Below are 57,671 nucleotides of genomic sequence, written 5' to 3' on the forward strand. Positions count from 1 at the left end.
AAGTAGGTGTAATCCAGGGAGCAGCCTTTGAACCGGGCGGCAAACAGGAAATCGTGGCATACGCTGAAATCTACGCCTACCAGCTTGCAGTTGGTAAAGGTAACATCGTGCAGCTTAGAGTGGCTTAGCTGCACATTGCTCAGGTTACAATTCTCAAAGACGCAATCAGAGAAGCTGTTGTTGGAGAGGTTGGTGCCGGAGAAATCGCAGTTGGTGAAGGTGCATTCCTCAAACTCCCGCCCGGCCACGCCCTTGCCGGTGTAGTTGAGTTGGTCAAAGGTCTTGTTCTGGTGCAGCGTTTCTTGCATGGACGTTGCTTTATTTGATTGACCAAGTGATGGTCACGTGGTCAATGAATTCTAAATCATTAGGTGTAAACCCAATCAGGGCTTCTCCTATAGCATTTGAGCCTGCCATAACGCTACTCGTTGCCTTAGCCTCCAATTCTTACATGCCGCCATAGTAGTTGTTACCATACCCAATGTCAAGAATTTTGCCCAGGCGCACACCTGTGGAGGAGGCTATTAGTTGGGCCTTGTGCTTAGAGCTTTCAATAGAGAGTTTTATCAGTTCATCCTGCACCTTTGTTCTTAATTCATCAGATAATTTGAAATCGAAGTTCAAGGTGAAATCAGTGTTGCTTTTGGCAAATGTGTTCAGGATTCTGGTAATTGTTTCCTTGCTATTTTTAAAGTCAACGGTAATGCTTTGGGTAGCCACGTACCCACTGTCTATGTTTTGGTCCTTTACATAAACGGTGTATTTCTCAATTTTAAAGTCTGTTGTCTTAATATCTTCCTCTTTGAAGCCGATGGAGGCAATCTGACTTGTAACGTCTTTTGTCTTTTTATTCAAGCTTGTAATTGCATCACTGAAATTCAGGTCATTTTCTCTTATTCCAATGATTAAGATGCCTACATCTGGTTTTACCGTGATTTTAGCACTTCCGATCACGTCAATGGTAAGGTTTCTTTTATCTATCTGGCTAATTGCAGAAAAAGAAATAAGTAAAAACAAAGGCAAGATTATGAAGATGCTTTTCATATGGAAGTTGGTAGCGAAATAAACCTTACCAGTTCAGCTTCTCTTGCATGAACTTGATGAGCTGGTTGGCCATGGCCTGCTGTTCCTCTACCCGCGGGTGACCGGGGGTGTCTTTGTAAGGGGCAAACAAGGTGTAGATTTTCCCGTCCTGCAGACCCGCCACGGCTTTCTCCACGTAGCCCGGCCACGGCGATCCGGCCCGCGTGATGTCCATGTTGCCCAGCATAGTAATGATGTGGGCGTTGGGGTATTTGCTCCGGATGCTCTTCACGAAGTTCTGGTAAGCCGTGACCAGGAATTCCTCGGTGGGTTTGGTGTTCCCGAACCGGCGCTTGAACTGGGCATTGTCGGGCAGGTTCACAATCCAGGAATCGTTCTGGAAAAGGTTGATGATGACTACATCGGGTTGTTTCTGGGCAAAGTCCCACTTGCTGCTGGGGTCAGAAGGGTTCAGGCGGTCGTAGATGTCGGGCATGATGTTAGGCTCCCAGCTCACCGTAATCCCGATGCCGCTTTTACAGATACAGGTGTGGTCGGCGTCAAAGAAGCGCGAGGTGAGGGCGGCGTAGCTCACGTAGTGGTTCGTGTTGATACCCTCGGGGTTGTCTTTGCCCGAGAAATCTTCCACGGCGTACCCGGCCGTGATGGAGTTACCGTAAAACTCAATCTTACGGGCTTTAGGCGCCGGGGCCGGCAGTACCTTGCCACCTTCGCCCAACTCAAAGCCATAGAACGTGGTGGTGCCTTTGTCCCACTCGGTACGCTTGAACAACTCTATGGTGTGTTTGCCCTTCGGCAGTCCGGTGGCTAGCGTGAAGAGTTTGGCAGCAGTGTCTGGTTTAATCACCGTAATGCTGTCGCCGTCCAGAATCACATTGTAGTAGCTTCTGCCGGTATTGTCTTTCAGGCGCGCCTGCACGGAAGTGCCCTCAAAATTCAGCTTCACCGACGTGCCCGACCAGTACAGTTCCGTTGCCTCCGGCAATGGTTTTCCCACCCGGCCCATATAGGTCACCTGCTCATGGCGAGGGGCAACGGAGATACTTTTCTGCGTAGCGCAGCCTGACCAAAGCAGGAGAGAAAGAAAAGCCGATAAGCGAAGAAGGGCACAAGACCGCATGGAGCCGAGACGTTTGAAGGGTGGAAATTGGGAAGGGTAAAGATGCTGAGAACCGTGTTTGTTTCAAAGCGCATCTTTGAAGAAAACCTACTTTCCACCCTTCTGCTCCTGTTTGGCCTTGTTCCTCAAATTGGGCTATTGTGGCCTGCCTTCCCATTTCTCCGGACGGAAGATGAGCGGCATGGAATCCGGCAGCTGTTGTTGCAGCGGCGCGAACATAGGATGGCTCGCCAGATCAGCGGTGGTGCCAATGACCTGCCGGGAAGTGTCTGTATCTGGAAGGTTCGTTTCTCCGGGGACGGTTATATCTGGCAAGGCAGGTAAAGGAGCAACATTTGCGGGCTGGTTTGTGGCTGTGGGTTGCAGCGTAGCGTTCCGGAATAAATACATGACTCCCATGAGGATGGCCAACAGCAGGAGGGCAAACCCAATGGGGAGGAATAACTTTTTCTGCCGGGCAGCGCCGGCCGGGCTGAGGTTAGTGATTGGTTCCATCGTCAGTTAGTTTGGTTTCCAGGATGATGCGTTTAGGAGCCGTTTTTCACAAAACAACCCTTAAATTAGCATGCTCCTGCGCCAAGGAAAGCGCTTCTGGAAATGCAAACAAAGAGACTACTTGGCGCTTACTTCACGCCTTTCCACCACTGAGTTTGCGGCAATTCGGCCTGCAAGCTCCAGCGCTGGCCAATGAGCGGCGTCACGAGTTGGATGTTGTGTTGCTGCGTGGCTTTTGACAGGCGTTCAATAGGTTCTTTCCAGTGGTGCAGGGCCAAAGAGAAAGCGCCCCAATGGGTAGACATAAGGGTTTTGCCTTTCAGGTCCAGATGAGCCTGGGCAGTCTGTTCCGGCATCATGTGGATGAAGCGCCAAGCCTCGTTGTACTGCCCGCATTCCAGCATGGTCAAGTCAAAAGGACCGTATTTCTCGCCAATCTGCTTGAAGTGCGTGTCATAGCCAGAGTCACCCCCGAAGAAGATAGATTGGTTTCCGCTTTTCAAAACCCAGGAACACCACAGCGTCTTGTCGCGGTCGCGCAGGCCCCGGCCCGAGAAATGGCGGGCGGGCGTTGACGCCAGGAACAAGCCTCCGTACTGCGCGGTTTCCCACCAATCTAGTTCCGTGATCTTGCTCGCCTCCACACCCCACTTTACCAGGTGCGCGGCCACGCCCAGCGGCACGAAGAAGTGCTTGGTTTTGGCTTTCAGTTTCAGGATGGAGCCGTGGTCCAGGTGGTCATAATGGTCGTGCGAGAGCAACACCACATCCAGCGGCGGCAGGTCCTCAATGGCGATGGGCAGTTTCTCATTGAACCGCTTGCTCCCGATAAACGAGACCGGCGAGGCCCGCTTTCCCAGCATGGGATCCGCGAAGATGCGCAGGCCGTTCAGTTCCAAGAGTACCGCCGAGTGCCCAAACCATGTGACCTTCACCCCCTCGGCCGGCGGACTCGCAAAGTCACCGGGCTGCAGAGAAACCATGGGCAACTCATCTGTGGGGGTAGCGCCTTCGGTGCCACCAATGAACTTCGCGAAGATCTTCACCTTGTCCAGGAACGGCGACTCGTCCATCATGGGTGTGGGCGAGAGGTTCTGGAACTTGCCATCGCGGTAATTCTTTGATTTTTCAATGCGTTCCCGGCTTTGCCCGTGGGCCGAGGCCCCAAACTGCGGAGCAAACGCCAGAAACAAAGTGCCCCCCACGGCCAGGGTAGCAATAAGGGAGAGCAGGATATACATAAATCTCTTCATTGTCTGGTAAGCATCATGACAAGTACCACTGCTACGGAAAAATGTTTTAAAAACAGTCAGGGTAGCCGGTAGCTTGTCAAAAAAACATGCTCTGTTTAGAGGCTGTTTTTACAAAAGTAACCTTAAACCCGAGCATGTGCCGCACAAGACAAAATCTGTTGCTTTTTGATTGTGAGACCGTTTAGGGCAAGAAAGGCAAAAGAGCGGCCTAGCTCCGGCTTGACGTAAGATCGTCTCCCGAGGAAGAAACCGTAATAGGAATAAAGGTGCCCTTGAACTGCGCCTTCAGGGGTTTGCCGGTCTCCAGAATCACATTGCAATTTACAGTGTAATCAGGGGCCGTGCCCGAAAGGGTTATTGAGCCGTTTCTGATCTCAAAGTACTCCTGGTCGGGGTCCAGTTCCTGGTCTTTGTTCAAGTCCAGCAGCAGCCCTGAGTTCAAAAAGAAATTCTTCCACCTGTATTTGGCGGCTGCGCGGTCAGAGGGCATGTTCTTCACATCACCAAACTCAAAGGTGCCGGTGACCGGAACATTGGTGCCGGGGTTGAAGAGGTATAGCCGCAGAACAATGTTTGGCTTTTGGTTAACTGACTTAGCATCCGTCAGCAGGATTCCTTGGGCATAATGGGTTTTTTCACTGTGAAGCGCAAAAGGACCAAAATCATAGGTCAGGCCCATGCCCAAGTCATACGTGCGGCTGTCGTATTCCAATTGGTTTGACAAAGGAGCTACTTCTTCATCATCATCATGGCAGGAAGCCAGAAAAAGGCTGAAGAAGAACAGGGGTAGAAGCCTTAAGCAGGCCATTGGTTTTTTCATAAACAGATGAAAGCGTTACCTGATAGAATATTTTATATAGGATGTGTTGAATATAAAGAAAGCGCTCGGAGAAGTCTAATGAACCAAAAGATTTATTGTGCAGACAGCAGTTCAATGGTCTCACCTGATCGGCTTTTGACTCTACTGTCAGATTCCTCCTAGTGAAGCAGAAGCCACCAGATCGCCGTCAGAATAGGCTGATAAAAATATCCTCTGTTCTAAGGCTTCTTTTGCGAAGAGAACCCTAAAACAGAGGATCAGAGAAGGAAGCCAGACAAGTGGCTGAAGTACCTTTAGTTTAGTTTCAAGCCTTTTAAGGCTTTGGACAAAGAAAAGAAGGACTTAGGCGCCTTTCTCATTCCTGCGGTGGCAGGATCTTCCTCGTCGCCATCTATGGTGATAGGGGTGACTACGCCAGAGTATTGAGCCCGTAACCCTTTGTTGTTCTCAAGGGTGACATCACATTCTATGTTGTAATTCGTTCCTGATCCAGACATTTTTATGGTGCCGGACTTGATCATAAACGTCTCCTTGTCTTCGTCCATCTCCTCGTCGCCGTTCAGGTCAATCAGGAGATTAGAATCGAAGAAGAAGTTCTTGTCTTTGTACTTCGTCTCTGCATCGGCTAATTCAACATCGGCGAACTCAAACGTACCTGAACCAAACGAAGCCGCGCCTTTAGAAAACATATAGAGTTCCAGGATCACCTTTGGGGCAGCGGTGCCGGTGGCCACATAGTCAGAAAGAATGAAGGCCTGGCCGTAGTGGGTCTCGGTAGTTGAGAACCCGGCGGCACCCAGGTCAACAGATAGAACAGTGGCCAGGTCATACGTTACATCATTGTACTCCAGCTGGTTCTCAAGGGGCGGAATCACCTCCTCATCATCGTCGTCTTTAGAGCAAGATACGGCCAGGAAACTGCAGAAAAGCAGGACCAACAGCCTAAATTTTTGGGTAGAATTTTTCATGGAAGGGATATATTAGGGAAGAAATGAAAACAATTTAAGAATTTATTCCTCGCTGGCAAGCAATAGCAGCGGGCTATTTCAAGGAAAAGGTCAAAAAACGCTGCCTTGTACCTGATTGTCTTACGACAAACCTCTGTTTAGGGGTGGATTTTTAGAAAACAGCCCCTAAACAGGTGATACCCTACGCTTCTTCTTCCTGGAGTAAAAACAGATCCAGCGCTATTTCATCGGCGAGGAGTTTGCCGGCTTCGGTTAAGACCAGGACACTGCCTTCGTGGCGGAGCAATCCCTGAGCTTCCATCTTCTGCAGGTACGCCGTGTGGAGGGCCACCAGGTCAATGCCCCATTTTTCCTGAATATAGGCCGTGTCACAGCCCCAGCTGGTGCGCAGCGTGGTCATGACGTACTCGTTCACGCGGTCTTCCACGGAGAGTTCCTCTACGGTGCAGGGCAGTTGCCCGGCTTCCAGCGCCTGCACGTATTTAGGATTATGTGCGATGTTGAATTGGCGGCTTACGCCATTGAAGGAGTGCGCGCTGGGACCCAGACCCAGGTACGGCACCTGTTTCCAGTAGCTGCTGTTGTGTTTGCTCTCAAAACCAGGTTGGCAGAAGTTGGAGATCTCGTAGTGCAGGAAACCGTGCTGGGCGGCCTGGCTCATGAGCAATTCAAACTGGCGGGCCACGCGCTCTTCATCGGCGGGCGAGAACTTGCCTTTGCGCACTCGGCTTCCGAAAACCGTGTTAGGTTCAATGGTCAACGCGTAACAGGATAGGTGCTGCACGTTCAGAGCAAAGGCTTTGGCCAGGTCCTCTTCCCAGAGTGCCGCGTCCTCTGCGGGGATGCCGTAGATCAGGTCCAGCGAGATGTTGTCGAAGCCCAGTTCCTGCGCCAGCTTGATGCAGTGGACGGCCTCGGCAGCGGTATGCGGACGGTTCATGAACTGCAGATGTGGATCATGGAACGACTGCACGCCAATACTCAGACGGTTGATGCGGGTCTGGCGCAGGGCCTGCAGTTTCTCCGGCGTGAGGTCATCGGGGTTGGCTTCCAAGGTGATCTCGGCGTTCGGGTTTACCGTATGTTTCGCGTAAATCGCCTCCAAAAGGCCGTTCAGTTCGCCCACCGATAAGATGGACGGCGTGCCGCCCCCGAAGTAGATGGTGTTGATGATTTCACCGTTGAGGTAGTTCTGCTGCAGGTCCAGTTCCCGCTGCATGGCCTGCAAGACCTGCTCCTTCAGGCCCATAGACGTACTGAAATGGAAATCGCAGTAGTGACAGGCTTGTTTGCAGAAAGGGATATGAAGATAAATTCCGGGCAAAATGCGTTGGGGCTATGGAAAGCGTTAAGAGTAAATGAAAACGGCGGTGCGGTACTTTTGCAACGCAAGCCGTACCTTTAGAAACAATGAAGAGGAGGTCTAGTTCCCGTCTGTGCCAAAAGATAATCCCGCAAAGATACGCATTTCTGGGGCTGCTCCTGGGTTTGCTCTTTTGGGGAAGTATGGCGCAGGCGCAGGACAAGAAAGTGGTGGTGAACGTGTCGTCGCCTGACCTTGAGGCGGTGAAGATCTGGCAGCGCCTGCAGCCCAAACTCTCCATACGCGATTCCTTGGGCTTGCAGCAAGACCTGCGCGCCTGGCTGGCCCGGGTACAGGAAGAAGGCTACCTCACCGCCTCTATTGACAGCCTGCGCCGCCGCAACGACTCTCTTTGGCTGCACGTGTACGTGGGGCGGCCGTATAACTGGGCCTCGCTCCAAAACGGAAACGTAGGCGAGGGTTTGCTGGAGAAAGTGGGCTTTCGGGAGAAGCTCTACAGCGGTCAGCCTTTCCGGCCTGCCGAGTTTGCCCAACTCCAGCAGAGTCTGCTGCGCGAGGCCGAGAACAGCGGTTTTCCGTACGCCGCCGTGCAGATAGATTCGCTGCGCCTGTACAATGATTCTTTGAGCGGCGTGCTACGCGTGGTGCGCGGCCCTCTGATGATGATAGACTCGGTGCAGATTGTGGGCTCCAGCCGCATGCAGTTGCGCACGCTCTATCGCTACACCCAGCTTGCGCCGGGGCAGCCGTATTCTTTGCAGCGCATAGAAGCCGCCATGCGCGCCCTCCGCCAGTTGCCCTTTGTGCGCATCACCGGCGAGCCGCAGGTCTTGTTCGCGAAAAACCAGGCCCGCGTGTACTTCTTCCTCGATGAGAAAAAAGCCAACCAGTTTGACGGCATCATCGGGTTTCTGCCTGATCCCAATTCCTCCACGAACAAACTCCTCATTACCGGTGAGGTGAACCTGCAGGTGCGCAACCTGCGCGGTAGCGGCAAACAGATAGGCCTGCACTGGCGCAAAGTAGAACGCAACTCGCAGCTCCTGGATGTGGAATACCGCCACCCGCACTTCTTCAACTCGCCGTTTGAGGTGGCTGGCCTGTTCCACCTCTACAAACAGGATACTTCCTTTCTAAACCTTCGTCCGAGGCTGGAGATTGCCTATCCGCTTTCTACCACCAGCCGGGTCACGTTCTTTGCCGAGGTGGCGAGTTCGCAGTTGCTCTCGCCCGAAGCCCTGCGGCAGCGCACGTCAGATTCATCGGCCATTGACGCCAACTTCACGTCCTATGGCCTGGCCTACGCCTGGGGCAACCTGGACGATCTGTTTTTCCCGCGCCGCGGAACCCAGGCGTATTTCCAGGGGGCGGTGGGTAACAAGCGGGTGCAACGGAACGCGCGGGTAGAAGCCAGCTACTATGACACCCTGCAGATGAAGACTTCCCAAATCTCTCTGGCCGGAAGAGTGGAACGGTACTGGCCGATCTCTAAAAACGCGGTGGTGCTCACGCGGCTTCGTGCTGAGGGCCTGGTGAACCAGCGCCTGTACCTGAATGAACTGTTCCGGTTAGGTGGCCTGGCCTCGCTCCGCGGTTTTGATGATTATGCCTTTTATGCCTCGTCTTACGCCGTGAGTACGCTAGAGTATAGGTTGTATACCGGGCAAGATTCGTACGTTTTGCTCCTGTATGACCAGGGATATCTGCGCCGCGATCTGAAAAATGAAAAAAATATTCAGTGGGCCAGCGGCGTGGGCGGCGGCATCAGCTTTTCTACGGGAGCCGGTGTGTTTCAGCTAGTTTACTCCGTGGGCAGGACTGCTCAAGAAGGTTTTAGCCTCTCCCGAGGCAAGATTCATTTCGGGATTACGGGCCGTTTTTAGAAAAACTTTTGCAAAGGATTTGGAGCGAATAGAAAAAGCCCCTACATTTGTATTACAAACAGTGCGGGATGGAGCAGTTGGTAGCTCGTTGGGCTCATAACCCAAAGGTCACAGGTTCGAGTCCTGTTCCCGCTACCTCAGATAAAAGCCTTGTAAGGAAACTTGCAAGGCTTTTTCGTTTTTAGGCATTACTCGCAGGCTCCCTCCTTTATACTATCCTGGTTTAACATCTTTAAGGTCTGCTTCCCCTAGGCTAATGTATTCAGCTTTGTTCCTCAGAGACTAGCTAAAAACTGCGAAGAGAAACATTACCTTTATTCCATTCCCGAAACAGCTTGAGTCAAGCAAATTCGGGGTTGAAATAGGTAAATTGTAAAACCACGATACCTGCAAGGTTTATGAGATTAAAGAGAAGCCTCCTTTTGCTCTTGTTGTTAGTGAGTTTAACTGCCGCCACCCAGGCGCAGGGGTTAACAGTAGGCTCGTACAACCTGCGATACGACAGTCCGGGCGATGCGGGAAATCTGTGGGTGAACCGGGCGCCTGTGGTGGCCGCCCTCATTCGCTTTCATGAGTTTGATGTGCTGGGGACCCAGGAAGGGTTGAAGAACCAATTAGATGACTTGAGCAAGGCGCTTCCTGAGTACGACCGCTACGGCGCTGGGCGGGATGATGGTAAAGAGAAAGGCGAGCACTCTGCCATCTTCTTCAGGAAAGATAAATTCAGGTTGTTGAACAAAGGTGATTTCTGGTTGTCCCAGACACCCGATAAGCCCTCGTTGGGTTGGGACGCTACCTGTTGCCACCGTATTGTTTCGTGGGTGTATCTGCAGGACCTCTCCACCAAGGAGAAGTTATATGTGTTCAACGCCCATTTTGATCACCAGGGAATGCAGGCCAGGAAAGAAAGCAGCAAGCTGATTTTGCGGAAGATTCAAGAAATCGCCGGGAAAGAGCCAGTGGTTTTAACGGGCGATTTCAACGGAGACCAAGCCAGTGAGTGGTACCAGACCATCGCCAATTCAGGGGTGCTGAAAGACACGTTCAGACAAGTGAAATACCCTTACGCCAACAACACTTCCTTTAACGGATTCCAACAGCAGTTCGATCGGAAGGAAATCATTGACCACATTTTTGTGACCAACGCCTTTAAGGTGAAGAAATGGGGAATCCTGACAGATACATACCACGGCAAATTTCCCTCTGACCATTTCCCTATCTTGGTGAAGGTGACGTATGGTGCCAAATGATGGGTTTCTAAAAATCAGGCCTTAAACCTTGATAGTTTTAGAGGGTAAATTGGCCAAACCGAAGCGCTAAGCCAGACTTTTGAAAATAGGCAGTTTTTCGAATTTTGCTCCTAAAACGTCTGTAACCTGGCTGCATCAAGCATTTTTACTTTAAACAGCACGAGGCGCCATGTACACATAGCACCTCGTGTTGTTAGTATTACGACAGCATACGCTCTACCGCTCCGGAGTTACTTTGGCGTTTTAGAGGAAGAATTGATTGAGCAAAAGTAAAAGACCAGACCTAAGCGGGAGCAGTGAGAGGTTCTTTCAGCCAGGATAAAGCCATGATCTTATTTGAAAACTCCTTCGTGGTCATTTCGCCTTGGCCTTCTGCTCTTCTATAGATCTGTTCCACCGCCGTGCGGTTAAAAAAGTCTTCTGATACCAGTACCGCATTGCGTCTTAGGGTGGACTGTTGGAGTCGGGGTAGGATATGCTCCACAAACCACTCTTGGTCTACCGGACGAATGGCTTTCATCTTTCGGTTGTCGCCTAGCCACCTCAGCAATTTGCGTTCCTCTATCAATCCAATGCAGTTTGTAATCGCTTCCCGGAACTCCTGGCTGTTTAGAAATCCGTCCCATGTAGCCACGCCCATCTGCAACTCCTCTTCGTAAGTGATAGTAACTACATTACTCTGGTAGTAAACGGTTGCCATTAATGTGAGGTCTTAAGCTTATAAAGTAACCAACAAATATAATTCCCTTTCCCTACAAGTAACCATAAGTTAACCCTGAATCTGGAATATTCTGTGCCATCAGTAGCCGAGCCATCTGTTTTGCACTGCCTCCAGATAATCCCAAAGGCACAATAAGGAGTATCATGAAGAGCAGAAAGCCAAGAAGCTAGCCAAGAAGAAAGAGGAAACTAAAGGCTTTGAGTTGGAAGGGCGCAACGGCGTGACCTTCATCAGGAATACCAACTTCGTGCTGAGCAGGTTTCTGTAGGCTGCCGCTCTTCCGCTCTTTGCCGAATGGCTACTTCTTTCCTTTGGCAATCCCCGCTTCGGCCAGGAGCAAGAGCAAGGCGCGCTGGGTGCCCAGATAGGTGTTCTTCGGCACAAACCACTCTTCCAGCGCGTGCGCCCCGCCGCCGCTACCGCCGCTCCCGATGGTCACGGCCGGAACGCCTTTGGAGAACGGGATATTGGAGTTGGTAGAGCCTACGCGCAGGGTGGGTTCGGTGCCCAGGTGGCGAGTGGCAGCAAGGGCACGTTGGGCCAGGGCTACGGTAGGTTCCATGCCGCCGGCCGGCCGGTCACCAATCAGTTTCACGTCTACTTTCAGGTCTGGGCCGAGGCGCTTCATCTGGTTTTCTTCCTGCAGCGCCCGTTGCACGGCAGCCTGCAGAAGCTTGTCCAGGCCGGCTACCCTTTCCGGACTCTCCGAACGCATGTCCACTTCCATCCAGGATTCGAACGGGATGGAGTTCACCGAGGTGCCTCCGCCAATCACGCCCACGTTGTAAGTAGCCCTGATGCCTTCCTTCGTGTATTTATCAGCGTCTACCGCGAAGTAATGGATCGCCCGGCCCAAGGCATTATGCGGATTCACCAGCCCGAACGCCCCGGAGGAGTGTCCGCCGGGACCTTTGAAGGTGATGCGGTAGCGGTGCGAGCCCAGTCCGCGGTTGGCCACCGTACCCAAGCCGGTTCCGTCCACAGCGATGTAGGAATCTATGTTTTTAGGGCCGTTTTCTGAAAACAGGTGCTTAACGCCCCGCAAGTCTCCCAAGCCTTCTTCGCCAACGGTCCCGATGAACAATACGGTTGCCTCCGTCTCAATCCCGGTTTTCTCCAGCGTTTTCAGCACCTGCAGCACCATAGCCAGGCCACGGGTATCATCGGCAATGCCGGGCGCCCGCAAGGTGTCACCGTTCTGCCGCACTTTTACATCGGTGCCCTCGGGGAAAACCGTGTCTAGGTGTGCTTCCATAACCACCGTTTTCTGGCTGTTTTTCCCTTTTCTAAGCGAAAGCACGTTGCCCACGGCATCAGTCCACACGGAGTCTGCGCCGGCGGCCCGCAGCATCTCGGCGTACTTTCTGCCTCTGACTTCCTCTTTGAAAGGTGGCGCCGGAATCTCGGTGAGGGTAATGAGGTCTTGGTGCGTCTGCGGCTCCAGATCCATGATTACCTTGAAGGCCTGCTTCACCGCTGCGTTTTTGGCCAGAGCCTTCATCTCGTTCTCGTAGCGTTTGTCCACCGGAATAGGTTTTTCAGCGGTGGTGGTTTGGGCGAAGGCCGATGAAGTCAGGCAGATAGCGAGTGAGGCAGGTAGCAGCCCGCGGAGGAAATTTCTTTTCATAAGGTGATCGGGCTAGCCCGAAATTCTAAGTTTAGTTGCAGCCGCGCGCGCGCGGCAGAGCATAAATAAAGATACGCCAGCCGAGAGGTAAGAACAAGTTGCAGGCTAGAAACGGGCGCCCATGATGGCGGCGATGGTTTCTATGCCTTCCCAGAGGTACTGGATGCGCACGTTCTCGTTCTCGGCGTGCTGGTTGTTGTCATAATTCACGATGGGCACGGTAATGACCTTGGTCTCCAGAATCTCCTCAAAAAGGTACAGCGGCAAGCTACCGCCCATGGATGGAATCAGAACCAGCGGCTCCTTGGTGGTGGACTGCACCGCCGCCTGAATGCTCCTGGCGATGGGCAGGTCCATGGGCGTGCGCTGGGCGTTGTAGCCGTGCTCTACCGTGATCTTGATGAGATTAGGATATTGGCGGCGGTCCTCCTCGGTGGGTTCGCGGTTGATGACGTGAAAACCGCGGCTTTTGATGTGGGCAATCACCTTCTCTGCCTGTTTGCGGTAATCGTTGCCTTTTACCAAACGCAGGTCTAAAACGGCTTCGGCTTTGGTGGGAATTACGTTGCTGGCCATAGAGCCCACGTTGGCGCTCTGCAGGCCGTTGATGTTGAGCGTGGGCTGCATGATGCCCTCGGCCAGGGATTGGTCCAGACGCTCGGGGGAATGGATGCCGAGTTCTTTTTTCAGCTGGGCATCCTGGTCAGGGATCTGGGACAGGGCTTTCTGCTCGGTGGCGGTGAGGGGCGTGACATCGTCATAGAAGCCTTTCACCAGTACCTGTCCTTTGTCGTCTTTCATGGAGGCCAGCAGTTGCGCCAGTTTCAAAGCCGGGTTGGGTGCCCAGTTGCCGTAGTTGCCGCTGTGCAGCGGGCGTTTGGCGCCGTAGACGGTGAGGTGCATGTTCACGTCGCCGCGCACGCCGTAAACAATGGTTTTTCTACCGGAAACGTGCCGGGGCGCGTCAATGATGATCCAGAGATCGGCCTGAAGTTTGGTTTTGTGCTGCCGGAAAATCTCGTTCAAGTGGATAGAGCCTACTTCCTCTTCGCCTTCAAAGAGGAACTTGATGTTCGCGTTTAAGCGCTTGCCCGTCTTGGTCAGCGCTTCGTAGGCATTGAGGATGGCCATGACGCCAGCTTTGTCATCGGCGGAGCCGCGGCCCAGAATACGCCAATCGGGGTTCACGGCCTCGCCGGGCTTGTAGGGCCCCATGATCTTGCCGCCGCTTTCCAATGGGGCGGTGATGAGCACCGGCTTGAATGGCTCCACGCCCGCGTACCACTGTTTGGGGTTCACCGGCTGCCCGTCATAGTGCGCGTAAAACCCGATGGTCTTGGTAGCGCCGGGTGTCTTGATCTCGCCAAAAACCGCCGGGGTCACGCCCGGCGTGGTGCCGCTCAGCAGCTCGGCCTTGATGCCCCGGCTAACCATCATCTCCTGGATGAAAGCAGCGTTCTTCCGGATGTTGAGGGTGTCTGCCGAAACGTTGGGGATGGAGAGAAACCGAATGTATTCTTCCATAATTCTCCGGTCGTTTTTGCTCACGTACGCCGGGATGGTTTGCGCCTGCAGCGAAGGGGCGAGGCAAAGGAAAAGTAAACCGATGGTACTGGAGATGCTGAACTTCATGCGCGAGATCTGTTTTGCCAAATAACGCGAAAAGGAGCCAGAAAACGGTAGGTGCCAGAAGCTACCTTGGCGCTATCTATCGCTGGTTTAATGACTCCAGAAAAGAATCTCGGTTTGCTTCCAGGTTTCCTGCTTTAAATGGTAGACGAGAGCCCTGCCCATGTTCTTTGTGGAAGCCTAACCTGCCCTTGGTGCGCAAGAAATCAAACAGACTCTTTTATATTGGGGATGATTACGCACCTATAGAGATAAGTTATGGCCAAGAAGATAAAAGGAAGACGGGACTTTCTGAAAACCTCGGGGTTGGCAACGCTTCCCTTCCTGTTGCCCACCGGACTGTCTGCTTCTGCCGGGCTGACTGATTACGCCAAAAAGGAGGAAAACGTCAACTTCGTGACCGATGGGGCCATGACCTCGCCGCTGGAGTACGCCCGGGAACTGCAGGTCCTCGCAGAAAAGTACCCAGACGCCCAAGATACCTACGGCAAAGGCGGTGCGGTCTCCCGTTTAGAGGCTGAATTTGCCAAACTGACCGGAAAACAAAAAGCCATCTTCATGCCCTCGGGGACCATGGCCAACAACCTGGCCTTGCGGGTGCTTTCTGAGGGCAAAAGCAAAATCTTCGTGCAGGAAATGAGCCACCTTTACCGCGACGAGGCCGATGCCGCCCAAACCGTGCACAGTAAACGCTTGGTGCCCCTGGCGCCGGGCAAAGGAGAGTTTAGCCTGGCTGATCTAAAGGATTCTATCGCTTACCACCAGAAGGGCGAAGTTTTCCAGAGCGGCTTTGGGGCCGTGTCCATTGAGAACCCCGTGCGCAGAGCCGATGGGCAGGTTTTCTCGCTGGAGGAGATCAAGAAGATATCGGCCTATTGCCGGGAGAACCAAATCAAGCTGCACCTGGATGGCGCCAGGCTGCACCTGGCCTCGGCGTATTCTGGGGTGCCCATCCGGGAATATGCCTCCTATTTTGACACGGTCTACATCTCGCTTTACAAATACCTGGGCAGCAAAGGCGGCGCCATTCTGGCCGGCGACGCCGCGGTTATTGACCAGATGCCGCACCTGATCAAGATCTACGGAGGCAACATTTACCAGAACTGGCCTTATGCTGCTGTGGCCCTGGATAAGATCGGCAACATTGAAAGCCTGCTCCAGCAGTCCCGCGCCAAAGGAGGCCAGTTGATGGCCCTGATGAACGCATCCGGGAACATGAAGGTCAGCCCCATCCAGAGCGGCAGCAACGTATTCAACCTGCAGATCACCGCGCCGGTGAACTATGAGAAGTTTGCGGCCTACTTGAAAGAGAAACAAATCCAACTTAGGATGCCCGACAGCCAAGGCGTGATCAAGTTCTTTGTGAATGAGACCATCTTGAGGAGAAGCAATGAGTCCATCATGGACGCGCTGAAAAAAGCGATTGGCTCGGCGTTGGCTTAAGAGATAGCGTTTTAGCCTCGTTTTCGGAAAAACAGGCCAAAAAACCAGTAGGTAAAGACGCGCCTCTCCAGCAGAAAACTTCCTGTGGGCAGCAGTCCATCGGCTTTTATGATTATCTTCCTTTGCTTAAACCAAACGTACATGAAACGCTTTTTTACGCTTTGTCTCTGCCTTGCTGCTACATTGTCTGCCTCGGCGCAGCAGACCCAGAAACCACCTTTGCACGGCAAGAACTGGATGGCTATTACGGGTAAGCCCTTGGCGGCCACGGCCGGGTCCATGATTTTCCAGCGGGGCGGCAATGCCGTGGATGCTGCCTGTGCTATGTTGGCCGCTACCTGCACCATGTGGGACGTGCTGAGTTGGGGCGGCGAGACCCAAGCCCTCATCTATAACCCGAAGACCAAAAAAGTCATCGCCATCAATGCCATGGGGGTGGCGCCCACCGGTGCTACCGCGAAGTTCTTCAAAGGCAAAGGCTACAATTTTCCGCCGGAATATGGTCCCTTGGCCGCAACTACGCCCGGCACGCCGGGCGGCCTGATGCACATGCTGGCCAATTACGGAACCATGAGCCTGGAACAGGTACTGGCACCCGCGATGGAAATGGCAGCCGGGTACCCCATTGAAGCCCAGACCGCCAACAGTTTTGAGCGCGAGAAAGACCGCCTGAAGCAATGGCCTTACAGCAAAAAAGTGTTTTTGACGCACCTCGGCGAGAAAAGGGAAGCCCCCGAAACTGGCGAGATCTTCGTGCAGAAAGACCTGTTGGCCACCCTCACCAAAATGGTGGAAGCCGAGAAAAATGCCCTTAAAAACGGGAAGAGCCGCAAAGATGCCATCATGGCTGCCTATGACCGTTTCTACACCGGCGATATCGCGAAGGAGTTTGTGCGGGGCTGCCAGGAGCAAGGTGGTTTGATCACGATGCAGGACCTGGCCAAGTGGAAACCACTGGAGGAAGAGCCGCTCACCGTCAACTACAAAGGCATTGATGTATATAAACTGAAGCAGTGGACCCAGGGACCGGTGATGTTGCAGGCCTTGAATGTGCTGGAGAACTTCGATTTGAAAGGCATGGGGCACAACAGCGCCAAGTACATCCATACGGTTTACCAGGCCATGAACCTCACCTTCGCCGATCGGGATTTCTACTACGGAGATTCTTACTTTGCGCCGCAGGAACCCATGAAAGGTCTGCTCAGCAAAGAATACGCGAAGCAACGGGCCTCCCTTATCCAGCCTGACAAGAACAACCCTTATATTGGCCCGGGCGATCCTTACCCGTTTGAGGCAAAAGGCACTAAAAACCCTTATCTGAAGCTCTTGAAGCAGAGAGGCTATGAAATGGATACCACCAAACGGAACTTCGCTCCTACCCACGACATCCGGAACGGCTCTTCCCTGTCTGATTACCAGCAGCGACTGTGGTTAGGCACCACTACCGTGGAGGCCGCCGATAAAGAGGGCTGGGTGGTGTCCATCACGCCCAGCGGTGGCTGGAACCCAGCCTGTATTGCCGGCAACACCGGTGTAGGCATGAGTCAACGGATGCAAAGTTTCGTGCTGGATGCTTCTTTAAATCCCTTCAACGTGGTAGAGCCCGGCAAAAGACCAAGGGTAACGTTAACGCCTTCCATGGCCTTAAAAGACGGCAAGCCATTCCTCTCCTTCGCGGTGCAGGGCGGCGATACCCAGGACCAGAACTTGCTGCAGTTCTTCCTGAACGTAGCGGATTTTGGGATGAGCGTGCAACAGGCCTCAGAGGCGGCCAACTTCAACACCAATCAACTCTGGCTTTCTTTGGGCGGCACCAAAACCGAGGACCGCAAACCTAAACCAGGGCAGATTCTTTTGCATGACAGTACCCCAGAGGCAGTTCGGGAACAACTCAAGAAAATGGGTTACATCATGAGTTTTGATGACCGGACCAGCGGCCCCATCAACGCTATCTACTTTGACTGGAAACACAGTAGTTTCTGGGGTGGCTCAAGCAATCACGGGGAAGATTATGGAATAGGCTGGTAAGTAGTTTGGCTCTCAATTGAGCATTTTCTTCTGACCAAGCTTCTTTCTGGCAATTTGCAACGATAGCCCTGCGGCGCTCTTCACTGAAGAGGATTGCAGGGCTATCGTTTTTGTGTTTACACCCTCCTTTTTTCATTTTAGCCTTTATAGATTGCCAATGATTTAAGGTGAACCTGTGTCTCTAAGGATAGTATCAAGTCAAATGATCTCTGCTATAGGAGATTGCCATTCCACCATGTAAAGGAATGTTGAGAAACTTAAACGAGCACTTACATTTTCTTTTGTCTGGGCGTGCCATGGGGTAGGAGGAGTTGTCAGGCCCATGATTGGTAGCAACCTAGTTTGTTTTGAGCCTAAATTTGGAGAAGTAGCCCTAAAACGAGCCTGCTAGTCTTTTTTAGGTTGGTCCTTTCTTATCGTAAGACAGTTTTCTTTCCGAATTGGTATGTCATGGTATGTTTATGCTTGTAATAAGTATATTTTATATTAAATAATAAATATTAATGACGGTAAACTAGATTTAACTCAGGATATCTTGAGTTGATTCTAGGTCTATGACCACGTTGCCTTTGTTGGAGGCTAGATTATATATAATATAAACTATTCCTTTTTTAATTTTAAATATCACTTAAGTGGTAATTATTAAATTGTGTTCTTATATTTAGCCAACGTTGAGAGTTTCTCTCAGCCCTCTTAAGTAGCATATTCCCCCTTCTGTACAATATATTAATGATTCTATGGCACAATTCTACCGTAGCCTAGCTTTTGCGTGCTTTCTACTTCTGTTTTCTTGTGTACAGCTACTGGCACAGGACTGTGATGTTGCCATAACTCCGGTAGGACCCGGGGCGATTTGCCCTGGTAGTGGTCAGGTGGTATTAGAAGCTGCCTCAACCAGTGCAGGCGCCACTTTCCAATGGCAAAAAGATGGCGCTGACCTTCCTGGCCAGACCAATAATAGATTAACGGTCACTGCTGTTGGAGATTACACTGTATTGGTGAAAGGCACCACTTGCTTTGAGAAGGTCTCTTCCCCTTTTAAAGTCGTGACCAGTGCCAATCCCACCGCCGATTTCACCTTTACCGATAATGTCTGCTCCGGGTCTAATGTAAGATTCACAGCTTCTCCTACGGGGGCAGGTTATAAATATGAGTGGGACTTTGGTGACCCTTCCTCCGGAACCGGTAATACAGGCAATCAGCAGGAGGTCAACCATACCTTTGTCTCCAATGGTACCGGCGTGGTGAAATACCAGATCAAGCTAAAAGTGACCAATGCAGGCGGTTGTGCCAGCGAAATCACCAAAGAGCTTACGGTAAACCAGCGGGCAGATCCGTCTCTGGAAGATGTACTGGCCACCCAGAACTTCACCCTCCCTTTTACTAATTGCGCCTCCACGGCTTCAAATTACCTGCTAAAGGTCCGGAACACTTCCGCTACCAAGGCTACGAACCGGGCCTATACCATTGATTGGGGTGATGGGCAAATCCAGAACTTTCCAGCTTCTTTTGAGGAAGCAGAGCACACCTATACCACGCAGGGGGAGTTCAACTTGAAATTAGTTATCGCCGGGCCTAATTGCACCTCCACTAAGAACATAAAAGTATTCAACGGAAGCAATCCAAGCCTTACTGTAGGTAGCCCTGGAAGTACAGTGGGGTGTGCTCCAGTTACCTACACATTTCCCATCTCTGGTATCGCAAATAATCCTCCCGCCACCATTTATACCTTCCAATTTGATGATGGCTCTCCGTCATATTCGTTCACGCAGGATAATGTGCCTTCCAGTCTTACCCACACGTTTTTAAAGAGTTCTTGTAACAATGGTGGTACGGATGCCTTCAAGATGATTGCCACCGCTAAGAACCCATGCGGAATCACTACAGTGATCGTGAGCTCCATCTTTATTGCCGCCACACCAAAGGCTAGGTTTGAAATAAATCCTAAGAGTCCTACTGGCTGTATCAACACTTCTTATACCCTAAAGAATACCTCTGATCCAGGAGCCAACTTACTTGGATTTGGGTCCTGTAATAACAATGCTAATTATCTATGGGAAATAAGCCCGGCTACCGGGTGGAATCTTACTACCGGTACCCTTACGTCGCAAAGTCCAGTCATAAACTTTACCAATAAAGGTGATTACAGCATTAAGCTTAAGGTGACCAATAGTTGTAATTCCCATGACACTACCATGGTCTTTTCGATTATTGACCCACCTATTGCTGATTTCACGACTATCTTAAATCCTGCAAATGGCTGTACGAACCTGGAGGTGGCTACCTCCAATCAGTCTGTAGGCGAGCAGTTGACGTATCTTTGGTCTGTTTTCCCTAGTTCTGGTTATACCATTACGTCTGGGTCGCTCACCAGCAAAGACCCGGTCTTTAACTTTTCCGCTGCCGGACTCTATACACTCAAATTAGAAACCACCAACCCCTGCGGAGTCAGTAGGGACAGCACGCAAATAAAGGTGAACTCGCTACCCACGGTTACCTTGCCGGCGCCGCGGGAACTCTGCGAGCCACAGGCCATTCCATTCACCACTGCCAATGTGCTCCATACGCCGGTGTACGAAGCGAATTTCGGCACCATATCCGCCTATAAATGGACAGTGAGCGGACCCAGTGGTGCTACGTTTGTGGCAGGTTCCTCTGAAACGTCGCAGTACCCTACTATTGATTTCGCCAATCCAGGAACGTACACGGTTACGGTCACAGCCACCAATGAATGCGGGGTCTCGGCAGCGGCCTCACAGGAAATTACCATCAGGGAATTGCCGGTGCCTCCAACGGTGGCCAACATGACTATCTGCCAAGGCGAGACGGTTACTCTAACAGCTACCGGGGGGGCAACTGGTACCACTTACCGGTGGTATGAGGTGGCTTCTGGAGGGAGTCCGGTGTTTACAGGTGATGCTTTTACCCCAGCTCCCGACCTTACTGCCACTACCACTTATTATGTAGAGGCAGTTAGCGGATTCAACTGTGTGAGCGCCACTAGGACCGCCGTGACCGTAACCGTCTTGCAGGGTGTTACCAATAATACTATCACTGCCCAGTCCGCCATGGCCATTTGCGAAGGGGTATTGCCGGGGACCATTACTGGATCTCAGCCATCCGGCGGGGATGGGGCGCCTTACCAATATAAGTGGCAGATCAGTATAGATGGGGTAACATTCACAGACGCTCCGGGGGCTAATACCGAAAGAGATTACACCCCAGGGCTGATTTCCCGCAATACTTGGTTTAGAAGGACCATTTCTTCACAAAGGTGCCAGGTGCATGAAAGCAATGTGGTGGCATTTACCTTTAGCCCAACCCCGGCAGCGCCCGTCCTTACCTTGAATGACGTAGCCATTTGCGAGGGTCAGCAGGCTAAGATATCGGTGAACCCACTGGCTGGGTTTACTTACAGGTGGTATACGGCCAACTCCGGCGGTACTTTGGTGACTACGGGGGAATCCTATACTACTCCCGTCCTGGTTCGTGACACGGTGTTTTACGTGGAGGCCATCAATGAAAACAATTGCGTTAGCACCTCCCGGGCAGAAGTGCGGGTGAGGGTGGCACCAGCCATTGCAGGCAATACCATTAGCGGAGCCCAAGAAATCTGTACCGGGCAAACCCCCGCAGGTTTAACTGGCTCTCAGCCGACCGGGGGTAATAACTCCTTTACCTATGCCTGGGAGAGCAGCACAACTTCCGGAACCTCTGGGTTTGCGCCCATTGCAAACGCTAACGCAAAAGATTATTCGCCGGCTGCCCTTACCTCTACCACCTGGTTTCGGAGGGTAGTAAGCTCAGCGGGCTGCGTTACCACAAGCGCAGCGGTTGAAGTGACAGTGCGACCTGATATCACGGATAATACAGTGTCCTCGGGCCAAGTTGTTTGTGCAGGAAGTGTTCCCACAGGCTTTACCGGCTCTCAGCCTATGGGCGGAACTAATGCCTATACCTACCAATGGGAGAGCAGTACTGCTTCTGCTTCAAGCGGTTTTTCTGCCATTGCCGGTGCTACGGGGAAAGACTTTGCGCCTACTAGTGCGATTACCCAGAATACCTGGTTCCGGCGGGTGGTAGAGTCTGGTACATGCCAGAGAAATGAGAGTGCCGCCATTTTGGTGGAAGTGCAGCAGCCCATTGCCGGGAACGCTATTTCAGCGGATCAAACCATCTGTTCAGGGGAAGCGATCCAGACGCTGGTTGGGGCTGAGCCTACCGGAGGCAGCGGAACCTATGCCTATGTCTGGGAGCAAAGCACTACCTCCGCTACTGCTGGGTTTAGCCCTGTTGCCAACGCCAGTGGACGTGATTTAGAGCCTGCCACCCTCACCGCTACTACCTGGTTCAGGCGGGTGGTGACGGCGGGAGCCTGCGAGCCAAGCATCAGTAATGTGGTGCAGGTAACGGTAAGCCCTCCCTTGGCTAATAACGTCATCATCAATGGGCAGCTGCAGGTTATCTGTACTGGTTCTACCCCAAGCCCTCTTCAGGGGGCACAACCTTCTGGAGGTGATAATAACTTTACTTTCCAGTGGGAGCAAAGCACTGACGGTACAACTTACGCAGACATTGCCGGAGCCACAGATATAAGCTATGCGCCAGGTTCACTTACCCAAACCACCTGGTTCAGACGGAAAGTCTTATCGCGCACTTGTACCTCTACAAGTCCGGAGGTGAAAGTGGAAGTGCAGCAGCCCATCGCAGATAACAACATCACCGGGGAGCAGACCATTTGCGCAGGTTCTGCCGCGCAGGCTCTGACGGGTACGCAGCCAACCGGCGGATCGGGAGTCTATACATACCAATGGGAAGCAAGTACCGATGGTGCCACCTTCGCGGCTGTGTCTGGCGCCACCCAAGCGGAGTATACGCCATCCGGACTCAATGAAACCATGTGGTTCAGAAGGAGAGTGGAAGGTGGGGCATGTGACGCCAACTTTAGCAATATGGTCAAAGTGACGGTGACCGTGCCGGTAACGAACAACACCATCAGTTCGGCCCAAAGGATATGCAGTGAAACCGCGCCGCAGAAATTAACTGGCTCTGTACCTTCCAGTGGTCCGGGTGCTGTGTTTGCCTATGTTTGGGAAAGCAGTACCACCTCTGCCACCGCTACAAACTTTATGCCTATTGCCGGAGCAACAGACGTGGACTATGCGCCTGGCGTGCTTACCCAGACTACGTGGTTCAGGAGAGTGGTTTCTACAGGTGGCTGTACCAATATCTCAGCAGTGGTGCAGATCACGGTAGAACCATTGCCGCCTGCTCCTTCAGTTGCAACTCAGGTGATTTGCGAGAACACCAAAGCAACCTTAGTGGTGACTGGTGCAGGGGCAGACCTCTACCAATGGTTCGCTGAAGCCACAGGAGGTGTCGCTTTGGGCCAAGGTGCCTCCTTTACCACGCCGGTGCTTACCGCTTCCACAACATATTATGTGCAGGTAACCAATGCACTGGGCTGCGCCAGCCCTCGGGCGGCGGTTCTGGTGACGGTAAACCAAAACATCGGCAACAATATTGTTTCTTCAGATCAGGCGCTATGCGTGGGTTCGTCCCCTAGCCTGCTTACCGGAACGGTGCCTTCCGGCGGAGATGGCGTGTATACCTATCTATGGGAAAGCAGCACGGTTGGGCCTGATGCCGGATTTGCCCCGGCGCCTGGGAACAATACCAGTGATACCTATCTGCCCACCAATATTACCAAGCCCACCTGGTTCAGGAGAAGGGTAACTGCCGGTCCTTGCCTACCCAGCGTAAGTGCGCCTGTAAGAATCTCTATCAGTCCGGTGATTACGAATAACCGGATTTCGTTCCCGCAGTCTACCTGTTCTGGCACACCGCCAGCGCCGCTTACCGGTACGCAGCCGCAAGGTGGTGACAGAACCTATACCTACCTATGGGAAAGCAGTACCACTGGTTCTACCGGAGGTTTTGCCGCTGCCAGTGGCAATAATGCGGAAAGCAGCTACCAACCCGAGAGCCTTACCCAAACTACCTGGTTCAGACGCACCGTGTTTTCCGGCGGGTGTTCGCTTACCTCAGCAGTGGTGCAGATAACGGTGGTGCCCATTATTAGCGGCAATACCATCACCGCCGACCAAACCATCTGCCGCGGCGATGCCGTGCAGCCGCTTACGGGTGCTACGCCAACCGGCGGCAATGGTACCTATGTCTACCAATGGGAAAGCAGCTCCGATGGAATTGTATTCGCGGCCGCGCCCGGTGACAATAAGAAAGCCACCTACTCTCCCGGTGCGGTGAGGACCACTACCTGGTTCCGGCGTACCGTGACTTCTTTCCCCTGTTTGGAAAGCAAAAGCGCACCCGTGAAAATAACGGTGATCACGCCTATCACCAACAATGCCATCCAGACAGAGCAGGAGATTTGCGCCCAGATGACCCCGGCCCTATTGCAGGGATCTACACCAGCCGGCGGCGGTCCCGATATGACTTACCAATGGGAAGTCAGCACCGATGGTCCAACAAGTGGCTTCACTCCTGCGCCGGGTACCAATAACGGGGTAAACTACCAGCCAGGGGTTCTAACCAAAACCTCCTGGTTCAGGAGGGTGGCAGTGTCTTTGCCTTGCCAGAACCAGTCCAGCAATGTGGTGCGCATCAAGGTGAACCCGTTGCCTGCGGAACCTACCTTGGTGACAGTGAACCCAAGGGTGTGCCCTGGCGAGAGAATCAACGTCACGGTCACCAACCCTGGGTTTGGGGTAGAATGGTATGATCAGCCGCAAGGGGGCACGCTGCTGTACACCGATGTCACCTTCGCGACCCCACCGCTTACGGCAACCACTACTTATTATGTGCAGGCGGTCTCAGCGGATGGCTGCCCCAGCAGTAAACGCCTGGAGGTGAAGGTAGAGGTGGTGCCGCCGCTAGCGGATGCCGGGCCAGATGTCTCTATCATCGTAGGGCGGTCTACCACGCTGGTGGCCTCGGGTGGTGTGAAGTATGAATGGTCTCCGGCCACAGGCCTATCCTCGGTGAACACCGCCACTACTACGGCCACGCCTAAGGAGACCACTACCTACACGGTAACAGTCACTTCGGCAGAGGGTTGCTACTCCAAAGACGAGGTAACCGTGACGGTACTCCCCGAGATCTTCATTCCTAACGTGCTCACCTTGAACAAAGACGGGATGAACGATGACTGGGAAATCCAGAACATTGAAAAATACCCTAACTGCACCGTGGAGGTGTACAACCGCTGGGGAATCAAACTCTTCTCGTCCAAGGGGTACGGTACCCGTTGGGATGGCACTTACCAGGGCAAGCCGCTGCCAGTGGCAGCCTACTACTACATCATCAAGTTGAGCGAAGACGAAGAGCCTATCTCAGGCAGTATCACCATTATCAATTAAGGCCATGAAAGGAAGAAGAATTTTAAGGGTTGTGAGCCTGGCATTGGTTTGTTTGGCTTCCTTCCGCGCAGCAGGGCAGCAGATGCCCCAGTTCAGCCAGTATATGACCAATGGATTGGTGATTAATCCGGCCGTGGCGGGGATAGAGAATTACATGGATGTGCGCTCCTCTTTCAGGAAGCAGTGGATAGGGATTGAAGGTGCCCCCACCACGCTCTATACCAGTGTGCACGCGTCTATCGGCAAAAGTGACCGCAACGCCCAGGGGCGCGGAAAGTTCAGGAACAGGGCGCACGGCATGAAAAGCAGGGTGGACCGTAACAACCGTTTCCGGCGCGTGAACCCGCACCACGGGATAGGAGCCATTGTGCAGGTAGACCAGGCAGGTCTGCTGCGGACAAGTTCTGTGAACCTGGTATACTCCTTCCACGTGCCCCTCACCAGTACCTTGAACCTTTCCTCGGGGATTTCTGCCGGGGCAGTCAGAAACAGTTTCAATACCAGTAAGGCAAGAGCCATTCATGGCTCAGATGCAGCCTTGCTAGGAGACCAGGTCAATATGCTGAAGGCAGACCTTAGCGTGGGTACCTGGCTTTATACCCGTTCCGTTTTCCTGGGGATCTCGGCGGCGCACCTCATCAACAGCGGTAGTGACTTCCGCACGCCCCAGGACTATTCCATCTCCGGAAGGCTGGTGCCCCACTATTTTATAACGGGTGGGTATCGCTTCCATGTACAAGACCTGACCTTTACGCCTTCTGTGCTGTACAAGAAGGCCAGCACCGGCCCCGAGGCCATTGACTTGAACATGAAGGTGATGTACGATGAACGGATATGGGTGGGAGCCTCTTACCGGAACAAAGACGCGGTAGCTTTTCTCTTCGGGTTAAACGTGAATCACGTACTCGACTTCGCTTACTCTTATGACCTGACTACCTCTGGGCAGAGTAAAACCAGTGCTGGTTCCCACGAGGTGATGGTAGGGATAAAAGTAAACAACAAACTGAAAGTGCTGTGTCCGCAGTGGGTCTGGTAATCTTCAGAGAGCGGGTCTGGCTTGTGAGCGGCTTTGCTGCTGATTAAACCTAAAGATTGATGCTGCGAAGTGGGGCTTTATGGATAGAATACGCGACTTTATGGCGCGAAAACTAAGTTAGTATTCTAAGGGCAGGTTGTTTTTGAGAAACCGTTTTTAGCTTTTTTTCTTAAAAACAGATAAAAAGCAGGAAGTCAAAAGGTACTTTTATTTTTAATCTTGTTCTGTTTTTAAGAAGCATAGACAGTTTAGTTGAAGAATAGATAATGGTCTCGTAGTCTAAGCTCAGGCCAGTTGAAATTAGCCCGCTCACCTTCTTTGAAGAGATTCAAAGAAGGTGAGCGGGCTTTCGTTTTAAGTCGGTTTTTAGGAAAACAGGCCTAAAATGCACTTAAAATTGACGTGGTATGTCTTTGCCTAGCAACTGAAAGTGCTGGGTAGGGTCTCTCCTCAAATCTAAAATCCAGAGGCGGCTTCTCCCTATTCTGAGCTAAACTCTTCTTCCTTTTAGGTAAGTGTCTTGTTGCCAAGTGGATGTCATGGAGGCTGTTTTTATAATATTAGAAAAAATGAATATACTTTATCCATGTGATATTGCATTTTATTTGATAAATTTGTCCGACATAAAAATTTGGATTATAATTATTTAACAAAGGCTAGGAAGTCACGGATTATTTTGTATAAGCCAACAGATTTTTCTATTCACAAAGGCCACCTAATTGAATTCAGATAAGTCTATAACATTATATGAATACTATTTATCATAATAAAAATCATGTGCCTGCAATTGGACTAATACTCCAGAGCGTAGCAAAATGAATTTGGAGGTATGTGCATGAAAATACGAATACTCTTTCTTTTAATCTTCCTAGTATTTCATTCAAAGGCCTTTACGCAAACCGCTCCGGCCTTAAAAACATTGCAAGGAGTATCTGTGGCCGGAGGGGCAGGCTTTGAGAACAGGGGCAACAGCAGAGTAGAAAAACGCGTGCTTCGTGCTGGAGTAGACTCGCGGGAAACCTGGGCCGAGGTAGACAGGGTTTTTACGGAACTGAAGCGCCAGCAGCCCACCACTAACCTAAACGGCACGGATCTGTCTGGGGCTAAGTTGCTGCCCGGTGTGTACCGCATCAAGGGGAATGTCCATCTGCAGAAATCTTTGGAACTGTTGGGGAGCAAATTTCCCAATGGGGTTTTCGTGTTTCAGGTGGAAGGTGACCTGAAGGTAGATCCATCGGTGAAGATGGATCTGCGGCAGGGTATCAGGGCCAAGAACGTGTTCTGGCAGGTAGACGGTAACGTTTCGGTAGGAGCCCAGAGTGCTGTCAAAGGCACGGTGGTCAGCGCCGGGAATATCACGGCGGCTTCTGGGGCAGTAGTGGAAGGCAAGCTTTTGAGTAAGTCTGGGAATGTTACGCTTTCCAACACCCATGTGTCTGAGTTGGGGTCTGAGAATATCTCGGATTTGGAGGTGACCCATATCGTAAGCCAAGGACCCTATGGGGCGGGGTCCATCGTGACGTATAACGTCACTCTAAAAAACCTGGGCCCAGAGGAAGAAACGAACGTTATCCTGAACTTTGAAACTACCTCGGGGCTTGAAATTCTGAATGCCACCACCTCTACGGGGTCTCCGTTTGACCAGCAGAGAAAGGATTGGGTCATCAGTAAGTTCCCAAGTGGTACTGTAGCCACCATGACGGTGAGGGCCAGAATCATCAAGACAGAGTTCTCTACCACCATTGTAACGGTAACAGGCAACGGCACAGATCCTAATATCAAGAACAACAGCTCTGAATTATCTATCTGCGCCACCCCTTCCACGGCGGGTGCTATTACTGGTAAGTCTTCCCTTTGTATCAACACCCCCGGAAACGTTTACCAGATTGAGCCCTTGGCGGGAACCCGTAAATATACCTGGACTTTGCCTCCTGGCTGGTCAATCACCTCCGGGGCAGAAACCAACGTGATCACCGTCTCCACTGGAAGCGCTGAAGTTAATGGCACCATCTCAGTAAGGGCGGTGAATGCCTGTGGTGACGGACCTGAATCTGTATTTTCGGTGAGCACCGTGTCTTCGCCTCCTCCTATGCCCTCTTCTATTTCTGGGCCTTTGGAGGCTTGTGTTGGGCAGAAAGAGCTTACCTATTCCATCAATCCGGTGGCTGGGGCGGTGTCTTATGCCTGGGAAATACCGGTGGGCTGGACCATCGTGCGGGGGCAAGGTACGGCTTCTGTGACGGTGAATGTTGGTACAGTAGGCGGAAAGGTGAGAGTGACGGCAGAAAATGCCTGCGGGAAAAGCGCGAGCAGTGAAACGCAAGTAACCATAGCCCCAGCCGTGCCTTCAGCCCCTAACGCTATTACCGGTCCTGCTCAGGTTTGCGCCAATTCACAGGAAATCACCTATCAGGTAGTGGCTGTTTTAAATGCTTCTAGCTATGTTTGGACGATTCCTGCCGGCTGGAGCATTGTAAGAGGGCAAGGTACTGCTTCTGTGGTGGTCAGAGCCGGAGCCACGGCCGGGCAGGTGACGGTAAAAGCCCAGAATAGCTGCGGCGTAAGCCCCATTACTTCCTTAGGTGTTTCTATTTTCTCCGATGTTCCCACCATCGGTGCCATCAACGGTGAAACAGCTATCTGCTTTTCTAATTCAGAAGTCACCTACGCAGTAGAGGAAATCTCAAATGCCGCTACGTACACTTGGTCTGTTCCCGCGGATTGGCGTATTCTGTCTGGCCAAGGGTCTCGCAGGATCAACGTGAAGGTGGGTTCTACCGGCGAAGTGAAGTTGGTGGCCTCCAACCCTTGCGGAAACGCTGCTGCAACTGCTCTCAAAGTAACCGTGAGCACCGGAGCACCGGTCATCCCAAGCGCCATCTCTGGTTCTGTTGCGCCTTGCAACGGGCAAGAAGAGCTTATTTATTCCGTGACCAACGCTTCTGATGTGACCGCCTATGCCTGGACCGTGCCCCAAGGCTGGGTTATTATTTCAGGGCAGGGTACGTCTAAAATCACTGTGAAGGCAGGTTCAACTGCCGGAAGCATTTCTGTGTCTGGAGTTAATGGCTGCGGAACCAGCCCGGTAAGAACCTTGCAGGTAACGCCAGCCACTATCATCCCCACAACGCCAGCATCCATTGCCGGAGAGACTGTGCCCTGTATTGGCGGCCAGCAAACCTATACGGTGCCTAATGCGGTGGCAGGCCTCACCTACACCTGGGCTTTACCAACTGGTTGGAGCATTGTCTCCGGGCAGGGTACGGCCACCGTGGTCGTGAAAGCAGGCAACACTGCTGGCCAAATCAAAGTGACCGCCAGCAACAGTTGTGGGCTTAGTGCCTCTACAGAATTACCCGTTAGCCCAACGACTGGAGTGCCGGCCTTAAGTGCTAACATCCAAGGCGAGGCGGCCGTTTGCGCCAACACAGATCAGCTTACTTATTCTATCTCGTCTACCAATGCGGCTTCTTCTTTGCAATGGCAGGTGCCGGCAGGCTGGATTATTCTCAGCGGTCAGGGGACAAGCGAGATCAAGGTAAAAGCAGGTACTGGCAGCGGAACCATCCAGGTATCGGCTAGAAACGGTTGTGGCCAGAGTGTTACCCGTTCTTTGGCTGTTTCTATTTCTTCTGCTATTCCAATGGCTCCTGCTACCATTGCCGGTCAAGCCAATCTCTGCGCCAACATGGGAGAACTTACCTATACCGTTCCGGCGGTAACGGGGGCAACCACCTACACCTGGTCAGTGCCAAACACCTGGACGATTGTCAGAGGGCAGGGCACTACTTCTTTGGTGGTGCGCGTGGGTACCGTGGCCGGCCAAGTGCAGGTAACCGCCAGCAATGCCTGCGGAACCAGCAGTGCAGTGGCGCTAAACGTGAACATGTCTGCCGCCTCACCTGCTGCCATAGGACCTATTGCCGGCGACAAAGCTTTCTGCTCTTCTACGGCAACGCGCACCTACACCATCGGAGAGAACAGTGGTGCGAGAACCTTTACCTGGTCTGTGCCATCGGGGTGGGTGATTTTATCTGGCCAGGGAACACGATTCTTAAGTGTGCGACCCGGCACCACAGGCGGGTATGTGAAAGTAGTGGCCGCCAATTACTGCGGTACCACGGCAGACTCTACCAACATCACCGTTTCCCAGCCGCTCACTGTCTCGCCAAAAGCCATCATAGGTTCTAAAATTGCCTGTTTGTCTGAGGAGTCTTTAACTTATTCAGTGGAGGCTGTTACAGGGGCCACGCAATACACCTGGACAGTTCCTGCCGGCTGGCAAATCCTGAGCGGCCAGAATACCAGAGTGATCCAGGTAAAACCAGGAGCTGGTGCAGGCACTGTTTCTTTGGTGGTTTCCAATGCCTGCGGATCCAGTGCAGCCATCAGCTTGGCAGTAGGCGTATCCAGCAACGTAGCCTTTAACTTGGGGGCCATCACCGGTCAGCCGGTCACCTGTGCCACTACCAAGGTAACCTATTCTGTACCCGTTAATGCCTCTGTGAGCACCTATACCTGGACTGTGCCTGCTGGCTGGACCATTGAAGCTGGGCAGAGCACGAATTTCATCACGGTAATTCCGGGTGCATCGGGCGGAACTTTGAGCGTGGTGGGCGTGAATGGCTGTGGGGTGAGATCAAACGCGAGTACCTTACAGGTGCAGGTACAGAAAGATTTGCCGCTTCGGCCAAACGCTATTCAAGCCACTGCTTCGGGGCTCACCCCTTGTGCAGGTCAAACAGGGCTGATTTTCAAAATTGAGGCTGTAAACGGCGCCACGGCTTATGAGTGGACCGTACCTGCTGGCTGGAAAATAGAATCAGGCCAAGGAACTACCACCCTGACCGTAACCGCCGGAAGCCAGGCAGGACAGATAAGCGTGATTGCCAAAAATGCCTGTGGGCAGAGTGAAGCCAGGGCCGTGGCAGTGGTGCCAAGCACGGGAGCACCGGTGATCAACGGGGAGATTGCAGGCACCGCGAATGTCTGCGCTAATGCAGGAGCGGTTACCTACAGCATCACCAGTTCCGGTGCCAGCCAATACCAATGGACCTTGCCCACAGGTTGGACCCTGGTGTCTGGCCAGAATACCAATGCCATCAGTGTGATTCCGTCTTCTACCGGGGGCACTATCCGGGTGAAAGCCTTGAACAGCTGCGGTGTGGCGGTAGAGAAAAGCCTGACGGTAACCTCAAGTGCGGCCGGGACCATGAAACCAGGGGTGATCAATGGACCTATCGCGTTCTGTGCCTCTGCTGAGCAGCGGGTGTACCAGGTGACCAACGTGGCCGGAGCGGCTTCTTATGAGTGGAGTGTGCCGGTGGGTTGGCAGATCATCAACGGTCAGGGAACCACCAGCATCACTGTCATCGCGCAAGCGGGTACAGGCGTAGTAAGCGCGAAAGCTGTGAACGGTTGCGGCGCCACCGCCGAGGCTAATCTATCTGTAACCGTTGCAACTGGTTTGGGTGTGGCCCCGGTGATCATTGACGAAAGCTCGCCGTGTGTGGGCAACCAGTTCTCGGTGCCGGCTGCTGCAGGCGTGTCTTACAAATGGAGCATCAGTTCAGATATCCCGGGCTGGTCCATCACCTCGGGGCAGGGCACAAACAGGGTAACCGTGCAAGGGCCTGCTAATGCCCCGGTAGCCTCGGCGAAGATCTCTGTGGAGGCACACAATGGCACCTGTTCCAACACGTCGGCTAGCCTTGACATTCTGCCGAAATTCCTGGCTCCTGAACTGCACGTGCCCAACGTCTTCTCGCCCAACAATGACGGGAAGAACGATACCTGGGTGGTAGCGAACCTGCTGGAGTACCCAGAGAATGAGTTGGTGATCTTGAACCGTTGGGGCAGCGAGGTGTACCGCATGAAGAAATACCGCAACAATTGGAACGGCGGCGGCTTAGCCGAAGGAACTTACTATTACGTGCTGCGGGTGCGCCTCTGCGAAGGCCAGGAAGTAACCCGCAAAGGCTATATAACCATCATGCGCTAAAAGAGAGATGAGTAGAATGAGAAAAGCGTTTGTTTTGGTGCTGGTGTGGGTGGCCGTTGTAGGATTGCCGCGGCAGAGTTTTGCCCAGCAAGACCCACAGTTCACGCAGTACATGTTCAATGGTTTGTTGTTGAATCCGGCGTATGCCGGAAGTAGAGGGTTCACCAGTCTCAGCGGATCACACAGGAGCCAGTGGACCGGATTGGAGGGAGCGCCCATCAGCCAGACCTTGAGCGTAGACGGCAACCTGAACCGGAAACTGGCTGGAGGCTTCATCATCACCAATGATCGGCTGGGAGCCCAGCGCTTCACCGAGGTGTCGTTCAACTCGGCCGTCCGGATTTCCTTGAACGCGAACACCAAATTGGCCGTGGGCCTCTCGTTAGGCGTGACCCAGCAGACCCTGGACGGCACCAAGCTGGACCCTGCTGAGCGGGACGATATGGCCATCCCCATGGGGATAGAGCGGGCAGTGAAACCCAATGCCCGGGCAGGGGCTTACCTGTACAGCAACCGGTTCTACACGGGCCTTTCGGTGGGGAACGTGGTCTTCTTCCAGGATGGTTTGCCCACCGACCCCCAGGCGCACGTGTTCCTGACCTCGGGCGGGGTGTTCGACCTGGGCCGGAAGATGAAGTTCAGACCCAGCATGCTGCTGAAGGAGGATTTCAATGGGCCGGCGGCGCTGGACCTGAACACGTTCCTGTTGTTCAATGAGCAGATCTGGGTAGGTACTTCCTTTAGAACCACGCTGAACATCTTCAACAACCGGGAATTCGCCTCGGCTACCCGCCTGGGCAACGCGTTGGCGGTTTTGCTGGAACTGCACCCCTCTCCGCTCATGCGGATCGGTTATTCCTATGACTTCTCGTTGAACCAGCTGCGCAGCTACTCCAGCCACGAGATTTCCTTGGGCTTTAATTTTTTGAAGAAGAAGTATGGCCGGATGTTAACTCCGCGTTACTTTTGAGTTGTCTCATGTACAGACATGAAATCCTGGTTTAGGGCTGATTTTCAGAAATCGGCCTCAAATCAAAAATCATTTACCCACCAACTGGTGCAAAACTGGAATTGTGAAGATCTTTTACCTCTTACTGCTGCTTTGCCTTACCCATTGCTTAAGTCCTTCTCTCAGCCAGGCCCAGGCAAACCAAACCAAAGCAGACAAGCATTACAATAACTTTGATTACGCCCTGGCGCTGGAAGAGTACCAGAAACTTCTGGAAAAGGAGCAACCCACCCTCCACCTCACCGAGCGCATCGCGCACTGTTACCGGCTCATCAACCAGCCCGGCTCCGCCGAGTTCTGGTACCGACAGGCCTTGGGTTTTCCGGGTTCGGCGCCCATTAACCTTTTCTATTACGCCAACGCCTGCCGCCAGAACGGCCAGTACACCATTGCCAAACAGAACTACCTGCGGTTTGCCGATCTGGACCAGAGCCGCCGCGAGGAAGCCATGCAACTGGCCAAGGCCTGTGACCTGGCCATGAGTTGGATAGACCGTCCGTTGGGCATAGACGTGATTGCCGACAGTACCCTCAACACTTCTTTCGCTGATTTCAGCCCCGTTTTCTACCGCGAGGGCCTGGTGTTCTCTTCTGACCGAGGGCGCAGCAACAACGGATCTGACCAGAAGTACGGCTGGACCGGCACACCCTACTTGCAACTCTACTACGCCGAGCGGAAAGGCCCGGCCAGTTGGGGCGACATCAAGCCCATGGAGAAGGCCATCAACACCCAGTTTCACAACGCCATTTCCACGTTCTCGCCAGACTTCAACGAGGTGTTCTTTACCCGTACCAAGCGCGTGAAAAACCGGGTGCTGCCTGAGGAGCTGCGCACCGAGAGCAACTGGCAGCGCTACTCCAAAAGCGACGAGTTCATCAATCGGTTGGAGATTTACAGCGCTACGTTCTCCAAAGGAAAGTGGCAGGACGTGAAAGCGTTCCCTTTCAACCAGGGCGAGAACTATTCAGTGGGGCACCCGGCCCTTTCCCCCGATGGCCAGATCCTGTACTTCGTCTCTGACATGCCCGGCGGCCACGGCCAAACCGATATCTACTTCAGCGAGCGCCAGAAAGACGGCTCCTGGTCTACGCCCGTCAATGCCGGACCCACCATCAACACCTCGGGCAAAGAGGTGTTCCCGGTGGTGCACCCAGACGGCACCCTGTACTTCTCCTCTGATGGGCACATAGGCATGGGCGGCCTGGATCTTTTCTCATCCGAGGGGAGCCGCGCCACCTGGGGGCCCGTGGAGAACCTGTACTACCCGTTCAACTCACCGCGCGATGATTTCGGGCTGATTTATGAAAAAGACGGCAAAAGCGGCTACCTGTCCTCTAACCGCGAGGGCGATGCCGGGTCAGACAACATCTATCGGTTCAAACCCACCGAGATCCCCTGCAAGCTGTCGGGTGTGACCTACGCCCGGGTACCTAACCGCAACGGACGGGCCCGGCAGGTACCCGTGGGCGGCGTGAAACTGGAGGTCATTGTGAACGGAAACACTTCCAGTCCGCTTGAGTTTGAGTCTGATGAGAATGGCAGTTTCCTGTTTGCCGTGAACGCAAACCAGACCTACACCATCAAAGGCAGCAAGAAAGGCTATCTTACCCGCACGTTCCACGTGATGCCAGACTGCCGCAAGGTCACCGATACCGTGCAAATTGAGATGGTGCTGGACCGCGACACGCCTAACCGCCCTATTGTACTGGAGAACATCTACTATGACCTGGATAAGCACAATCTTCGGCCCGAGGCCATGGCGGAACTAGACAAAGTAGTGGGCATGCTGCGCGACAACCCCACCATCCGGATTGAGCTGAGCTCCCACACAGACAGCCGCGAGTCAAACAAGTACAACCTCATGCTGTCTCAGCTGCGCGCCGCCACCGCCGTGAAATACATCGTCTCGCAGGGCATTGACCCCAAACGGGTGGTAGACAAAGGCTACGGCGAAACCAAACTGCTCAACCGCTGCAAAGACGGCGTCTCCTGCTCAGAGGAAGAACACCAGCTCAACCGCCGCACCGAGTTCAAGATTATTAAGTAGCAAGAGCCGGTAAGTCCCTGCGTTTTAAGGCTGCTTTTAAAGAACGGGCGATAAAAGTAGAGTATACTTTTATCGCCCGTTCTGCTTTTAAAAAACGCCAGAAACCAAGCATTAGGTGCTTTTATGAATTCTTTGCTGAGGCTCGCTAGAGTTTTTCCTCCAGCCACAGATAACCGAGCAAGGCTACCAGCACGCTTCCTATAATCCACAGGGAAATAGGTTCTGCTTGTTGCGTCATCTGGGTATGGGCATTTACTGTGTTTTGGGAAGAAGCCTGGAGGAATGCCTTCTGCTGCATCTGCAGAAATTGGGTACGCCATCCTGAGGACGGATGTACGTAAACCGGCGCCTCTGTTTTTTCATTCAGCTTCAGCGTGTGCCAGCCGGCAACTTGTGGATAAATCATTCCTTGAGAATAAGCAGCGTCCTTTACATCTGTGTTTTCATAGATGGCTGATTGTTGGTCGCGAGCGCTTTCAGCCTGAAAAGAAGCCTTGGTGAGCGGGGCTGCTGTCAGAAACGAGAGTGGCTGTTGCTCTTGAAAGGGTTGAGAACTCGTGAGCCAAGTAATGGGAGACGCTTCCTCTGGTTTAGCCAAGGCCGTCAGCACGGTAGCCCAGTACTGCTGGTACAGCGTTTCTTTCCCCTCCAGCGCCAGCGGAAATGTCTCCGGCAGCAAACTGATGCCCACCTGACCCAACCCTTTGCGGGAGCGCACCACCGATGCCTGCGTGGGATTCTGTTCCCAGGCTAGCGGCTGTTGTCCTTCTTTGGGCTGCAGAATGGTGTTGCTCAACGGCAGCACGGCTTGGGTGCTTGTTTGCTGGGGCCACCGTAAGGCACCAGTTCGGGCCGGTTTATCAGAAATGAGCCGGAAAACGCCTTCGGTGAAGAAGGTGATGGGTTTGGGTGATTTCTGGGAAACAGAGGTAAGCACTCCCAGGCCTTGCTGGCGCACGGATTGTTGCAGCGCCTGTTTCTCGGGGGGGCTTAACCGTTGCAGGGTCACATCATCCAGCAGCACCACATCAAATTTCTGGAGCAGGGCGGGCGTAAGGCGGTTCAGGTTTTGCGACGGCAAGTTCACCCATTCTGTGCTGTAAATGCCCTGGCTCACCTGATTCCGAATGGCCACGCTGTGCCCCCGCTGGGCTAGGGCGTTCTTCAGGAATTTGCCTTCAAAAGACGGTGCCGAAGAAAGCACCAGCACGTTCAGCTGCCTCGGGGCCTTCACAATTACTGGTAGGTTCTCCTGGCGAAGGGAGTCATCTGTGTCTTTCCACCGCAGCGCATACACAAATCGCCCGGCAGTTTTGGGAGTGAACCGAAGGGAAAAGGTTTGATCAGCCCCCTTTCTGATCTCCGCTGAATCTCGTGGCTTGCCTGCCGCCTGCAGATACAAAGTCATTTTTCTCTCTGGTGAGCCGTGGAATCTGCCCTGCACAGACACTACATCCCCGAGGGTGATTTCCTGAGGCCAGGAGGCAGTCAGAACACCGGCCGGTAAGTTAGATAGGTGGTTCATCAGCCGCAGGGAGTCCAGCATGGCCAACTCTTCGGCCGGAAGACCATAGCCTAGGACATGCAGCGTTCTCACCGATGGGTGCTGACGCCGGAAAGTAGCCAGATCGGTTACTTGCCTGGCCTTCTCGCCCGTTACGCCAAAGGCATAGACCTGGGGCTTGGGACGTAGGCGTTTCAGGAGGGCGTTCAGGGTATCGGCATGATAACCTTCTGTCAGGAGAATCGCTTCTGTGGCATTGTAGGTGCGGGTGATCTTGGGCGGCGCAAGAAACAAAACGAGGCAGGCCACCACACCCCAGGTCGCCAGCAGTCGCCAGAGGAGGCGCCGACGGTCTGGGCGGCGCACGGCCAACCAGGTAAACCAGGCGCCTAGCAGGGCCGCAAATACCAGCAAAATAGGTAATGGAAGAGGCATAGGTTAGTTCAGCCGGTTAAAGTAATCTTGGGCCAGTTTCCTGGGCGCACCGGGGGAAACCGGTTTTTGCGCCGATTTTGCAGAAACCGGCAGAAAACGATGCAGTGCGGCTTCCACGCGGGTGAGGCAATCCTTGCAAAGCGGTTTGCCTGCCCGGATGTTCTGCGTGAGTTGCCGCACATCCTGCAGCGCCCTGAGGTAATGGCCGGGTTCGCGCACGGCGGCCTGCCCCAGTTCCTGCCCTGCCCGCTCCAACAAAGCAGCATCAGCAGACGTCGGCTTGGTGCCTTGCCTGAGTTGCGGCACGCGCTGTAGTGCCTGGCGGGAGGCCAGCAAAGTTTCCGCGGGTTTTTCTTTACGCTGGGCTTGGAAGGTCTGCACCTTGCTCAAATCACCGGTGAGGCGCTTTTCTGGTTCTTTGAGGGGCGGCGGCTCAAAACCGCTTTTCTTCACGTATACCCTTGATTTCTGCTGCACTTCTTTGAGCATGCGCAGGGCTTTGTACTCAAACGGCAGGGCTTCTTTGGGCCGGGCGGTGCGCAGCCTGAGTTCGGCTTCCCACATCTGGGCCAACGCGCCTTTCAGCTGGGCCTTGATGGCGGGTTCAAAAAACGTAGCCGCTTCTTCCTGGTCGTGCTTGTGCAGGTAGGGGTCCAGCAGTTCACCCATTTTGGTTTCGTGTTCGCTGCCTTCCTTTTTAGCGCCGTGGTCATGGCCGTCATCGGCGGTGTGGCCCTCGGCTAACCCTTCAGGCAGGGCGGCGGCCCCGATGTTCGATTCAAATTCTTCGCCCAGGAACTTGCCGTAGCGCAGGCGCAACAGTTTCTGATCTACCCCGATGTTGTTGGACCCCTCCTGGAAGACTGCCTGCGTGAGGCCTTTCTGTTCCTGGATCAGTTTCTCGGTATCAATAATGATCTGGCGCTGGCTCCGGAAGTACTCCGGGTTGGGATTCACGCCCAGGGAGAGGTCATCCATGGTCTCTACCACTGTGGTGTCTTCAATCTCCACCAGGAAAGCCTCGGTGCGGGTGTAGCCGCGGTGGTTGTCATAGGCCTGCAGGTAAAAGTAGAGTTCATCGCCGTAGGTCATGCCCAGCTGTTGCAGGTTCAGGGTCTGGACCAGTTGCCTCTCCCGTGGCTGCCCAGTGAATGAAAGCTTCAGCGGAATGCGCTGCTCCCGGAACTTCACGGCCTCGCCTTCGCCTTTGGCCACGGTGGCCACCAGATCGGCGGAGCGGAGCCCGTAGTCATCGCGGAGAGTGGCTTTGAGCTGCACGTGCTGCGGATCCCCGAAAAGAACCTCGGTGTACTGTTTGGGCGTCTGGACCACAATGGAGGGCGCCTCGTCCGGAATCACTTCTATGGAATAGAAATCGGAGGTCTGGCCGTTCAGACGCAGATGGTACAGCGTGGCCTGCGTGAGGGTGATGGAAGCCGTGTAGGTATTCTCCTGACCGGCCACTTTTCGCAGGGCAATAGGCTTCTGGTTGGCTAGCGCTAACTGCAGGGAAGTAATGGCTTGGTTTGTCCTTACCCTCCAGGTGACCTGTGATCCGGCCTCGGCTTTGAAGGAGAGCGTGGTGACGGCGTAAGGCGCTTTGCGCGTGTAAGCGGGCGGCGAGAGGCGCAGGTGCATCTGTTCGATGGCCGGCAAAATGGCTTTGGGCTGCGTTACCGGGGTGTTTACATCGGTTGAGATACCGGCAGCAGAAGTTGCCTGGCCTACCGGATTAGAAAAATCAGGCAGAAACCAGAGCGCCACAGCCATTGCCACTCCGGACAGCAAGGTAATCCAACCGTTCTTATAGTTTACCCACGAGGCGTCCTTTACTGGAATTTGGGCCAAGGTCTCTGCGGTCCGATGCCGCTGCAGTTTGCCCAGGAGTGGCAGTTCCTCCTCTGGTTGCAGCAACAAATCTGCGCTTTCCTCTAACTGTGGGTACCTTCGGTTCAGTTGGCGGGCAACCTTGCCCAAGTCTGTTCTCTTTTGCCGCTCCCGCCACCGCATGGCTTGTAGCCCCAGCGTTAAAAGGATCAAAAGAACACTAGCCGTTCCGCCGCCCACGCCGCCCCAGTCACGGTACATCCACACCAGCAACGGTGCCACTACACCTAACTCCTGCAACGCAAACAGCCCCGCCTTCTGCCGAAGGTAGCTTGCCCGGACCTGTTCAAGAACGGTGAGAGCTGGGGCGGTATGGGAGGTGGGTTGGGTCATCAAATGTTTGATTTGTAACAGATTTATCAGGTGAGCTTGTCAATCAACATCATCACATTCATCTGTGATTTTGAGGAATAACTTATCAAATTCTTCTTCCATCGGCATTTCTTGAGAAGCGTTATTGTACTTGGTTTGATGGTTAGCGCAGTTCCACCAACCAAACGCCATGAGCTCAATCTTTGCATAAAGAAGCCTCTCAGGGGAGTTTCTTTTTCTGTAGAATTCAGCTTCTACCCGCTCTGGTGCGCCATTATTTTTTTTCTGCTCCTCCATGAGGTTCTTCCAAGCGTTGAACAGCGCCACGCTGTCCTCTGAAGCCAAGGCATTGACGTAGGCCTGACAGTTTTTTGCGTAAGGCTGGTTCAGGAGGATCCCTGGAGTTTTATACGCCTCAATGGTTAGCTTTTTCAAAGCATAAGATTCATCAAGCTCTTTTGTTTTTAAGTCCCTGACTGTCTCCCAAAATTTGCTAGGCACTAATTGGAGACTCAATAATCTTCTGGTAGCTTTTCTGAAATCAGCGTCCAGTTTAGCGCTTTTCCTGTCAATATTTTCAATGGTCCACTCATCTGGGGAGTCTAAGGTAACGTCTTCTAATTCCATAACGCTATTAAACCCCAACCATAGGTAGTACGTGTCCTTTAACTGCTGCGGTGAATAAGCATTTGGGTTGAAAATGCCTTTGCTCCTACATATATCTGTTGACCAGGAAAAAGTATTAGCTGCATTTGTTTCATCAGATGTGGCCAATGCCTGTGAAGTAATAACCTGAGGTATAGGGGCAGGAACTTCCCTGATTTTTCCCCTCTCGGTTTCACCCGTGCATGCAGCCATGGTTAGGCCAATGAGTGTTGCGACTAAATAAGGAACGCTACTCTTCATGATTAACTATGTTTATAAGTTCTTCTCCCCGCCAGCCACCGCTCCAAGGCCAGCAACAACGCCATCAATCCCACCAGCCAAGGCTTCAAATCTAGCACCTCCTCCGTTTTAGGGCTGTTTTCTGAAATAGAGGCGGTAAATGTTCGGGGGCGTTCCAGGTCTTTCTGCAGGGTGCGGGTGTCAAACCTGGTGCGCCACGAAACGTCTTCCGGGAAGAGCAGGCGTAGGAGCAGTTCCGGGAAGTGTCCAGTATTGGGCAAGTCGTTCCAGGCGGGATGGAAACGGCTGTAGAATTTGTAATGGGTTTGCTGCGCGTTTTGTGTCTGGGTGAGCAGCGGGTTGCCGTAGCCGTCGCGCCAGAGAATTTCATCGGAGGGTTTTTCTGTGGCGGCGGTGCGCTGGTGCAAGGGCACATTTTGGGAGATGCCGGGGATTTGCAGCCAGGAATCGGTTTTCTGTGGACGGGTGGCGCCGGGGGCATCTTGCAGCGTTTTCAGCCGGTTTTTAGGAAATCGGGCTAGAAACGGAGCGAGGGGTTCATCTGAGAGCCAGAAAAGCCAATCGGGGGCGGAGGTGGGCAAGGGCTGGACATCGGAAGAGAAAACCAGATTGTACGCGGCACCTCGGTAATCCAGCGCGGCTTGCAGGGCTGCGCGTAGGTACCGCACATCGGCTTGCCGATTTTTACTTTGGCGTACTACAACTTGCAGCGGCTGTTTGGCTAGGGCAATGGTGTTTCGGGCGGCGCCAAGCAGGGTGAGCGAATCTACCGAACCGTGCGTGGTGAACTTAACGGCCGGGGCACCCGGAACGGAAATGGTTTGGCCGGAAATGGGTTTGAGTACGCTACGGTCCAGAAGAGTTACTTGTGTATCATCGCTCTGCCCGAAACGCAGGCGCAGTTGGCCCGAGGGGATGTAGTAAGCTTCCTGCAGCCAGAGGTTGGTTTGTGGTACGCTCACGGGAATCCAGGTGAAGCCGGCGCGCATGGCCGGGAACGCGCCGCGGTGGTGCCGGAGCAGATCGGTGGTGAAAATCCAGGCGTGGGCGTGGGCGGGAAGACTTCGGTTGAGCACGCGCAGCATGGCCCAAGCGTTGGTGGAATCAGAAGTGAGACTATCGGTCTGGAAGGTGTTGAGCGGAGTCTCCTCATTTAGGGGCAGTTTGGGGAAACCGGGCTGTAAACGGTGAATCTGCCAGCCTTTTAGGGCCAGCGAATCTACGGTAGCGGCAATCTGTGGGAGATATTTCGGCTGGAGCAGCTCGGGGTGCAGATAGGCATGTCTCTCGGGTGCGGCGGGTACCTGGTGTTTCCATTGCGGGCCGGCCAACACCAACGCCAGGAGCACCAGCAAGGCGCAGCGCAGGAGCAGAAGCCAGACATCGGAAAGACGGAGGCTGCTCAGTTTTTTGCTCTCAGAGGGTTGCAGCCACCGGATGCTCCCTACCAATACCGTTCTGGGCGGCTTTTTATTCCATAGGTGAATGGCAATGGGAACGGCCACGCTGGCGGCGGCCCACAACCATCCCGGATGCAGAAACTGGAACAAACTAGGTAAGAGACTTGAAAGGGTAACACATAATACGCCCGGCAGAACTGGGTTCGCCCCTTCCAAGATATGGACTGTCCCTTGAATATCCTAGTTTACCCGCTCAGGCACCAAGCAAGCCCAAATACTAAGGCTGAAGCGAACTGCCCAGGGCCAGTTGGGTCTTGAGGTGACGGTCATAGAGGATGATGGAACCCGCCGAGGCCACGTTTAGGGAGCTGGCACCCGGCAACTGCACCAGGTAGTGGCACCGGGCCCGCACTGCGTTGGACAAGCCGTGGTCTTCAGAGCCCAGGAGGTAAATGCAGCGCTCGGGGTGCTGGAACTGCTCTACCGGCACGGCTTTGGGGTCTAGTTCCACGCCTACCAACTGGCAGCTGTAAGGCATATGTTCGTAGAAATCATCGAAGTCTGCGTAGTGGAACAGCGGAATATCCTTCCAGCTTTTGCCCGTGTCTGTAGATTGTTTCTTGTAGCGCCGGCCGATGGTGAACAGGAAACTGGCACCCATGATGGACGCCGATCGCCAGAGCGTGCCCACGTTGGTCTCGGTTTTAGGTTCCATAATGCCAATCCCGAAGTAGCCCTCAAACGGTGCCTTGTTTCTTGCCATGTTGCGCTGCCCCGATGATGGTAAAGCTCCCCGGGACTGCGGCAAAGATAGCAGGACCACTCTCCCTTTTTCAGCCTCTTTTCAGAAAAGAAGGTCCAAAACAAACTTTTTCTAACTCCATTCAGCCCGGCGGGAAAAACCTGCCCACAACTGGAATCAGTGTCCAGAACTGGACAGTTTTGGTTTGGAGTATTGAATGTAATTAATTGATAATCAATAATATATACAATGGCATAGTGCTTGGATAAGGGATGGTGTCAAACCTTTAAGAAAATGGACAGAGAACTATCCCAAGCCGTAGTACAACAAGCCAACCGCCGCCGCATGTGGCAGATCAGCGCGGTGGTAGTGGCGGTGCTACTAGGGGTCTTGGCTTTCAGGTCCGTCCTGGAAACGGAAGTCCCAAAATCAGAGCTTCGCTTTGCCACGGTAGAAGTTGGCGCCGTAGAGGCCTCGCTCACCGCCTCCGGGGTGGTGGTGCCCGAGGTAGAGGAAATCATCGCCAGTCCTATCCAGGCCAAGATTGAGCGCGTGCTGCATACCCCCGGTGATCATGTGGCCGCCGGCGAGCCGCTCCTGCTCCTGGACAAACAGACTTCCCAGACCGCCTTTGAAAAGCTCAGGGATGAACAACAGCTGAAACAAAATAAGAACGCCGAGCTGGAAAACACCCTCCAGAAAAACGTGAACCAGCTCCGCTCCCGCTACGCCGTGCAGGAAGTGCGCGTGAAAAGCCTGCAGGCGGCGCTGGACGATGAGAAATACCTGCTCTCCATTGGCGGCGGCACCCAGGAAAACGTGAAGAAAGCCGAGATGGACCTGAAAGTAGCCTCTCTGGAACTAGCCCAGCTTCAGCGCCAAATCAGAGATGAGCAGGCCACCGCCCAAATAGGCATGAGGGGCGTGGGCTACGAACTGGAAATCCAGCGCCGGGATATAGGCCAACTGCAGCGCCAACTGGAGCAAGCCGATATCAAAGCCGTGCGCAAGGGTGTGGTGACCTGGGTGAACGAGGAAGTAGGCGCCAACGTGAACGCCGGGGAGCCCCTGGCCCGTGTGGCCGACCTGAGCAGCTTCAAGATCAAAGCCACCATCTCTGATAACTACGCCGAGAAAGTGAAAGTAGGCGGCCCCGTGACGGTGCGCGTGAACGAGACCGATCTGCGTGGCGAAATTGCCAATGTGCAGCCCAAAGTAGAGAACGGCATCATCACCTTCTACGTGCGGCTGGAAGAGAAAAACCACCAGTTGCTGCGCTCCAACCTGCGGGTAGAAGTCTTCGTGCTCACCGATTTCCGGCCGAACGTGCTGCGCGTGAAAAACGGACCTTTCTTCACCGGATTGCCGCAGCAGGAAGTGTTTGTGGTGCAGGGCGACAAAGCCGTGCGGCGCACCCTGCACAGCGGCGCCAGCAACCTGGACTTCGTGGAACTGCAGGGCGACATCGCCGCCGGCGAGCAGATTATTCTCTCCAACACCAAGGAGTACGTGCACCTGAAGCAAATCCAACTTTCTGATGACTAAGCCAGGTCTTGCCATGAAAACGACTCTATTATATATAGTGCTGGTAAGTTTCTTCGCCATGCCCCTGGCGCAGGCACAACAGACCGGCCTGGAACCGGCCCGCCGCCTTACCCTGCAGGAGACCATAGACCTGGCGCTATCCTCCTCCATCGCGGCCAAACAGGCTTCCACCAACAAGACCAGCAGCTACTGGCAGTACCGCACCTTTAAGGCTGATTACCGGCCCCAACTAGCGCTCAGCGGCACGTTGCCTGATTTCTCCAGGAGCATTGTGCCGGTGATTCAGCCAGACGGTACCACCGATTTCAAGGCCGTTTCCATCAGCAATTCAGACGTGGGGTTGTCTATGCGGCAGGCGGTGGGCTTCACCGGTGGTGAGATCTTCGTTTCTTCGCAGAGCCAGCGGTTCGATGACTTCAACCAGGGCCTGCGCCGCTACAACTCCTTTCCGGCGGTGATCGGGTTCAAGCAGCCGCTGTTCGGGTTCAATGAGTTGGCCTGGGCGAAGAAAGTAGAGCCATTGCGGTTCCAAGAATCTGAGCGGCAGTACCTGGAAGACCGCGAGACCGTGGCCACTACCGCTACCCAGCGGTTCTTTGAGGTGCTGCTGCAGCAGGTGAACTATGACATCGCCTCCAAAAACGTGGAGAACAACCAGGCGCTGTTCAAGATTGCGGAAGAAAAATATCGGCTGGGCCGATTGTCCAGGAACGAACTCCTGCAGCTGCAACTCAGCCTCATGAACGCGCAACTGGCCCAAGCGCAAGCCTCCACCGAGCTTAAAACCGTGACGATGCAGTTTGCCGCTTACGTAGGCCTGCCGCAGGGCGAAAGAATGGTGGTGCAGGCTCCTCAAGAGGTACCTACCTTGGAAGTAAACGAACAAGCGGCGCTGGAACAAGCCCGCCAGAACCGCAAAGAGCGTTTCCAGAACGAGCGTAAAGTACTGCAAGCACAACAGCAAGTAGCCGAGGCCCGCGGCAAGGGCGGTTTCAACGCCGATCTGTACGCCACCTTCGGGCTTACCAAAAACGCCAACAACTTCTCTGAAAGCTTTGCCAGTCCCGAGAACCAGCAGCAGGTCATCCTGGGGTTCAACGTTCCCATTGTGGACTGGGGACGCCAGAAAGCCCGCGTGAAAACTGCCGAGGCCAAGCTGCAACTCACCCAGTACACCGTGGAGCAGGAACAGACCGCCTTTGAGCAAAGCGTGTTCACCCAGGTCAACCAGATTGAGCTCCTTAAGGAAAGGCTCCGCATCACGGCCTCGGCCGATTCCATTGGGCAGGAGCGCTACAACATCACCAAGGCCACGTTCTTGGTAGGCCGCATCAGCATCACCGATCTGAACATCGCGCTGCAGGAGAAAGACCAGGCCCGCCGCGCCCACATTGCCGCCCTCCAGGATTTCTGGGTCGCCTATTACCGCCTGCGTGCCCTCACCTTGTATGACTTTGAACGCGGCATGCCTTTATTAGCAGAAAAATAGCAAACCACTGTTTAGCGCCTGTTTTCCGGAAAACGTGCTCTAAACGGGAAATGACAAGCACGCATATCGTCCCCCTTTGAAGGGGGGTAGGGGGATGACAAAGGCGGAAGAAGAACCTGAGAAGGTTGCTAGAAGTGTTTCAAAATGAACCTCGGGAATGCCATGAACAGCAAAAGTGAATCATCCCCCTACCCCCTTCAAAGGGGGACGAAGAAGTACCAATGAAATGAAGAATAGCACATCAGCACATTCACTAATTAGCACATTAGAAAACGCATTATAACTATGATACAGTTAACAGACATCGAAAAAGTCTACCGCACCAAGACCATTGAAACGGTAGCCCTCAACCGTGTGAACCTGCAGATAGAGCGCGGCGAATTCGTCTCTATCATGGGGCCGTCCGGTTGCGGAAAATCCACGCTGCTCAACATCATGGGCCTGCTGGATGAGCCTACCTCTGGCTTCGTGGCCATTGACGGCCAACCGGTGAAAACCCATTCAGACAGCAAGCTGGCCAAGCTGCGCAACGAGAAAATCGGGTTCGTGTTCCAGAGCTACCATTTGATTCATGACCTGAGCGTGGTAGACAATGTGGAGCTGCCGCTGCTGTACCGCAGCGTCTCGGCGAGTGACCGGCGCAAGCGGGCGCTGGAGGCACTGGAGAAAGTAGGCCTGAGCGCCCGTACCAAACACTTCCCCAATCAACTATCGGGTGGGCAGCGGCAGCGGGTGGCGATTGCCAGAGCCTTAGCCGGAAACCCGGAGATAATCTTGGCAGATGAGCCTACCGGGAACCTGGACAGCGTGATGGGCGAGGAGATCATGGACATTCTGCTGCGCCTGAACCAGGAAGAAGGCACCACCATTGTGATGGTGACCCACGACGAGAACATGGCCCTGAAAACCAACCGCCTCATCCGGTTCTTTGACGGGCAGCAGGTGGCAGATTCCATGGTGATAGAAGCCCAGATTTAACGGTACGGCCATGATACGGAACTATATAAAAATTGCCTGGGCGGTGTTGCAGCGCCGCAAGTTCTTCACTTTCATCAGCCTCTTCGGGATCAGTTTCACCTTGATGGTTTTGATGGTGGTGACCTCGTTCTATGACCATGCCTTCGGGCCGCAGATGCCGGAGCGGGAATCTGACAAATTGCTTTTTGTGAACAATATGCGGGAGCAGGTCAAAGAAGGCTATACCAACAGTGGCCCACCCAGCTACTATTTCCTGAACCGCTACGTGCGTCCGCTGAAAACCCCGGAGAACGTCTCTATCAACTCCCTCTTTATGCCGGTGAACAGCTACGTGAACAACAAAAAGCTGGCTCTGGACCAAAAACATACCGATGCCGCGTTCTGGGATATCTTGGACTTCAATTTCGTGGAAGGCAGGCCGTTCAGTGTGCAGGAAGTAGCCAATGCCACCCGCGTGGCGGTCATCAACCAAAACACCCGCAAAAACTACTTCGGGGAAAAAGAGGCCATAGGCCAAACCATTGAGGTGGACCAGGTGAAATACAAAGTGGTGGGCGTAGTGGAAAATGTGCCGGTGCTGCGCCTGCATTCCTACGCCGATGTCTGGGTGCCCATCACCCTCAAAAGCCAGGATTTCAAACGTACCGGCCTGAGGGGGACTTACTTTGCTACCATCAAGGCCAAAAAAGCGAGCGACGTACCCAAAATTCAGGAAGAGTTCGCTACTATGATGCTGCAGGTGAACAAGAACAAGTCCAAGGATATTAAGGAAGCGTTTGCTTACGCCGATGATATCTTCGGGACGTTTGCCCGCACCCTACTGGGAGGCGGTAAAACAGATAAATCAGGTTTACTGTACGCCATTCTGGCTTTTGCAGCCTTCCTGTTCATGCTGCTGCCCACCATCAACCTGGTAAACATCAACATCAGCCGCATCATGGAACGGTCTTCTGAGATTGGGGTCCGGAAAGCGTTTGGGGCTTCTTCGGCTACCATCATCGGGCAGTTCATTGTGGAGAATATCTTCCTCACGCTGCTGGGCGGCCTGTTAGGGTTCCTGATTTCGGCGGGCGTGCTGGAAATGATCAATGACAGTGGTATCCTGGCTTACGCAAATCTGGGCCTGAACCTGCGGGTGTTTGCCTGGGGATTGCTGCTTTGCCTGGTTTTCGGGTTGGTTTCGGGGGTGTACCCCGCTTTTAAAATGTCACGCTTAAACGCCGTTGAGGCACTGAAAGGAGGCTCCAAATGATACGCCATCTGTTTAAACTGATCTGGAATCAGAAGAAAAGCAACTTTCTGCTGATCACCGAAATCTTCTTCTCTTTTCTGGTGCTCTTTGCGGTGCTCAGTTTTATCCTCTACAACTACCACAACTATACCCAGCCGCTGGGCTTCAAATACGATAAAGTGTGGCAACTGTGGCTGAGCCCCAACACTGACTCGGCAGCGCACAACATTGCCGTTCAACAGCAGATGATTCAGCGGGTACGCAGCTTCCCCGAGGTGGAGCACGCCTCATTCTCTAATTCCAATACCCCTTTTGCCTTTAGCCAAATGAATGCTGGCATGTCTTATAAAAGTAAAAAGGATGTGTTCTCTGAGGTATTTGATGTGCAGGACGACTACAAAAATGTAATGGGCATAGAGGTGAGCCGGGGCCGGTGGTTCGGGCCGCAGGATAATGGCAGTTTGCACGACCCTATCGTGATCAACAAAAAGCTGCAGGAAGAACTGTTTGGCGACGAAGACCCCATCGGAAAACTTATTCCCATCGATGACTCCACCCAGTACGCGGTCATAGGCGTGGTTGACCATTACCGGTCTTACAGTGAGTTTGACCCGGAAAAAGCGGCGTATTTCCACCGCATTAACCTGGAGAAAGACAAGAACTCCATCTGGAACGGACTGGTCATCAAAGTGAAACCCGGCGCCGGCGTGGCCTTTGAGGAGAAAATGGTGCGCGAGCTGTCCCGCATTTCCAAAGACTGGACCATTGAAGTGACTACCCAGGAGAAAATGCGGCAAAGCAAAGCCAAAGTGACCACGGTACCTATGATCGCGATGAGTCTGGTATGCGGGTTCCTGATCATCAACGTGGCCCTGGGCTTGTTTGGGGTATTATGGTACAACATCAACCGCCGGTACGCCGAGATTGGGTTGCGCCGCGCCATCGGGGCTTCTTCCAAGCAGATCAGGAATCAGTTTGTGGGCGAAGTGCTGGTCATTGCCACCTTCGGGTTGCTGCTGGGCTTGCTGCTGGCCGCGCAGTTCCCGCTCCTGAACGTGTTCCAGTTGTCTTCCGTCATCTATTGGGAAAGCATCGGCGCCGCCGCCTTCCTCATCTTTTTGCTGGCCATTGTCTGCGCCATTTACCCCAGCCGGCAGGCCTCCAAGATTTTCCCGGCCGTGGCCTTGCATGAAGAATAGCCTGATGTAAGTTGGAAATTGCGATTGCGTTTAGGGCCTGTTTTAGAGAAAGCAGGCGCTAAACGCAGCGGCATTCCAAGACGCTGAAACCGGCAGCTCTCCCAGACAAACCCGCATGCAAAAATCAACCATCAAAAGCGCCTTCTTTTTCAAAAACAGCCTAAAAACGTTACCTTCACTTACCCGTTTCCAGAACCCATGATCCTGATAGTTGACGACGATGTAGCCGTACGGGCCTCTTTAAGTTTGTTGCTGAAACAAGCCGGTTTTGCCACGGTCCAGGCCGATGGACCCGAGGAGGCGCTGCAAGCATTGGCCCGGCAGGTGCCCCAATTGGTGCTCATGGACATGAACTTCTCCATGGAAACCACCGGCGAGGATGGCTTGCAGTTACTGGGCCAGATAAAGCAACGGTGCCCGGCGGTTCCGGTGATCCTGATCACGGGCTGGGGTTCCATCAACCTAGCCGTGGAGGGCCTCAAAGGCGGCGCCGCCGATTTCATCACCAAGCCATGGAACAACGAGCACCTGCTGCAATCGGTGAAGACGGCTTTGGAATTGGCCAAGCCTACCGGAGAACCTTCCTCTGAAAAACTGACCCGCAAGCAACTAGACGACCAATACGATTTCTCCATGATTGTGGGCGAAGACCCGGGTCTGTTGCAGGTGCTGCGCAACATCGGGCAGATCAGCGCCACCGATGCCTCCGTTTTGATTGAGGGGGACAGCGGCACGGGGAAAGAGCTCATCGCTGAGGCCATCCATAAGAACAGCCACCGCAAGAAAGCCCCGTTTGTGAAAGTGAACCTGGGCGGAATCTCAGGTAGTCTGTTTGAGAGTGAGATGTTCGGACACCGCCGCGGCGCCTTCACCGATGCCAAAGCCGACCGCGTGGGCCGTTTTGAGATGGCCAACAAAGGCACCATTTTCTTGGACGAGATTGGCGAACTGGACATGGGCAGCCAGGTGAAACTCCTTCGCGTGCTCCAAGACCGTACCTATGAAGTCCTGGGCGACAGCCGCTCCAGAAACCTGGACATACGGGTGATCTGCGCCACTAACCGCAACCTGCAGGAAATGGTGGCTGAAGGCCGCTTCCGCGAGGACCTGTATTACCGCATCAACCTGATTACGGTGAAATTACCGGCTTTGCGCGAGCGGGCACAGGATATTCCCAAACTGGTGCAGCATTTCGTGAACAACCTCAAAGTCACGTACCACAAACAGGAGTTGCAAGTGAGCAACAAAGCCTTGAAATGGCTGCGCGAGCTGCCGCTGCCGGGCAACATCCGGGAGTTGAAGAACCTGGTGGAGCGGACGGTGCTGGTCTCAGGCAAGAGTCTGCTGGAGGTGGAAGACTTTCAGAACCAGTTGCAAGGCAGTTCCCGCAAACTGGACGAGAAACTGCTGCCTTCGGTGGGTGCCATGACCCTGGACGAGTTGGAAGCCAACATGATCAAGAAATCCATGGCGTATTACAGCAACAACGTGAGCAAAGTGGCCAAAGCCTTGGGCGTGAGCCGCGGGTCTTTGTACCGCCGGCTGGAGAAGTTCAATATTCCGTATGACGCTGCGGAGTAAATTCATCTTAACCACCATTCTGCTGTACTCCGCCATGGGAGTACTGGCCTGGCAGTTGCTTACGTACAACAAGTGGCTTTTTGTGGCTTCTGAGGTCCTGATTCTGGTCAGTCTCATCTTCACGGCCAGCTTGTACGCCTCCTTTGTGCGTCCGCTTAACCTCATCGCCGCCGGCGTGGAGTCTATCCGCGACCGCGATTTTTCCATTAAATTCATGGAAACGGGCCAAAAAGAGGTAGACCAGCTCATTCACGTGTACAACCAGATGATGGACGAGCTGCGGGAGCAACGGGTCACCCAAACCGAGAAGCATTTCCTGCTGGAGCGTTTGATTGAAGCCTCGCCCTCGGGCATTATTCTCCTGGACACCTATGACCGGGTGGCGGGCGTGAACCCGGCGGCGGCGCTGCTGCTGCAGGCCTCGGGGAAAGAAGTAGTGGGCAAACCATTGGACGAACTTCCCAGCCATTGGGGCGCCTCTCTGGGCAAACTGCCCAAGGACGAGCAGCGCGTGATCAGGCCCAACGGCATTGAGACGTACCGCTGCCGCAAAATCAGGTTTCTGGACCGAGGCTATCACCGCTACTTTATTTTGGTGGAGGAACTCACCCAGGAGCTGCTGGAGAAAGAGCGCAATGCCTACGAGAAACTCATCCGGATGATGTCGCATGAGATCAACAACTCCATTGGCGCCGTCAACTCAATCCTGCATTCTTTCTCCTATTTCTCGCCGCAACTGAACGGAGACACCCGCCCAGATTTTGACGAGGCGCTGCAGGTCTGTATCACGCGCAACCAGAACCTGGCGGGTTTTATGGCCAATTTCGCGAATGTAGTGCGTATTCCGCCGCCCGTGAAACAGCCCACCGATTTGCACCAGTTGCTGCACAGCATCCACCGGCTCATGTTGCCTTCCTTTGAGCGCAAGCAGGTGCAGTGGGAGTGGGATTTGGCCGAACAGGTGCCTGCAGTCTGTATGGATGTGCAACAGATGGAGCAGGTCTTGATCAACGTGGTGAAAAACGCGCTGGAAGCCACGGACACCGGAGGCTGGGTAAAGGTGCGAACCAGCGCCTCGCCGCCGCAGCTTGATATCGAGGACAACGGCAAGCCCATCTCCCCCGAAGTGCAGGAAAAGCTGTTCTCCCCTTTCTTCAGCACCAAAACCAACGGCCAAGGCATAGGGCTTACCATGATCAGGGAAATCCTTTTGCACCACCACTTCCCGTTCTCCCTGCAATCCGGCACAGACGGCCTCACCACCTTCCACATTGCTTTCACTGAATCCACCACGGTAGCCGCGCTTCATTAGAAGATTGAGAAAGTACAGGCTCCTCCTTTTGGGGCTGTTTTCTGAAAAACAGGCTTAGAACAGTATAGCTTAATTTGGAATGCGTACGACGTTACAGGGTAACGTCGCTAAGGGCAGATATGTAGCGACGTTACCCTGTAACGTCGTCATCCGGCAGGATGAACTGGGCCAGGCCTTCCTTAAACAAGGCTAATGTGGTCAAAAAAAGCCTTCTATGGCGCGGAAATACATCTGCGCCATAGAAGGCTTTTCCCTGATAACTAACAACTGCCAACTACATGAACTTATCGGCGTAGCCGCTTTGCTCGAAGAAGGCGCGGGCGTCTTTGATTTCCAAGATGTCTTTGATGGCCTGTTTCTTGTCGGTGGCTTTGTTGTAGTAGGCCTCGCAGATTTTGTAGCCCATGTAGTAGCCTAGATCCGCGGGGCGGTCTGGGCGTTCCTGGCTGCCATTGCCGATCCAGTTGTAGGAGCGGTTGAGGTACATCTCTTGTTTAAACTCCTCCCAAATCTGCTTCTCCCTTGGGTTGGCAAAGTCATGGACCCGTTTGTTCGTGTTCACTCCCGAGATGAGTTCGCCAATGAAATCGGCCATGCCTTCTGCCAGGGCATTGGAAAGCAAGGTGGTGTCAGAACTTCTATCGGTCTGGATGAAGTGGATGAGTTCATGCGCGATGAGGGGCGGCACGTTTTTCACATAGTCATAGTTGTTGCGCTCCCAAAGGTTCATTTCGTGCATGGGAACATCCTCAGAGCGGGAGTACTGGTCAATGCCAATCAGGAGGCCGTTTTCAGAGGCGGTGCCCGCCGAGTTGTAGCGCCCGATCACAAAGTACACATTGGGGAACGTGGCCGCCGGATACAGTTCCTTCATCTTCTGAAAGCTCTTGTAGATCTCGGGCTTCATGTTGTCTATTTCCAGCGTGTTTTTGCGAATAGCGGTGAAAAACGCAGGTTTGTTGTTGAGGTTGTTCAGGAATTGCTCCATGGAAAGGATCTTGTTCGCATAGTAGTCCTGGAGCCCTAAAGAAGCCTTCCCGAAGTACTCTTTCTCAAAGATTTCCTGCTGGCGCGCCGGGTCTTTGAGGGCCAGGTCATACGCTTTCCAGAAGTTGTGTACATCCGTAGTCACCAGTTGTGATTTATAAGGATCACCTAGTTGGGCGTTTTGCTTCTCCAGGCGGGTAACCAGCTGCAGATAGGTTTTTTCCTGCCGGAGCAGGTCCAGATCGGTGTCTTTCTTCAGGTGCGCCACGTTCTTGTACCCGGCATCCACGGCTTGCTGCAAGGCTTTCAAAGCAGGAGCTTTCTGGCCCATCAGGGCATAGCAGCAGGCGATGTTGTAATACGTGGAGCGTACATGCGATCCTTTGGGCATGGCCGCCAGGGCTTTTTGGTACAGGTTGATGGCTTCCGGGTAGTTCTTCTTCGTGTACTGTTCGGTGCCTTGCTTGTTCAGGTCTTCGTGCGGAGGCGGCGTGAAGTAGGAGAACACCAGTTGCGCCGTGTCTTTGCCGTTGGTGATCTTGAACTTCTCGTGGGGATTATTCTGGTACTGCACCGCCAGGCTGTCTTTGCCCGTGAGCACCCACATCTTGTTTGCCCTTGACTTGGGGCCGAGGCGCACCAGCTTTACCTTGCCGGCTTCGCTTACTTTAAAGGTGTAGTTGATCTTGGTCTCTTTCATGACCAAGGTGATATTGTCTTGCGGCGCATGTAAAGGCACGTTGCTTTGGGCAGCCAGGACGGAGGGCGAGAGCAGCGCTACCATGAGGCAGCTTTTCTGGAAAAGGGCTTTAAGAGACATCTTGCGTTAGGGCTTGGGTGGAACAAGTAAGTAAGGCGATAGATGCAAGTTGCCAGGTGGGGGTTGCCTGTGAAATCTATTCTATGTTATGCAATACAGCTTAAAAGTGCAAGCACAAGTTAGAAAAGCTGCCCCTGGATAAACTGCTGCACCTTCTGCGGTCTTTGCAAGTGAAAACCAGTGCGTTTCTCCAGTTGGTCAATAAGGTGTACCAAGGCCGGCGGCGCGTCCAGCACTTCTTTCTGGTGCATGAAGAAATAGATGGTCTGTAAGCCTTGTTCCAACCACTGGTGCAGCCGATCGGCCCAGGCGTCTAGGCGACTATAGTCTGAGGGCACCAGGCCGTGGCCGTTGAACCTGATCATGGCCGTGGGGGTGGTGAGGCGCATGTGCAGCGCATCACGGCGGCCCGCCACATCGGTGATAATGGTGGTGATCTGCCGTTCTTCCAGCGTCTGGAAAGCCCGCTGCGTGATTCTGGACTCTTTGAACCAGTTCTCATGGCGGAACTCCACCGCCAGCGGTACCTCAGCCGGGAAATTCATCAGGAACTGCTCTAGCAATGGCCACTCGTCCGGCCCGAAGAATGGCGGCAACTGCAGAAAGGCCATACCTAAGGTGAAGCCTAGACCCAGAATAGCATCGCAGAACTGTTTGGTGGGTTCGCCTACGTTCTGCAGCAACTGGTCATGGCTGATGATCTGCGGCAACTTGGGGCAGAAAACAAAACCAGGGGGCACCGCCTGTTTCCAGCGGTGAATGGCGCTGGCGTCTGGGATGCGGTAGTGGGTGGTGTTCATCTCCAGGGTGTTGAACTGACGGGCGTACCAGTACAGCAGTTGGGCATCCTGAGCCCCGGTAGGGTAATAAGTCCCGACCCAGGGTTTGTTAGACCAGGTAGGGCAGCCCAGGTAAATAGTGGGGCGCGTAGGCCGGGCATTTCTGGCCAAGACCTGCTGGGTGGCAGGGTGGTCTTGGGGTAGGCTGAAGTCTACGTTTCTGATGTCTGGCAAACGGCCGAAATCCATACGCCTAAATATTAAGTTTTGTCTATGTGTCTGCTAATTTGGTCAGTATTTCTCCCGTTTTTTTAGGCCGGCGCTAAATTTTTAAGAAAAAATCTGTTTTTATTTTTGGCTTTCTATTTTTCTAAGGATTTAAGAAAACAGATGTTAGGTCACTTTAATCCTATTTAGGTTGAAAAAATCGCCTCTATCGCTTTTATACGCATAAAATTAGTTTTGCGAGATATTAAAATCTGGCATACCACGATTTATGAATTTTGTCATATCGCTAAAATAATAATTTGTATAATAAAATAAAAACATGTTACTTTATTTAGTTTGTGAAAGCTGCGAAGTACGCAGTTGACCCTCGGTGACTTGTTAGGAAGAATTTTACTCCTAATTTTGTGGCTCGAAATTGATGTTCCACCAACAAAACCTAAAATGGGGATACAGAAAATTTACTATGCGCTTACCGTTCTTTTTATCTTTTTCTTCAGCTTTGCGCCAACTGCCTCAGGGCAAGAGATAGGCGATAAGCAAAACGGCCTGGCCTCCTGGTATGGAGCGAAATACCATGGTCGCCGCACTTCCAGCGGCGAGATTTATAACCGCCACAAGCTCACGGCCGCTCACAATGAACTTCCTTTAGGCAGCAAAGTAAGAGTTACCAATGAAGCCACCGGCGAAAGCGTGGTGGTGAAAATCAATGACCGCGGTCCGTTCAGAGGTGCTCGCATCATTGACCTTTCTGAGGCCGCGGCCCGCAAGATCAATTACCACAAAGACGGCTTGGCCGAGGTATCTGTGGAGGTGCTGGAGCTTCCGGAGTACTTCTTGGCCAGCAGGGCTAAACTGAAAGAGGTTGAGCCCAAGCTAGAAGAAGCGGCCGCGCCGGCTGTTTTAGCCAAAGCACCGGCTACCCCGGCAGCCCAGAAGGCAGTTCCCACTGCAGAGCAGACTGCTATAGCCAAAGGCCCCGTAGCCGTTCCCGCCCAGACTTCCGCCGTTTCGCCTACAACCCCCATGGTTCCTACCCTGGCCAAAGAGCAGGTGTTCGTGATCCAGGCGGGTGCTTTTGGGAGCTTGAGCAACGCAGAAGCCCAAGCCGACAAGATGCGGAGACTGTACCAGAAGATGCCTATCTCCCTGGTGGAGGAAACCGTGAACGGGAAAAAGGTGCACCGTATTCTGGCTGGTAGGTATGTCACCAAGGCAACTGCCGAGCAGGCCCGCCAAGATTTGGTCAAGAAAGGATTCCATGGATTGGTCAAGTCCGTGGCGGAACCCGCCGCGTTGGCCAGCAGCACGCCGGTCCTCTAAGATTCCATTGTTTCGCTTACGCTTACCGCCAGGCCTGTCGCAACGGGTCTGGTTTTCTGGGCTTCTGACTTGTTTTGGGAAAATCGGGCTGAAAACAGATCTTGCTGAATTTTATTTGCCGTGATTTGTTCTTCTGGTTCACAGCAACACCGGCACAGGTGTTTCCCGTATGGGGCTGTATACCATTTACAGGTCATAGGCGTTATATTCAAAAGTTCAGAAAGTAGAAGTCTGCTATGGGTGAGAAGAAAGTTTGGGCAAAGGTGCTGCTGTTGAGTCTGCTGGCAGTCTGGGGGCTGCACCAGCAAACGCAGGCCCAGATCATAGCCAAGGAAAAGAAAAAGCTTCTTTTCTGGAAGAAAGCCAAAGAAGTGGAGGTGCTGAGCCCCGTGGACACGGCCATCCTGAACGATTCCCTGGCTAAGCCTTCTCTTGCCACCGCCACGCCAGATAGTGTCAAAGACAAAGACGTCAAGGCTAAAAAGGGCAAGAAGAAAGACGATAAGAAAAAGATCTACTTCGGGTATAGGGTGAAGAAGGGCTTTGCGCGCCAAGGCAAGGGCAAGAACCAGATTGTGGAGACCTTCTACTACCTGCGCGAGTACAAAGAGCCCAATCCGTACGTGCGTGACAAGCACTACTTTGACGTGAAGAAGCGGAAAATCTTCCGGTCGCCTACCCTGGACCCTTCCAAAACCCAGATGCTCATCCTGCACGGGCCTTATACCAAAATGCGGGGCGATGTGCTCATTGAGCAAGGGTACTTTTTCGTGGGCACCAAGCACCTGCGCTGGGAGACCTTCAAAACCGACAGTACGCTGTCACAGCGGCAGCACTTTGAGAAAGGCTTCCTGCGCGATGCCGTGATCTCGTACTATGATGCCGCTAAAACCAAGATCAAAGAGGTGATTCCCTACCAGTATGGCCAGGTACAGGGCGACTACTACAAGTTCTATGAAAACGGACAGTTAGAGTGGCTAGGCACCTATGACAAAGGCCGCAAAGTGGGCACCTGGATCAATTTCTACGATTTCAGGGGCCGGCGGCAGTTTGAGTTTCAGTACGCCGAGAGCGCCTTTGACAAACCCATTGAACCCGTCCTGGTGAAGCAGTATGACCGGCACGGATCCCTGGTGTTCGAAAAAAAAGACTGATCACGGTTAGAAGACATCACAAATAATAAGAACCCGTTTCGGGGCTGTTTCTGTAAAAACAGCCCCGAAACGGGTTTTCTGCTTTTCTGGCTCGGTAGCGACTCTTCTATATGTATCTGTTTTAAGGTCAATTTTCAAATATCAGCTTTAAAACATAAGGCACCCGAATATATAAGAGCGGTAAAGGATTTATTCAGAGCCTTCTTTCTCATTCACGCTGTACTTTAAGGTATTTGCATTAGGCCTTAATGGAAGGCATCTTCTATGTGCAGGATCTCAGGCCTACCCTGTTTCCACAGAATAGAGACTACATCGAACCGGACATCGTGGGGCCATTGGTGCTGCTCTATATAATAGTCGGCGGCTAACTGGAGCATGGCCTCTTTCCTGGAGGAGACGGCCTCCTCGGGGAAGCCGTATTGGTGGGTGCTCCTGGTCTTTACCTCCACTAACACCAGCGTCTTTTCTTTTACCAGAATCAGGTCTACCTCGGCGCGTTTATAGCGGTAATTTCTCTCTATAACCTGGTAGCCCAACGCCGTCAAGTGCGCCTCGGCGGCCTGTTCGCCAAGCTTCCCCAAATTAGTATTATGCGCCATTTTTGGTAGGTGCTGGTTTAATGAGTAATTTGCACAGTTTTCCGTTCGCAAAGCCTTCTATACGTGAAGAGTAGGTTTCTGTATAGGACAGGACGGAGGCCGCGCTGCCACGCAGAGTAACATTATATATAGAGAAAGGTAAGCCCGCAGGACCATGAAGCAGAACAGAGAGATTGTTTTTGAGAG

General features: G+C 53.3%; 39 protein-coding genes and 1 tRNA gene (2 of these 40 only partly in view). 21 read left to right on the plus strand and 19 right to left on the minus strand.

Annotation, left to right across the window (positions count from 1 at the left end; translation table 11 throughout):
- The 8 genes from FOA19_RS08080 to hemW form a co-directional block, all read right to left on the minus strand.
- Positions 1–308 carry the 5' portion of a pentapeptide repeat-containing protein gene (locus FOA19_RS08080; RefSeq protein WP_149090228.1) on the minus strand. Its footprint begins 265 nt before the window's first position, so the window shows 308 of its 573 coding nt (coding positions 1–308); the start codon lies at positions 306–308; the stop codon falls past the left edge of the window.
- Positions 309–447: 139 nt separating this feature from the next.
- Positions 448–1,044, minus strand: a complete 597-nt coding sequence (locus FOA19_RS08085) for an SIMPL domain-containing protein (RefSeq protein WP_149090229.1) — start codon at positions 1,042–1,044, stop codon at positions 448–450.
- A 25-nt stretch (positions 1,045–1,069) separates the two neighbouring features.
- Positions 1,070–2,164 (minus strand): SGNH/GDSL hydrolase family protein, encoded by a 1,095-nt coding sequence (locus FOA19_RS08090; protein WP_149090230.1) that lies wholly within the window; start codon positions 2,162–2,164, stop codon positions 1,070–1,072.
- A gap of 135 nt (positions 2,165–2,299) precedes the next feature.
- Positions 2,300–2,659: a hypothetical protein gene (locus tag FOA19_RS08095; RefSeq protein WP_149090231.1), complete on the minus strand. Its 360-nt coding sequence runs from the start codon at positions 2,657–2,659 to the stop codon at positions 2,300–2,302.
- 128 nt (positions 2,660–2,787) lie between these two features.
- Entirely contained in the window at positions 2,788–3,912 is a 1,125-nt protein-coding gene (locus FOA19_RS08100; protein WP_149090232.1) for an MBL fold metallo-hydrolase, read from the minus strand.
- A 208-nt stretch (positions 3,913–4,120) separates the two neighbouring features.
- A complete protein-coding gene (locus tag FOA19_RS08105) occupies positions 4,121–4,720 on the minus strand; it encodes a hypothetical protein (protein WP_223808778.1) in 600 nt (199 codons plus the stop codon).
- Positions 4,721–5,025: 305 nt separating this feature from the next.
- A complete protein-coding gene (locus FOA19_RS08110; protein ID WP_149090234.1) occupies positions 5,026–5,700 on the minus strand; it encodes a hypothetical protein in 675 nt (224 codons plus the stop codon).
- A 181-nt stretch (positions 5,701–5,881) separates the two neighbouring features.
- On the minus strand, positions 5,882–7,024 hold the full coding sequence (hemW, locus tag FOA19_RS08115) for a radical SAM family heme chaperone HemW (RefSeq protein ID WP_149090235.1): 1,143 nt from the start codon (positions 7,022–7,024) through the stop codon (positions 5,882–5,884).
- Here hemW and FOA19_RS23325 point away from each other — a divergent pair.
- The 4 genes from FOA19_RS23325 to FOA19_RS08130 all read left to right on the plus strand — a co-directional run bounded on the left by FOA19_RS23325 (position 6,962) and on the right by FOA19_RS08130 (position 10,157).
- Complete coding sequence (locus FOA19_RS23325) at positions 6,962–7,105, plus strand: hypothetical protein (protein ID WP_190300341.1); 144 nt, start codon at positions 6,962–6,964, stop codon at positions 7,103–7,105. The two genes, hemW and FOA19_RS23325, sit on opposite strands and share 63 nt — an antisense overlap.
- Positions 7,106–7,110: 5 nt before the next feature.
- On the plus strand, positions 7,111–8,907 hold the full coding sequence (locus FOA19_RS08120; RefSeq protein ID WP_149090236.1) for a BamA/OMP85 family outer membrane protein: 1,797 nt from the start codon (positions 7,111–7,113) through the stop codon (positions 8,905–8,907).
- Positions 8,908–8,969: 62 nt separating this feature from the next.
- A tRNA-Met gene (locus FOA19_RS08125) sits at positions 8,970–9,042 on the plus strand.
- Between the two features lie 263 nt (positions 9,043–9,305).
- Positions 9,306–10,157 carry an endonuclease/exonuclease/phosphatase family protein gene (locus FOA19_RS08130; protein ID WP_149090237.1) on the plus strand — a complete coding sequence of 284 codons (852 nt, stop codon included), beginning with the start codon at positions 9,306–9,308 and terminating at the stop codon, positions 10,155–10,157.
- A gap of 283 nt (positions 10,158–10,440) precedes the next feature.
- On the opposite strand, the gene FOA19_RS08135 is transcribed toward FOA19_RS08130, so the two are convergent.
- The 3 genes from FOA19_RS08135 to FOA19_RS08145 form a co-directional block, all read right to left on the minus strand.
- The gene (locus tag FOA19_RS08135; protein WP_149090238.1) at positions 10,441–10,857 is read right to left on the minus strand and encodes a hypothetical protein; all 417 of its coding nucleotides are present in this window, start codon (positions 10,855–10,857) and stop codon (positions 10,441–10,443) included.
- Between the two features lie 319 nt (positions 10,858–11,176).
- The gene (locus tag FOA19_RS08140; protein ID WP_149090239.1) at positions 11,177–12,505 is read right to left on the minus strand and encodes a M20/M25/M40 family metallo-hydrolase; all 1,329 of its coding nucleotides are present in this window, start codon (positions 12,503–12,505) and stop codon (positions 11,177–11,179) included.
- Positions 12,506–12,610: 105 nt separating this feature from the next.
- A complete protein-coding gene (locus FOA19_RS08145; RefSeq protein WP_149090240.1) occupies positions 12,611–14,137 on the minus strand; it encodes a M20/M25/M40 family metallo-hydrolase in 1,527 nt (508 codons plus the stop codon).
- A 255-nt stretch (positions 14,138–14,392) separates the two neighbouring features.
- On the opposite strand from FOA19_RS08145, the gene FOA19_RS08150 reads away from it, so the two are divergent.
- From FOA19_RS08150 to FOA19_RS08180, 7 genes are all read left to right on the plus strand, one after another.
- Positions 14,393–15,577 (plus strand): threonine aldolase family protein, encoded by a 1,185-nt coding sequence (locus FOA19_RS08150; RefSeq protein ID WP_149090241.1) that lies wholly within the window; start codon positions 14,393–14,395, stop codon positions 15,575–15,577.
- 141 nt (positions 15,578–15,718) lie between these two features.
- Positions 15,719–17,605, plus strand: coding sequence for a gamma-glutamyltransferase family protein (locus FOA19_RS08155; RefSeq protein ID WP_149090242.1), 1,887 nt, complete (start codon positions 15,719–15,721; stop codon positions 17,603–17,605).
- Between the two features lie 872 nt (positions 17,606–18,477).
- Positions 18,478–24,984 carry a gliding motility-associated C-terminal domain-containing protein gene (locus FOA19_RS08160; RefSeq protein ID WP_190300322.1) on the plus strand — a complete coding sequence of 2,169 codons (6,507 nt, stop codon included), beginning with the start codon at positions 18,478–18,480 and terminating at the stop codon, positions 24,982–24,984.
- Between the two features lie 4 nt (positions 24,985–24,988).
- On the plus strand, positions 24,989–26,020 hold the full coding sequence (locus tag FOA19_RS08165; RefSeq protein ID WP_149090244.1) for a PorP/SprF family type IX secretion system membrane protein: 1,032 nt from the start codon (positions 24,989–24,991) through the stop codon (positions 26,018–26,020).
- Positions 26,021–26,939: 919 nt separating this feature from the next.
- Positions 26,940–32,021 carry an ice-binding family protein gene (locus tag FOA19_RS08170; RefSeq protein ID WP_190300323.1) on the plus strand — a complete coding sequence of 1,694 codons (5,082 nt, stop codon included), beginning with the start codon at positions 26,940–26,942 and terminating at the stop codon, positions 32,019–32,021.
- Positions 32,022–32,028: 7 nt separating this feature from the next.
- Positions 32,029–32,991, plus strand: coding sequence for a PorP/SprF family type IX secretion system membrane protein (locus FOA19_RS08175; protein ID WP_149090246.1), 963 nt, complete (start codon positions 32,029–32,031; stop codon positions 32,989–32,991).
- A 103-nt stretch (positions 32,992–33,094) separates the two neighbouring features.
- The gene (locus FOA19_RS08180; protein WP_223808779.1) at positions 33,095–35,077 is read left to right on the plus strand and encodes an OmpA family protein; all 1,983 of its coding nucleotides are present in this window, start codon (positions 33,095–33,097) and stop codon (positions 35,075–35,077) included.
- 145 nt (positions 35,078–35,222) lie between these two features.
- On the opposite strand, the gene FOA19_RS08185 is transcribed toward FOA19_RS08180, so the two are convergent.
- From FOA19_RS08185 to FOA19_RS08205, 5 genes are all read right to left on the minus strand, one after another.
- Positions 35,223–37,016, minus strand: a complete 1,794-nt coding sequence (locus FOA19_RS08185; RefSeq protein WP_149090247.1) for a hypothetical protein — start codon at positions 37,014–37,016, stop codon at positions 35,223–35,225.
- Positions 37,017–37,019: 3 nt separating this feature from the next.
- Positions 37,020–39,236, minus strand: a complete 2,217-nt coding sequence (locus FOA19_RS08190) for a DUF4175 domain-containing protein (RefSeq protein ID WP_149090248.1) — start codon at positions 39,234–39,236, stop codon at positions 37,020–37,022.
- A 39-nt stretch (positions 39,237–39,275) separates the two neighbouring features.
- On the minus strand, positions 39,276–40,121 hold the full coding sequence (locus FOA19_RS08195; RefSeq protein ID WP_149090249.1) for a hypothetical protein: 846 nt from the start codon (positions 40,119–40,121) through the stop codon (positions 39,276–39,278).
- A gap of 2 nt (positions 40,122–40,123) precedes the next feature.
- Positions 40,124–41,671 (minus strand): BatA domain-containing protein, encoded by a 1,548-nt coding sequence (locus tag FOA19_RS08200; protein ID WP_190300324.1) that lies wholly within the window; start codon positions 41,669–41,671, stop codon positions 40,124–40,126.
- A gap of 127 nt (positions 41,672–41,798) precedes the next feature.
- Entirely contained in the window at positions 41,799–42,284 is a 486-nt protein-coding gene (locus FOA19_RS08205) for an RNA methyltransferase (protein ID WP_149090251.1), read from the minus strand.
- Positions 42,285–42,557: 273 nt separating this feature from the next.
- Between FOA19_RS08205 and FOA19_RS08210 the strand changes: the two genes are divergently transcribed.
- From FOA19_RS08210 to FOA19_RS08240, 7 genes are all read left to right on the plus strand, one after another.
- Entirely contained in the window at positions 42,558–43,808 is a 1,251-nt protein-coding gene (locus FOA19_RS08210) for an efflux RND transporter periplasmic adaptor subunit (protein ID WP_149090252.1), read from the plus strand.
- A gap of 13 nt (positions 43,809–43,821) precedes the next feature.
- Positions 43,822–45,297, plus strand: a complete 1,476-nt coding sequence (locus FOA19_RS08215; protein ID WP_223808780.1) for a TolC family protein — start codon at positions 43,822–43,824, stop codon at positions 45,295–45,297.
- A gap of 285 nt (positions 45,298–45,582) precedes the next feature.
- Positions 45,583–46,275, plus strand: a complete 693-nt coding sequence (locus FOA19_RS08220; RefSeq protein ID WP_149090253.1) for an ABC transporter ATP-binding protein — start codon at positions 45,583–45,585, stop codon at positions 46,273–46,275.
- Positions 46,276–46,285: 10 nt separating this feature from the next.
- Positions 46,286–47,527, plus strand: a complete 1,242-nt coding sequence (locus FOA19_RS08225) for an ABC transporter permease (RefSeq protein ID WP_149090254.1) — start codon at positions 46,286–46,288, stop codon at positions 47,525–47,527.
- Positions 47,524–48,705, plus strand: a complete 1,182-nt coding sequence (locus tag FOA19_RS08230; RefSeq protein WP_149090255.1) for an ABC transporter permease — start codon at positions 47,524–47,526, stop codon at positions 48,703–48,705. The genes FOA19_RS08225 and FOA19_RS08230 overlap by 4 nt, the downstream gene beginning before the upstream one ends.
- A 198-nt stretch (positions 48,706–48,903) precedes the next feature.
- Positions 48,904–50,286 carry a sigma-54-dependent transcriptional regulator gene (locus FOA19_RS08235; RefSeq protein ID WP_149090256.1) on the plus strand — a complete coding sequence of 461 codons (1,383 nt, stop codon included), beginning with the start codon at positions 48,904–48,906 and terminating at the stop codon, positions 50,284–50,286.
- Positions 50,270–51,598, plus strand: coding sequence for a sensor histidine kinase (locus tag FOA19_RS08240; RefSeq protein WP_149090257.1), 1,329 nt, complete (start codon positions 50,270–50,272; stop codon positions 51,596–51,598). The genes FOA19_RS08235 and FOA19_RS08240 overlap by 17 nt, the downstream gene beginning before the upstream one ends.
- A gap of 274 nt (positions 51,599–51,872) precedes the next feature.
- Here the strand turns inward: FOA19_RS08240 and FOA19_RS08245 are convergent, their stop codons facing one another.
- Together FOA19_RS08245 and FOA19_RS08250 are read right to left on the minus strand one after the other, a co-directional pair.
- Positions 51,873–53,405 carry a gliding motility protein GldB-related protein gene (locus tag FOA19_RS08245; protein ID WP_149090258.1) on the minus strand — a complete coding sequence of 511 codons (1,533 nt, stop codon included), beginning with the start codon at positions 53,403–53,405 and terminating at the stop codon, positions 51,873–51,875.
- Positions 53,406–53,524: 119 nt separating this feature from the next.
- Complete coding sequence (locus FOA19_RS08250) at positions 53,525–54,433, minus strand: DUF72 domain-containing protein (protein ID WP_149090259.1); 909 nt, start codon at positions 54,431–54,433, stop codon at positions 53,525–53,527.
- A gap of 420 nt (positions 54,434–54,853) precedes the next feature.
- Between FOA19_RS08250 and FOA19_RS08255 the strand changes: the two genes are divergently transcribed.
- Together FOA19_RS08255 and FOA19_RS08260 are read left to right on the plus strand one after the other, a co-directional pair.
- Positions 54,854–55,732 (plus strand): septal ring lytic transglycosylase RlpA family protein, encoded by an 879-nt coding sequence (locus FOA19_RS08255; protein ID WP_149090260.1) that lies wholly within the window; start codon positions 54,854–54,856, stop codon positions 55,730–55,732.
- A 236-nt stretch (positions 55,733–55,968) separates the two neighbouring features.
- Positions 55,969–56,886, plus strand: coding sequence for a toxin-antitoxin system YwqK family antitoxin (locus tag FOA19_RS08260; protein ID WP_149090261.1), 918 nt, complete (start codon positions 55,969–55,971; stop codon positions 56,884–56,886).
- A gap of 245 nt (positions 56,887–57,131) precedes the next feature.
- Here FOA19_RS08260 and FOA19_RS08265 read toward each other — a convergent pair whose 3' ends face one another.
- Positions 57,132–57,485 carry a YraN family protein gene (locus FOA19_RS08265; protein ID WP_149090262.1) on the minus strand — a complete coding sequence of 118 codons (354 nt, stop codon included), beginning with the start codon at positions 57,483–57,485 and terminating at the stop codon, positions 57,132–57,134.
- A gap of 154 nt (positions 57,486–57,639) precedes the next feature.
- On the opposite strand from FOA19_RS08265, the gene lipB reads away from it, so the two are divergent.
- Positions 57,640–57,671: the start of a lipoyl(octanoyl) transferase LipB gene (gene lipB, locus FOA19_RS08270; protein ID WP_149090263.1), read on the plus strand. The gene runs 703 nt beyond the window's last position; only the first 32 of its 735 coding nucleotides appear in the window; its start codon is at positions 57,640–57,642; its stop codon lies beyond the right edge, outside the window.

The sequence above is a fragment of the Rufibacter hautae genome (genome assembly GCF_008271695.1).
Lineage (GTDB): Bacteria > Bacteroidota > Bacteroidia > Cytophagales > Hymenobacteraceae > Nibribacter > Nibribacter hautae.

Bases quoted from the DNA above. Each gene is read 5' to 3' on its own strand.
- FOA19_RS08085 (WP_149090229.1), bottom strand. From the start codon at position 1,044: ATGAAAAGCATCTTCATAATCTTGCCTTTGTTTTTACTTATTTCTTTT.
- FOA19_RS08090 (WP_149090230.1), bottom strand. From the start codon at position 2,164: ATGCGGTCTTGTGCCCTTCTTCGCTTATCGGCTTTTCTTTCTCTCCTG.
- FOA19_RS08095 (WP_149090231.1), bottom strand. From the start codon at position 2,659: ATGGAACCAATCACTAACCTCAGCCCGGCCGGCGCTGCCCGGCAGAAA.
- FOA19_RS08100 (WP_149090232.1), bottom strand. From the start codon at position 3,912: ATGAAGAGATTTATGTATATCCTGCTCTCCCTTATTGCTACCCTGGCC.
- FOA19_RS08105 (WP_223808778.1), bottom strand. From the start codon at position 4,720: ATGGCCTGCTTAAGGCTTCTACCCCTGTTCTTCTTCAGCCTTTTTCTG.
- FOA19_RS08110 (WP_149090234.1), bottom strand. From the start codon at position 5,700: ATGAAAAATTCTACCCAAAAATTTAGGCTGTTGGTCCTGCTTTTCTGC.
- FOA19_RS23325 (WP_190300341.1), top strand. From the start codon at position 6,962: ATGGAAATCGCAGTAGTGACAGGCTTGTTTGCAGAAAGGGATATGAAG.
- FOA19_RS08120 (WP_149090236.1), top strand. From the start codon at position 7,111: ATGAAGAGGAGGTCTAGTTCCCGTCTGTGCCAAAAGATAATCCCGCAA.
- FOA19_RS08130 (WP_149090237.1), top strand. From the start codon at position 9,306: ATGAGATTAAAGAGAAGCCTCCTTTTGCTCTTGTTGTTAGTGAGTTTA.
- FOA19_RS08135 (WP_149090238.1), bottom strand. From the start codon at position 10,857: ATGGCAACCGTTTACTACCAGAGTAATGTAGTTACTATCACTTACGAA.
- FOA19_RS08140 (WP_149090239.1), bottom strand. From the start codon at position 12,505: ATGAAAAGAAATTTCCTCCGCGGGCTGCTACCTGCCTCACTCGCTATC.
- FOA19_RS08145 (WP_149090240.1), bottom strand. From the start codon at position 14,137: ATGAAGTTCAGCATCTCCAGTACCATCGGTTTACTTTTCCTTTGCCTC.
- FOA19_RS08150 (WP_149090241.1), top strand. From the start codon at position 14,393: ATGGCCAAGAAGATAAAAGGAAGACGGGACTTTCTGAAAACCTCGGGG.
- FOA19_RS08155 (WP_149090242.1), top strand. From the start codon at position 15,719: ATGAAACGCTTTTTTACGCTTTGTCTCTGCCTTGCTGCTACATTGTCT.
- FOA19_RS08165 (WP_149090244.1), top strand. From the start codon at position 24,989: ATGAAAGGAAGAAGAATTTTAAGGGTTGTGAGCCTGGCATTGGTTTGT.
- FOA19_RS08175 (WP_149090246.1), top strand. From the start codon at position 32,029: ATGAGTAGAATGAGAAAAGCGTTTGTTTTGGTGCTGGTGTGGGTGGCC.
- FOA19_RS08185 (WP_149090247.1), bottom strand. From the start codon at position 37,016: ATGCCTCTTCCATTACCTATTTTGCTGGTATTTGCGGCCCTGCTAGGC.
- FOA19_RS08190 (WP_149090248.1), bottom strand. From the start codon at position 39,236: ATGACCCAACCCACCTCCCATACCGCCCCAGCTCTCACCGTTCTTGAA.
- FOA19_RS08195 (WP_149090249.1), bottom strand. From the start codon at position 40,121: ATGAAGAGTAGCGTTCCTTATTTAGTCGCAACACTCATTGGCCTAACC.
- FOA19_RS08205 (WP_149090251.1), bottom strand. From the start codon at position 42,284: ATGGCAAGAAACAAGGCACCGTTTGAGGGCTACTTCGGGATTGGCATT.
- FOA19_RS08210 (WP_149090252.1), top strand. From the start codon at position 42,558: ATGGACAGAGAACTATCCCAAGCCGTAGTACAACAAGCCAACCGCCGC.
- FOA19_RS08215 (WP_223808780.1), top strand. From the start codon at position 43,822: ATGAAAACGACTCTATTATATATAGTGCTGGTAAGTTTCTTCGCCATG.
- FOA19_RS08220 (WP_149090253.1), top strand. From the start codon at position 45,583: ATGATACAGTTAACAGACATCGAAAAAGTCTACCGCACCAAGACCATT.
- FOA19_RS08225 (WP_149090254.1), top strand. From the start codon at position 46,286: ATGATACGGAACTATATAAAAATTGCCTGGGCGGTGTTGCAGCGCCGC.
- FOA19_RS08230 (WP_149090255.1), top strand. From the start codon at position 47,524: ATGATACGCCATCTGTTTAAACTGATCTGGAATCAGAAGAAAAGCAAC.
- FOA19_RS08235 (WP_149090256.1), top strand. From the start codon at position 48,904: ATGATCCTGATAGTTGACGACGATGTAGCCGTACGGGCCTCTTTAAGT.
- FOA19_RS08240 (WP_149090257.1), top strand. From the start codon at position 50,270: ATGACGCTGCGGAGTAAATTCATCTTAACCACCATTCTGCTGTACTCC.
- FOA19_RS08245 (WP_149090258.1), bottom strand. From the start codon at position 53,405: ATGTCTCTTAAAGCCCTTTTCCAGAAAAGCTGCCTCATGGTAGCGCTG.
- FOA19_RS08250 (WP_149090259.1), bottom strand. From the start codon at position 54,433: ATGGATTTCGGCCGTTTGCCAGACATCAGAAACGTAGACTTCAGCCTA.
- FOA19_RS08255 (WP_149090260.1), top strand. From the start codon at position 54,854: ATGGGGATACAGAAAATTTACTATGCGCTTACCGTTCTTTTTATCTTT.
- FOA19_RS08260 (WP_149090261.1), top strand. From the start codon at position 55,969: ATGGGTGAGAAGAAAGTTTGGGCAAAGGTGCTGCTGTTGAGTCTGCTG.
- FOA19_RS08265 (WP_149090262.1), bottom strand. From the start codon at position 57,485: ATGGCGCATAATACTAATTTGGGGAAGCTTGGCGAACAGGCCGCCGAG.